At 70.7% G+C, this 55811-nt stretch carries 55 protein-coding genes and 1 tRNA gene (1 of these 56 running past the window's edge); 35 read left to right on the top strand and 21 right to left on the bottom strand.

Features of this window, described 5'->3' with window-relative positions:
* Both ACTHM3_RS09440 and ACTHM3_RS09435 read right to left on the bottom strand, forming a co-directional pair.
* Positions 1–2774 carry the 5' portion of an error-prone DNA polymerase gene (locus ACTHM3_RS09440; protein ID WP_440405837.1) on the bottom strand. The gene continues 661 nt to the left of window position 1, outside the view, so the window shows 2774 of its 3435 coding nt (coding positions 1–2774); the start codon lies at positions 2772–2774; the stop codon falls past the left edge of the window.
* A 14-nt stretch (positions 2775–2788) separates the two neighbouring features.
* A complete protein-coding gene (locus ACTHM3_RS09435; RefSeq protein WP_440405836.1) occupies positions 2789–4354 on the bottom strand; it encodes a DNA polymerase Y family protein in 1566 nt (521 codons plus the stop codon).
* An 83-nt stretch (positions 4355–4437) separates the two neighbouring features.
* Between ACTHM3_RS09435 and ACTHM3_RS09430 the strand changes: the two genes are divergently transcribed.
* Genes ACTHM3_RS09430 through ACTHM3_RS09415 form a run of 4 tightly spaced genes read left to right on the top strand, consistent with a single transcriptional unit; the run spans position 4438 to position 7006 of the window.
* Positions 4438–4635: a hypothetical protein gene (locus ACTHM3_RS09430; RefSeq protein WP_440405835.1), complete on the top strand. Its 198-nt coding sequence runs from the start codon at positions 4438–4440 to the stop codon at positions 4633–4635.
* Between the two features lie 60 nt (positions 4636–4695).
* Positions 4696–6135 carry a purine-cytosine permease family protein gene (locus tag ACTHM3_RS09425; RefSeq protein WP_440405834.1) on the top strand — a complete coding sequence of 480 codons (1440 nt, stop codon included), beginning with the start codon at positions 4696–4698 and terminating at the stop codon, positions 6133–6135.
* Positions 6132–6608 (top strand): nucleoside deaminase, encoded by a 477-nt coding sequence (locus tag ACTHM3_RS09420; protein ID WP_440405833.1) that lies wholly within the window; start codon positions 6132–6134, stop codon positions 6606–6608. The genes ACTHM3_RS09425 and ACTHM3_RS09420 overlap by 4 nt, the downstream gene beginning before the upstream one ends.
* Before the next feature lie 32 nt (positions 6609–6640).
* Positions 6641–7006 carry a VOC family protein gene (locus ACTHM3_RS09415; protein ID WP_440405832.1) on the top strand — a complete coding sequence of 122 codons (366 nt, stop codon included), beginning with the start codon at positions 6641–6643 and terminating at the stop codon, positions 7004–7006.
* A 48-nt stretch (positions 7007–7054) separates the two neighbouring features.
* On the opposite strand, the gene ACTHM3_RS09410 is transcribed toward ACTHM3_RS09415, so the two are convergent.
* The 3 genes from ACTHM3_RS09410 to ACTHM3_RS09400 all read right to left on the bottom strand — a co-directional run bounded on the left by ACTHM3_RS09410 (position 7055) and on the right by ACTHM3_RS09400 (position 11927).
* Positions 7055–7831 carry a hypothetical protein gene (locus tag ACTHM3_RS09410; RefSeq protein ID WP_440405831.1) on the bottom strand — a complete coding sequence of 259 codons (777 nt, stop codon included), beginning with the start codon at positions 7829–7831 and terminating at the stop codon, positions 7055–7057.
* A 69-nt stretch (positions 7832–7900) separates the two neighbouring features.
* Positions 7901–8203, bottom strand: coding sequence for a DUF1905 domain-containing protein (locus ACTHM3_RS09405; protein ID WP_440405830.1), 303 nt, complete (start codon positions 8201–8203; stop codon positions 7901–7903).
* Between the two features lie 16 nt (positions 8204–8219).
* On the bottom strand, positions 8220–11927 hold the full coding sequence (locus ACTHM3_RS09400; RefSeq protein WP_440405829.1) for an SCO7613 C-terminal domain-containing membrane protein: 3708 nt from the start codon (positions 11925–11927) through the stop codon (positions 8220–8222).
* Between the two features lie 119 nt (positions 11928–12046).
* On the opposite strand from ACTHM3_RS09400, the gene ACTHM3_RS09395 reads away from it, so the two are divergent.
* Positions 12047–12931 carry an LLM class F420-dependent oxidoreductase gene (locus tag ACTHM3_RS09395; protein ID WP_440405828.1) on the top strand — a complete coding sequence of 295 codons (885 nt, stop codon included), beginning with the start codon at positions 12047–12049 and terminating at the stop codon, positions 12929–12931.
* 163 nt (positions 12932–13094) lie between these two features.
* Here ACTHM3_RS09395 and ACTHM3_RS09390 read toward each other — a convergent pair.
* Positions 13095–13179: transfer RNA gene (locus ACTHM3_RS09390), tRNA-Leu, on the bottom strand.
* Positions 13180–13236: 57 nt separating this feature from the next.
* Here ACTHM3_RS09390 and ACTHM3_RS09385 point away from each other — a divergent pair.
* Genes ACTHM3_RS09385 through ACTHM3_RS09375 form a run of 3 tightly spaced genes read left to right on the top strand, consistent with a single transcriptional unit; the run spans position 13237 to position 15973 of the window.
* The gene (locus tag ACTHM3_RS09385) at positions 13237–14538 is read left to right on the top strand and encodes a M20/M25/M40 family metallo-hydrolase (RefSeq protein ID WP_440405827.1); all 1302 of its coding nucleotides are present in this window, start codon (positions 13237–13239) and stop codon (positions 14536–14538) included.
* A gap of 38 nt (positions 14539–14576) precedes the next feature.
* On the top strand, positions 14577–15413 hold the full coding sequence (locus ACTHM3_RS09380; RefSeq protein ID WP_440405826.1) for an undecaprenyl-diphosphate phosphatase: 837 nt from the start codon (positions 14577–14579) through the stop codon (positions 15411–15413).
* On the top strand, positions 15410–15973 hold the full coding sequence (locus tag ACTHM3_RS09375; RefSeq protein WP_440405825.1) for a hypothetical protein: 564 nt from the start codon (positions 15410–15412) through the stop codon (positions 15971–15973). Before ACTHM3_RS09380 ends, ACTHM3_RS09375 begins: the two co-directional genes overlap by 4 nt.
* A gap of 10 nt (positions 15974–15983) precedes the next feature.
* Here the strand turns inward: ACTHM3_RS09375 and ACTHM3_RS09370 are convergent, their stop codons facing one another.
* On the bottom strand, positions 15984–16853 hold the full coding sequence (locus ACTHM3_RS09370; protein ID WP_440405824.1) for a PAC2 family protein: 870 nt from the start codon (positions 16851–16853) through the stop codon (positions 15984–15986).
* 53 nt (positions 16854–16906) lie between these two features.
* On the opposite strand from ACTHM3_RS09370, the gene ACTHM3_RS09365 reads away from it, so the two are divergent.
* The 9 genes from ACTHM3_RS09365 (at position 16907) to lnt (ending at position 26952) form a co-directional block, all read left to right on the top strand.
* Positions 16907–17578: an HAD family hydrolase gene (locus ACTHM3_RS09365; RefSeq protein ID WP_440405823.1), complete on the top strand. Its 672-nt coding sequence runs from the start codon at positions 16907–16909 to the stop codon at positions 17576–17578.
* The gene (locus ACTHM3_RS09360; RefSeq protein ID WP_440405822.1) at positions 17575–18600 is read left to right on the top strand and encodes a tRNA (adenine-N1)-methyltransferase; all 1026 of its coding nucleotides are present in this window, start codon (positions 17575–17577) and stop codon (positions 18598–18600) included. Before ACTHM3_RS09365 ends, ACTHM3_RS09360 begins: the two co-directional genes overlap by 4 nt.
* A gap of 50 nt (positions 18601–18650) precedes the next feature.
* A complete protein-coding gene (locus tag ACTHM3_RS09355; protein WP_440405821.1) occupies positions 18651–19658 on the top strand; it encodes an FKBP-type peptidyl-prolyl cis-trans isomerase in 1008 nt (335 codons plus the stop codon).
* Positions 19659–19699: 41 nt separating this feature from the next.
* The gene (locus ACTHM3_RS09350) at positions 19700–20710 is read left to right on the top strand and encodes a helix-turn-helix transcriptional regulator (RefSeq protein ID WP_440405820.1); all 1011 of its coding nucleotides are present in this window, start codon (positions 19700–19702) and stop codon (positions 20708–20710) included.
* The gene (locus ACTHM3_RS09345; protein WP_440405819.1) at positions 20703–21692 is read left to right on the top strand and encodes a helix-turn-helix transcriptional regulator; all 990 of its coding nucleotides are present in this window, start codon (positions 20703–20705) and stop codon (positions 21690–21692) included. Before ACTHM3_RS09350 ends, ACTHM3_RS09345 begins: the two co-directional genes overlap by 8 nt.
* 79 nt (positions 21693–21771) lie before the next feature.
* Positions 21772–22026, top strand: a complete 255-nt coding sequence (tatA, locus tag ACTHM3_RS09340; protein ID WP_440405818.1) for a twin-arginine translocase TatA/TatE family subunit — start codon at positions 21772–21774, stop codon at positions 22024–22026.
* Positions 22027–22030: 4 nt separating this feature from the next.
* Entirely contained in the window at positions 22031–22819 is a 789-nt protein-coding gene (gene tatC / locus ACTHM3_RS09335; protein ID WP_440405817.1) for a twin-arginine translocase subunit TatC, read from the top strand.
* Positions 22820–22829: 10 nt separating this feature from the next.
* Positions 22830–25319 (top strand): DEAD/DEAH box helicase, encoded by a 2490-nt coding sequence (locus ACTHM3_RS09330; RefSeq protein WP_440405816.1) that lies wholly within the window; start codon positions 22830–22832, stop codon positions 25317–25319.
* 22 nt (positions 25320–25341) lie between these two features.
* Positions 25342–26952, top strand: a complete 1611-nt coding sequence (lnt, locus tag ACTHM3_RS09325) for an apolipoprotein N-acyltransferase (protein ID WP_440405815.1) — start codon at positions 25342–25344, stop codon at positions 26950–26952.
* Positions 26953–26992: 40 nt separating this feature from the next.
* Here lnt and ACTHM3_RS09320 read toward each other — a convergent pair whose 3' ends face one another.
* The 4 genes from ACTHM3_RS09320 to ACTHM3_RS09305 all read right to left on the bottom strand — a co-directional run bounded on the left by ACTHM3_RS09320 (position 26993) and on the right by ACTHM3_RS09305 (position 29731).
* A complete protein-coding gene (locus tag ACTHM3_RS09320; protein ID WP_440405814.1) occupies positions 26993–27367 on the bottom strand; it encodes an RNA polymerase-binding protein RbpA in 375 nt (124 codons plus the stop codon).
* Positions 27368–27499: 132 nt separating this feature from the next.
* Positions 27500–28285 carry a glycerophosphodiester phosphodiesterase family protein gene (locus ACTHM3_RS09315; protein ID WP_440405813.1) on the bottom strand — a complete coding sequence of 262 codons (786 nt, stop codon included), beginning with the start codon at positions 28283–28285 and terminating at the stop codon, positions 27500–27502.
* Entirely contained in the window at positions 28266–29237 is a 972-nt protein-coding gene (locus tag ACTHM3_RS09310) for an SPFH domain-containing protein (protein WP_440405812.1), read from the bottom strand. Before ACTHM3_RS09310 ends, ACTHM3_RS09315 begins: the two co-directional genes overlap by 20 nt.
* Positions 29234–29731 carry an NfeD family protein gene (locus tag ACTHM3_RS09305; RefSeq protein ID WP_440405811.1) on the bottom strand — a complete coding sequence of 166 codons (498 nt, stop codon included), beginning with the start codon at positions 29729–29731 and terminating at the stop codon, positions 29234–29236. Before ACTHM3_RS09305 ends, ACTHM3_RS09310 begins: the two co-directional genes overlap by 4 nt.
* A 57-nt stretch (positions 29732–29788) precedes the next feature.
* On the opposite strand from ACTHM3_RS09305, the gene ACTHM3_RS09300 reads away from it, so the two are divergent.
* From ACTHM3_RS09300 to ACTHM3_RS09290, 3 genes are read left to right on the top strand one after another with little or no spacing between them, the layout of a single operon-like run.
* Positions 29789–30559: an SDR family oxidoreductase gene (locus ACTHM3_RS09300; protein ID WP_440405810.1), complete on the top strand. Its 771-nt coding sequence runs from the start codon at positions 29789–29791 to the stop codon at positions 30557–30559.
* Positions 30556–31023, top strand: coding sequence for an NUDIX domain-containing protein (locus tag ACTHM3_RS09295; RefSeq protein ID WP_440405809.1), 468 nt, complete (start codon positions 30556–30558; stop codon positions 31021–31023). Before ACTHM3_RS09300 ends, ACTHM3_RS09295 begins: the two co-directional genes overlap by 4 nt.
* Positions 31020–31490 (top strand): heme-degrading domain-containing protein, encoded by a 471-nt coding sequence (locus ACTHM3_RS09290; protein ID WP_440405808.1) that lies wholly within the window; start codon positions 31020–31022, stop codon positions 31488–31490. The genes ACTHM3_RS09295 and ACTHM3_RS09290 overlap by 4 nt, the downstream gene beginning before the upstream one ends.
* Before the next feature lie 69 nt (positions 31491–31559).
* On the opposite strand, the gene ACTHM3_RS09285 is transcribed toward ACTHM3_RS09290, so the two are convergent.
* On the bottom strand, positions 31560–32984 hold the full coding sequence (locus ACTHM3_RS09285) for an adenylyl cyclase (protein WP_440405807.1): 1425 nt from the start codon (positions 32982–32984) through the stop codon (positions 31560–31562).
* A 108-nt stretch (positions 32985–33092) separates the two neighbouring features.
* A complete protein-coding gene (locus ACTHM3_RS09280; protein WP_440405806.1) occupies positions 33093–33347 on the bottom strand; it encodes a hypothetical protein in 255 nt (84 codons plus the stop codon).
* Positions 33348–33846: 499 nt separating this feature from the next.
* Between ACTHM3_RS09280 and ACTHM3_RS09275 the strand changes: the two genes are divergently transcribed.
* The 3 genes from ACTHM3_RS09275 to ACTHM3_RS09265 all read left to right on the top strand — a co-directional run bounded on the left by ACTHM3_RS09275 (position 33847) and on the right by ACTHM3_RS09265 (position 36854).
* Positions 33847–34959, top strand: coding sequence for a tyrosine-type recombinase/integrase (locus ACTHM3_RS09275; RefSeq protein WP_440405805.1), 1113 nt, complete (start codon positions 33847–33849; stop codon positions 34957–34959).
* Positions 34956–35303 (top strand): helix-turn-helix domain-containing protein, encoded by a 348-nt coding sequence (locus ACTHM3_RS09270; RefSeq protein WP_440405804.1) that lies wholly within the window; start codon positions 34956–34958, stop codon positions 35301–35303. Before ACTHM3_RS09275 ends, ACTHM3_RS09270 begins: the two co-directional genes overlap by 4 nt.
* 360 nt (positions 35304–35663) lie before the next feature.
* Entirely contained in the window at positions 35664–36854 is a 1191-nt protein-coding gene (locus ACTHM3_RS09265) for a hypothetical protein (RefSeq protein ID WP_440405803.1), read from the top strand.
* 9 nt (positions 36855–36863) lie between these two features.
* Here ACTHM3_RS09265 and ACTHM3_RS09260 read toward each other — a convergent pair whose 3' ends face one another.
* The 3 genes from ACTHM3_RS09260 to ACTHM3_RS09250 all read right to left on the bottom strand — a co-directional run bounded on the left by ACTHM3_RS09260 (position 36864) and on the right by ACTHM3_RS09250 (position 40046).
* Positions 36864–38456: an LA2681 family HEPN domain-containing protein gene (locus tag ACTHM3_RS09260; protein ID WP_440405802.1), complete on the bottom strand. Its 1593-nt coding sequence runs from the start codon at positions 38454–38456 to the stop codon at positions 36864–36866.
* Positions 38449–39015, bottom strand: coding sequence for a recombinase family protein (locus ACTHM3_RS09255; protein WP_440405801.1), 567 nt, complete (start codon positions 39013–39015; stop codon positions 38449–38451). Before ACTHM3_RS09255 ends, ACTHM3_RS09260 begins: the two co-directional genes overlap by 8 nt.
* A 554-nt stretch (positions 39016–39569) precedes the next feature.
* On the bottom strand, positions 39570–40046 hold the full coding sequence (locus tag ACTHM3_RS09250) for a DUF4304 domain-containing protein (RefSeq protein ID WP_440405800.1): 477 nt from the start codon (positions 40044–40046) through the stop codon (positions 39570–39572).
* A 311-nt stretch (positions 40047–40357) separates the two neighbouring features.
* Between ACTHM3_RS09250 and ACTHM3_RS09245 the strand changes: the two genes are divergently transcribed.
* Complete coding sequence (locus ACTHM3_RS09245; protein ID WP_440405799.1) at positions 40358–40552, top strand: hypothetical protein; 195 nt, start codon at positions 40358–40360, stop codon at positions 40550–40552.
* A gap of 388 nt (positions 40553–40940) precedes the next feature.
* Positions 40941–41849: a hypothetical protein gene (locus ACTHM3_RS09240; protein ID WP_440405798.1), complete on the top strand. Its 909-nt coding sequence runs from the start codon at positions 40941–40943 to the stop codon at positions 41847–41849.
* A gap of 177 nt (positions 41850–42026) precedes the next feature.
* Here ACTHM3_RS09240 and ACTHM3_RS09235 read toward each other — a convergent pair whose 3' ends face one another.
* A complete protein-coding gene (locus tag ACTHM3_RS09235; protein WP_440405797.1) occupies positions 42027–43076 on the bottom strand; it encodes a S66 family peptidase in 1050 nt (349 codons plus the stop codon).
* A gap of 491 nt (positions 43077–43567) precedes the next feature.
* Positions 43568–44752 carry an Ig-like domain-containing protein gene (locus ACTHM3_RS09230; protein WP_440405796.1) on the bottom strand — a complete coding sequence of 395 codons (1185 nt, stop codon included), beginning with the start codon at positions 44750–44752 and terminating at the stop codon, positions 43568–43570.
* A gap of 48 nt (positions 44753–44800) precedes the next feature.
* Between ACTHM3_RS09230 and ACTHM3_RS09225 the strand changes: the two genes are divergently transcribed.
* Complete coding sequence (locus ACTHM3_RS09225; protein ID WP_440405795.1) at positions 44801–45616, top strand: alpha/beta hydrolase; 816 nt, start codon at positions 44801–44803, stop codon at positions 45614–45616.
* On the opposite strand, the gene ACTHM3_RS09220 is transcribed toward ACTHM3_RS09225, so the two are convergent.
* Complete coding sequence (locus tag ACTHM3_RS09220) at positions 45604–45822, bottom strand: HAD-IA family hydrolase (RefSeq protein WP_440405928.1); 219 nt, start codon at positions 45820–45822, stop codon at positions 45604–45606. The genes ACTHM3_RS09225 and ACTHM3_RS09220 overlap by 13 nt on opposite strands.
* 140 nt (positions 45823–45962) lie before the next feature.
* Positions 45963–46238, bottom strand: coding sequence for a hypothetical protein (locus tag ACTHM3_RS09215; protein WP_440405932.1), 276 nt, complete (start codon positions 46236–46238; stop codon positions 45963–45965).
* 93 nt (positions 46239–46331) lie between these two features.
* On the opposite strand from ACTHM3_RS09215, the gene ACTHM3_RS09210 reads away from it, so the two are divergent.
* Genes ACTHM3_RS09210 through ACTHM3_RS09190 form a run of 5 tightly spaced genes read left to right on the top strand, consistent with a single transcriptional unit; the run spans position 46332 to position 50186 of the window.
* The gene (locus tag ACTHM3_RS09210) at positions 46332–46874 is read left to right on the top strand and encodes a DapH/DapD/GlmU-related protein (protein WP_440405794.1); all 543 of its coding nucleotides are present in this window, start codon (positions 46332–46334) and stop codon (positions 46872–46874) included.
* Positions 46871–47617 (top strand): SDR family oxidoreductase, encoded by a 747-nt coding sequence (locus tag ACTHM3_RS09205; RefSeq protein WP_440405793.1) that lies wholly within the window; start codon positions 46871–46873, stop codon positions 47615–47617. Before ACTHM3_RS09210 ends, ACTHM3_RS09205 begins: the two co-directional genes overlap by 4 nt.
* A gap of 35 nt (positions 47618–47652) precedes the next feature.
* Positions 47653–48393, top strand: a complete 741-nt coding sequence (locus ACTHM3_RS09200) for an enoyl-CoA hydratase-related protein (protein WP_440405792.1) — start codon at positions 47653–47655, stop codon at positions 48391–48393.
* 47 nt (positions 48394–48440) lie between these two features.
* Complete coding sequence (locus tag ACTHM3_RS09195) at positions 48441–48875, top strand: hypothetical protein (RefSeq protein ID WP_440405791.1); 435 nt, start codon at positions 48441–48443, stop codon at positions 48873–48875.
* Between the two features lie 42 nt (positions 48876–48917).
* Complete coding sequence (locus ACTHM3_RS09190) at positions 48918–50186, top strand: alpha-hydroxy-acid oxidizing protein (protein ID WP_440405790.1); 1269 nt, start codon at positions 48918–48920, stop codon at positions 50184–50186.
* Here the strand turns inward: ACTHM3_RS09190 and trpD are convergent.
* Entirely contained in the window at positions 50183–51238 is a 1056-nt protein-coding gene (gene trpD, locus ACTHM3_RS09185; RefSeq protein WP_440405789.1) for an anthranilate phosphoribosyltransferase, read from the bottom strand. The two genes, ACTHM3_RS09190 and trpD, sit on opposite strands and share 4 nt — an antisense overlap.
* Positions 51239–51274: 36 nt before the next feature.
* Between trpD and ctaE the strand changes: the two genes are divergently transcribed.
* The 4 genes from ctaE to qcrB are packed head-to-tail and all read left to right on the top strand — an operon-like array spanning position 51275 to position 55532.
* Complete coding sequence (gene ctaE, locus ACTHM3_RS09180) at positions 51275–51946, top strand: aa3-type cytochrome oxidase subunit III (RefSeq protein WP_440405788.1); 672 nt, start codon at positions 51275–51277, stop codon at positions 51944–51946.
* A gap of 34 nt (positions 51947–51980) precedes the next feature.
* The gene (qcrC, locus tag ACTHM3_RS09175) at positions 51981–52787 is read left to right on the top strand and encodes a cytochrome bc1 complex diheme cytochrome c subunit (RefSeq protein ID WP_440405927.1); all 807 of its coding nucleotides are present in this window, start codon (positions 51981–51983) and stop codon (positions 52785–52787) included.
* Between the two features lie 25 nt (positions 52788–52812).
* Complete coding sequence (gene qcrA / locus ACTHM3_RS09170) at positions 52813–53880, top strand: cytochrome bc1 complex Rieske iron-sulfur subunit (protein ID WP_440405787.1); 1068 nt, start codon at positions 52813–52815, stop codon at positions 53878–53880.
* Positions 53877–55532 carry a cytochrome bc1 complex cytochrome b subunit gene (gene qcrB / locus ACTHM3_RS09165; protein ID WP_440405786.1) on the top strand — a complete coding sequence of 552 codons (1656 nt, stop codon included), beginning with the start codon at positions 53877–53879 and terminating at the stop codon, positions 55530–55532. Before qcrA ends, qcrB begins: the two co-directional genes overlap by 4 nt.
* The last annotated feature ends 279 nt before the right edge of the window (positions 55533–55811 follow it).

Here is a 55811-nt window from a genome sequence, read left to right as displayed (position 1 = left end):
TCGCCGATCCGGGTGACGTCGGCGAGCCCGAGTCGCACGGCGACGTCGCCGTCGCGGCGGTGGGCGGCGTCCTCGATCGGGGCGCGGGGGTCGTACTCGGGGACCGGGGGCTGGTGGAGGGTGCGGCAGGAGTCCATTCCCGTGGGTGATCTCGAGACGCCGGCTCCGCCGGCTCCTCGACCCGCCGCCGCATCCAGCGATTCGACGCCCGCATGCACCCCCGAGCACTGGATGTCCGGGCGGCGCACCTCGACCCCGTGCCGTCGCGCGTCGGCGGTCAGGGTGGCGGGGGAGTAGAACCCCATCGGCTGCGCCCGCAGCAGCCCCGCGAGGAACACGGCCGGGTAGTGCAGCTTGATCCACGAGCTCGCGTAGACGAGGAGCCCGAAGCTCAGCGCGTGGCTCTCGGCGAAGCCGAAGTTGGCGAAGGCCTGGATCTTCTCGTAGATCGCGTCGGCCGCGTCGCCGACCAGGCCGTTCTCCGCCATGCCGGCGTAGAGCTTCTCCTTGATCCGGCCGATCTTCTCGAGCCCGCGCTTGGATCCCATGGCACGTCGCAGCACGTCGGCGTCCTCGCCCGTGCACTCGCCGACGGCCATCGCCATCTGCATGAGCTGCTCCTGGAACACCGGCACCCCGAGCGTGCGCTCGAGCACCGGGATGAGCTTCGGGTGCGCGTAGGTCACGTCCTCCTGCCCGAGCTTGCGGCGGACGAACGGGTGCACGGCGCCGCCCTGGATGGGGCCGGGGCGCACGAGTGCGATCTGCACGACGAGGTCGTAGAACCGGCGCGGCTGGAGGCGGGGGAGCAGGCCCATCTGGGCCCGCGACTCCACCTGGAAGACGCCGATGGAGTCGGCGCGGCACAGCATGTCGTAGACCGCCGCCTCCTCCTTGGGGAGGGTGGACAGCTCCCACCGCTCGCCGGTCGCCTCGCGGATGAGGTCGAAGCAGTACTGCAGCGCGGCGAGCATGCCGAGGCCGAGCAGGTCGAACTTGACGAGGCCCATGTAGGCGGCGTCGTCCTTGTCCCACTGGATGACCGTGCGGTCGTCCATGCGCGCGCGCTCGATCGGCACGACCTCGCCGACCGGGCGCTCGGTGAGCACCATTCCGCCGGAGTGGATGCCGAGGTGCCGCGGGGCGCCGAGCAGCTCGGCCGCCAGCGCGGTGACGGCCGGCGGGATGTCGTTCTCGATCGACGACAGCTCCGCGCCCCAGCGCTCCACCTGCTTCGACCAGGCGTCCTGCTGGCCGGGGCTGTGCCCGAGCGCCTTCGCCATGTCGCGCACCGCGTTCTTCGGCCGGTACTGGATGACGTTCGCCACCTGGGCGGCCCGCTCCCGCCCGTAGCGGTGGAAGGTCCACTGGATGATCTCCTCGCGCCGGTCGGAGTCGAAGTCGACGTCGATGTCGGGCTCCTCCTCGCGCATCGAGGAGATGAACCGCTCGAAGGGCAGCTGGTAGTAGATCGAGTCGACCGCGGTGATGTTCAGCAGGTAGCAGACGGCGGAGTTCGCCGCCGATCCGCGCCCCTGGCAGAGGATGCCGAGCCGCCGCGCCTCCGTCACGATGTCGTGGACGATGAGGAAGTAGCCCGCGAAGTCCTTCTGATCGATGACTGCGAGCTCGTTCTCGATCCGCGCCCGGTCCTTCTCGTCGAGATCGGGGTACTTCACGGGCACGGCCGCCCAGACGAGCTCGCGCAGGTAGGACATCGGGGTGTGTCCCTCCGGCACCTCCTGCTTCGGGAGGGCGGGCTTCGCCAGCTTGAGGGGGAAGGCGAGCTGGTCGGCGAGCTCGACCGACCGCTCCACCGCGCCGGGATAGCGGGCGAACCGCTCGCGCATCTCCCGTCCGCTGCGGAGGTGCGCGGCCCCGGCGCCCGGCAGCCAGCCGTCGAGCTCGTCGAGGCTGCGACGGGCGCGCACCGCCGCCATCGCGGTGGCGAGCCGGCGCCGGTCGGGGGATGCGTAGTGCACGTTGCCGGTCGCCACGATCGGCAGGCCGCGCTCGGCGGCGAGGGCCGCGAGCGCGTCGTTGCGGTCGGAGTCGAGCGGCTCGCCGTGGTCGAACAGCTCGACGACGACGTTGTCGCGGCCGAACAGCTCGACCAGCCGATCGAGCTCCGCGCCCGCGTCGCGACCGTCCTCCAGCGCCCGGCGGACGGCGCCCTTGCGGCACCCGGTCAGGATCAGCCAGTGTCCGCCCGCACGGTCGGCGAGCTCGGGTAGCCGGTACTCCGGGCGCCCCTTCTCGTCGCCGCTTAGCTGCGCCGCCGTGATCGCGCCCGAGAGCCGGTGGTAGCCCTCCTCCTGCCGGGCGAGCACGAGCAGATGCTCGCCCTCCGGATCCGCCTCGCCGTTCTGCGGGCGGGTCAGGCCCAGCGAGAGCTCCGCCCCGAACACGGTCTTCACCTCGGCCTGCTCGGCGGCCTCGGCGAACCGGGAGAGCCCGTAGAAGCCGTCGTGATCGGTGAGGGCGAGCGCGTGCAGCCCGAGCCGCTCCGCCTCCTCCAGCAGCTCCTCGGGCGCGGACGCACCGTCGAGGAAGCTGTAGTGCGAGTGCGCGTGCAGCTCGGCGTAGGGCAACGCCGCCGCGTCGCGCACGACGTCGTCGGGCCGCTGGTACGGACCCCGCCGCAGCGACCAGGCCGGACTGTCGCCGCCGTCGACCGCCACCGGCATCTCCCGCGGTCGACGCCGGTCGCTCAGCTTGCGTTCGAGCTCCGACCACGGGATCGGCGGATTGCCGAACCCCCGCGTGCGCTCCATCTCACGCACCCCGCTCAGTCATAGCGCCCCTCGGCCCACCAACCGCCCTCGTCGAGAACGAGCAGCCACGCGACGCCCTCGGTGTCGACGGCCTGGAACCGGTCGACCCGTCGCGCCGTCTCCAGATCCCACCAGCGCTCGTCGAGCGGCCACGGCCCGGCCCAGGCGGTGAGGTCGCGGCGCGCGCCGGTGGGCGAGACCATGACGGCGGGCGGCCCGCTGAGCCGCCCGCGCGCGTCGACGGTCACGGGAGCGCCCCGCGGATCCTCGACGACGATGCCGCGGGGGAGCTCGTACACGGTCGCCGGGGCCGGCGCCGGGAGCGCCCCGGGCCACGGCTTCGCCGGGTCGCGAGCGACCAGCGGCCGGTCGCCCCACGGCACGAGCGTCTGGCGTTCCGCCGGGCTCCGCCCGCCGGACGGCGCCGCGGTGAGCACGCCCTCGTGCCCGACCATGCCCTGCACCCGGGAGAGCGCCGAGTGCACGCCCTCGTCCGGCCCGGTGCCCCAGAGCCCGCGCTCGTGCGCCCCGGCCGGGTCGACGGCGTCGGGCGTGAGACGGACCCGGGTGACCGGCGAGCGCAGCTCGCCCTCCGTCGGCCGCGCCGAGCGCCGCGGATCGAGAGCCCCGGCGACCTGCCAGCGCACCCGATCGACGATCTCCGCCGGCGAGAACGATCGCGGATGCAGCCACACGCGCTCGCTCGCCTCGCCCCGGTCGCCCAGCACCTCGACCCGCAGCGCCGTGCACACGAGCTTCTGCGCGAGCAGCGCCGCCACGAACTCGTCGGCCGGCTGTCGTACCCCGAACGCGATCTGGTCGACCCGGTCGAGCGGGGGCTCGAAGTCGACGATCGCGTCGACGTCCTTCGGAGGGATCCGCGGCGTGGCCGGGCGCGCATCCCGCCCGCCGGCGAGCGCGTGCAGTCGCGCGCCCGCCGGACCGAAACGCGCGAGGACGTCGTCCGCGCCGAGGGCGGCGAAGGCTCCGAGGGTGCGGATGCCGAGCCGGGGCAGCAACGACACCAGCTCGGGGTCGTCGAGCAGCGTCACCGGCAGCGGCGCGAGGTACCGCGGCGACGACCCCGGCTCCACGAGCAGCACCGACAGGTTGTCGCCGTCCTTCGCGGCCCGCTCGGCGGCGAACAGCCCGTCGGCGACGCCGACCCGCGCCCCGCCCGCGCCGAGGTCGCGCGCGATGCCGAGCACGTGCATCCCGGCCGCCCGCTCTCCGCCGTAGTAGCGCGCCGGACCGCGCGCACGCACCGCGACGGTGCCGGGCCGCAGCGGATGCAGTCCGGGCAGCGACTGCTCGAGGGCCGCGAGCAGCGGCTCGAACGCACGGGCGTCGAGCGCCGCGTCGTAGCGGAGGACGTGCAGCTGCGGCGAGCGCGCCTGGGCCTCGCGCACCCGCATGCCGCGCCGCACGCCCTCCTCGCGCGCGCGGGCCGAGCAGGCGACCACCTCGTTCTTCTCGACCAGCGCGATCGCGGCGGCCGACGGGATCCGCTCCGCCCGCGCGTGCGCGAGGACCGGCCAGTCGGGGACCCAGAGCACGAGGAGCCGGGGAAGCGATCGCATGCTCCCATGTTCGAACGTATGTTCGAATGCGTCAACCCGGAGCGGCGCGTCGGGGGAGGGATCCCGAACTAGCATGGCTGGGGATGAGACGCCGCACCGCCCGTACGCTGACCCTCGTCCTCGGGATCGTCCTCGCGATCTGCGGGCTCGGCTACATCGGAGCCCAGTTCATCCAGGGTGTCGCCCCCGACGGCGTCAAGGTCGGATTCGGCGTCGTCATGACCGTCGTCGCCGCGATCGTCATCGTCGCGTCCGCGCGCGGGATCCGCCGAGCGGGCTGACACGCCGCGCCCGTCGCGCCGAAACAACGGTGAAACGTCCCGCGACGCTACGGTGACGCCATGAGCGCGCCCGCCCCCAGCCGCCCCGCCGCGGCCCGCCCCACCTCGATCGAGGCCGGCGGGATCGAATCGATCCCCGTCGACCGGCGCCACGGCTCGCCGTGGCAGCTGCTCGCCACCTGGTCCGCCCCGAACCTCGAGTTCGCGACGGTCTTCGTCGGCTTCATCGGCGTCGCCTTCTTCGGCCTCGGCTTCTGGCAGGCGATCGCGGCGATCGTCCTCGGCAACGCGCTCGGCGCGGCGACGCAGGGGATCCTCTCCACCTGGGGCCCGAGGGAGGGCCTCGCCCAGCTCGTCCTGAGCCGCACGGCCTTCGGCCTGCGCGGCAACATCCTCCCCGCGGCGATCAACACCATCATGGCGGGGCTCGGCTGGTTCGCCGTGAACTCGGTCTCCGGCGCGTTCGCCCTCGCGACGCTGACCGGCATGCCGGTCTGGATCGCGCTCGTCATCATCGTCATCCTCGAGGTGCTGCTGGCCTTCGTCGGCCACGACCTCGTGCAGGTCTTCGAGCGCTACGCGAGCATCGCCCTCGGCATCATCTTCATCATCGCCACCGTCGCGATCTTCGCGAACCCGCAGGTCGGCAGCGGCATCGGCCACGCGGCCTTCACGTTCAGCGGGTTCACGCTCACCGCCGCCGCCGCGTTCGGCTACGCCGCCGGCTGGAATCCTTACGCCTCCGACTACACGCGCTACCTCCCGAAGGACGTCAGCCGCGCGAAGACCGGGTGGGCGGCGGGCCTCGGCAACTTCGTGTCCTGCACCGTCCTCATGGCGGCCGGCGCGGCCTCGGCGCTCATCGTCGCGCCGAAGAACGCGAGCCCGACCGACGCCTTCGTGCACGGGATGCCGGGCTGGGTCTCGGCGCTGACCCTCGTGGCGATCGCCGTGGGCGCGATCGCGGCGAACGCCCTCAACATCTACTCCGGGTCGATGTCGTTCCTCGCGGCCGGGATCCGGATCCCGTTCGCGCTCCGCCGGGCGATCATCGCGATCGGCTTCGGCATCCTCGGATTCGTGATCGCGCTGATCTCGATCCTCACGAACGTGACCGAGAACTACGAGAACTTCCTCCTCGTCATCGCGTACTGGATCGCCCCGTGGCTCGGCGTCGTGCTCGTCGACCGGCTGCTGCGCCGCGGGACCGCGATCGCCGAGTTCATCCCTGACAAGGCCAAGTACCGGAACCCGGCCGGCATCCTCGCGTTCGTCATCGCGGCGGTCGTCTCCATCGTCCTGTTCTCGAACCAGACCCTGTTCACGGGCGTCATCGCGAAGGCCGCCCCGATCGGCGACCTCACGCCGCTCGTCGGCTTCGTGCTCGCCGGGCTCCTGTACCTGGTGTTCTTCCGGGTGTTCACGCCGAAGGTCGGCGGCCCCGTCGACCAGGAGCCGGACGTCGTGGTCGGCGTCGACGCGGCGGACGACGTCGCGTGAGCGAGCTGCCGGTGATCGGCCGGGTCTACGCGACCGACGCCGAGAAGCTCGAGGTCGCGCGCCACGAGGCGATGGCGGGGCTCGAGGAGGGCGGCATCCCGATCGGCGCCGCGCTCTTCGACCACGAGGACCGGCTGCTCGGATCGGGTCGCAATCAGCGCGTGCAGGGCGGCAACCCCGCGCTGCACGGCGAGACCTCGGCCTTCCTCAACGCCGGACGCCAGCGCTCGTACCGCCGCACCACGATGGTCACGACCCTGTCGCCGTGCTGGTATTGCTCAGGCCTCGTGCGCCAGTTCAACATCGGTCGGGTCGTCATCGGCGAGAACACGACGTTCTTCGGCGGGGAGGACTGGCTGCGCGAGAACGGCGTCGCGGTGGACGTCGTCCAGGATCCCGAGCTCATCCGGATCATGACCGACTTCATCGAGAACAACCCCGAGCTCTGGAACGAGGACATCGGGGAGGAGTGACGCTCGTCGGCGGTCGCCTCTAGCGTGACGGCATGCTGAAGATCGCGTCCGTGGTGTGGGGCGTCACCGACGTGGAGCGCGCCCGCGCGTTCTGGGAGCCCGCGCTCGGATACCGCCCGCGCGACGAGGACCACGACGAGACCTGGGTCGTGCTCGAGCCGGAGTCGGGCGAGGGTCCGCAGTTCGCGCTCGACCTCGTCGCCTCCGACCGACCGCGCCGGCACCACGTCGACCTGTACGCCGACGACGTGCGGAGCGAGGTCGACCGGCTGGTGGCCCTGGGCGCGACCCGCGACGAGCACTGGCGCTATCCCGACGACCCCGACTACGTCGTGCTGCGCGATCCCGACGGCAACCCGTTCTGTGTGTGCGAGCGGCCCGCTGCCTTCGTCGGCTGAGGGCGCGCGCCTGCCCCATCTCCCGTGAACGCGCGAGACGCCCGGCGGTCAGCCGACGGCGCGGAGGGTGCGGTCGGCGGCGCCCTCGGGGCGCGCCTCGACGGGCTCGATGCCGGTGCCGCCCGGGGCCGGCAGCCACAGCCGCCGCGACTTCTCCCGCCCGGACCACGCGGCTGCGGTGGATCGGACGGTCGCCTGGCGGCCGACGAGGTGTCCGAATCCGGCCCCGATGCCCGCCCACGCGGACTCCGTGACGGCGAGGCGCGCATCCGCCCGCGGCCAGTCGCCGAGGCTCACCAGCACGGCCTCCCGCTGCCGCAGCCGCGACGCGAGCTTGCCGGCCGCCGCCTCGCCGATCCGCGGGACCCCCGCGGCGGGCGCGGGCGGCCTCACGAGCACGATCGAGACGACGTCGACCAGGGCCGCCACGACGGCGAGCCACTGGTCGCCGGGGTGCGGCACCAGCACGAGCCGGTCGAGATCGACGCCGAGCCCCGCCGCCGCCTCGGTGCCGAGGTCGGGCATGCCGACGACCGCGCACCACGCACCCGCCGCACTCGGGCCCTGCAGCAGCGCGAGGGCGAGGGTGGTGGAGCCGGCGACCGCGTACGCGCTGCCCGCGCTGAGCGCGCCGCCGGGCAGCAGGTCGCCGAGCGCGGGATGCGTGGGCAGCGCCCGGGTGTCGATCCGGTTGCGCTGCATGCCCCGGATCCGCGCCTGCAGCTCACGGACGATCTCCTCCTGACTGCGGGGCCCCGGGGGGCCTCCGCCGTCGCCGCCCACCTCCGGGAGCTCGAAGGTGACGGCCGCCGCTGTCGCCGTCATCGCACCATCTTCGAACATGTGTTCGATGGTGTCAAAAGGCACCGACAGCGCCCCTCGATCCTCGGCGCGCTATCCCACGTCGAGGAGGCGCACGGAGACGCTGACCGTGTCGCCCTCGTCGACGCCCTCCTTCTCGTACACGCGCCGCTTGACCGGCATCGTGTACCGTCCGTCGCCGCCGGGGAAGATCGAGGTCTGCCAGGTGCTCGCGCCGAGCGTCACGTCGACGCGGAGCGACTCGAAGCCGCGCGGGGGAGCGGGCAGCTCGGCGATCTCCTGCGAGGCGTCCTCCGGCAGGGAGACGAACAGCCACTTCTCCCGGCGTGATGCCCAGCGGTAGAGCTCGGCCTCGAACGCGTACGACGCGGTCATGGCCTCAGCGTAGGCGTCAGCGCAGGTCGCGGAGCCGGGCCGTGACACCGCGATCGCGGCCGGTGCGCCGCTCCCAGGTGACCGCGATGACGAGCAGCACGGCGCCCGCGCTGGCGAGGGTGATCCACCACGGCGTCGCGGCGATGCCGCGGCCCAGCTGCACGGCGAAGACCAGGACGTTCTCGATCGGCAGCACCGCGATGCCGAGCACGAAGGGCGCGCCGAGCTTGAACAACGAGCCCACGAGGATCGCGATGAGCGCGAGCGCGATGACGAGGATCGCGCGCCACGTCTGCGGGTCCGTGCCGGTCGAGAGCACGGAGGGCAGCAGCACGACGACGATTCCCGGAGCGAGAAGCGCCCACGAACCGGTGAAGCCGATCGGCCACGACGTCGGACCGGGGCGGACATCCGGGCGGGCCTCCGAGCGTCCGTCCGCGGCGACCGACCGCATGGCGATGACGCCCGCGACGAGCAGGGCGACGCCGAGCGGAATCCCGTAGACCTCCACGCGCAGCTCGCGCGCGCTCCAGCCGACCACGGCCACGATCCACGCGGCGAGCCAGGCGACCCAGACCGGCGGGAGGAGGGTCGGCCCCCGGCGCGCGCGGTCCGCGATGAGCACCACCCCGGCGAGCAGCACGACGAGGAGGCCGACGAAGGTCCAGATGGGCGTCCAGGCATCCCGGATCGCCGCGTCCGGGCCGATCGCGAGGAAGGCGAGCGCGGGCACGAGCACCCAGCGCGACAGGGGAGCGCCGAGCGCGAAGCTCGCCCCACCGCTCGCGACGAGTCGCCGCCCGGCTCCGGCGGCGATCAGTGCCGCGACGAGCGCGATGCCCAGGCACGGCAGCACGAGCGCGCTCGAGACGAGGCCGAGGGGATCGGCGCCCGCCCCCCAGCGCAGCGCCTGGATCGGCCCCGCGGCGGCGGCGCCGATCGAGACCAGCAGGACCGGCCGGTGCAGCCGGGCGAGGCCGCCGACGCGATCGATGCGTCCGGCGGCCGCCCACGACAGGGCGAGCAGCACGAGCGCCCCGAGCAGGAGGCCGACGGTGCGCCACGGGATGCCCGTCGCGGGGTCGGCGACGCCGGTCCCCGTGACGGCGAGCAGCACGAGCGAGGGGAGCGCCGCGCCGACGAGTCCGGTGACCACGAGGGGGAGCCCGGCACCGCCGCGCGCCGACAGCACGACGCCGACGACGGCGATCGCGAGGGCGGGCGGCAGGACGTACGGCTCGACCACCTGCACGTCCGAGAGCCGCAACGCGCACCAGAGCGCGCCGCTCCAGCAGACGCCGGCGACCCACCACCCGGCGCGTCGCCCGGCGAACACGGCCGCCGCCGCAGCGCCCGCGCCGAGGATGAGGAGCACCACGAGCGTCGTCGGAAGCCCGGCTGCGGCGCGGACCAGCGCCAACAGCACGGCGATCGCGCCCGTGAGGAGCGCCGATCCCTCGATCGCCAGCCGCGCCGCGGTGGCCTCGCGGTCGGGGAGCCCCCGCCGGACGAGTCCCGTGCCGATGGCACCGCCGGCGCTCAGCGCTCCCGCCACGATCACCGCGATGATCGGCAGCGTGACGGGCGCGCCGCTCGTGACGAGCAGCTGCGCGCCGAGGCAGACGACCACGACCGCGAGGGCTGGCACGAGCAGAGCCGCGGCGAGCGTGCGGACGACGAGCGTGAGCCCGGCGCGTCGGGTGACGAGCAGCGTCAGAGCGAGCAGGAGGATCAGGCCCGTCGAGAGCGCGGTCCAACCGCTGCGCTCGACGAGCACCGATGCGACCCCGATCAGGAACGGCAGGGCGGTGACGGCGAGCGCGGCGTACCAGAGGGGAGCCCGCAGCCGGGTGACGAGGGTCGCCGCGATGCCGCCCAGCGCCGCGGCGGAGGCGGTGAGGGCGATCACCGGGATCGGCTCCACACCGGCCCGGGCGAGCCCCGTCGCCAGCACGATGAGCGCGTAGCCGTAGCCCGCCCCGAGCGAGAACGGCCGGACGGCCGCGGGCACGACGAGCGACAGCGGGACGAGCGCCGCCACCGCCGCGGCACCGACCGGCACGGTGAACGGATCGCGCTGCCACGACACGGCGACCGCCAGCACGACGAGCAGGTGACCGCCCAGGACGAGCGGCAGCCGGATCGCGGCCGCGGCCGACCGGAGGGCGGGCAGGAGCCGCACCGCCAGTCCGAGGGCGGCGGCCACGACCACGGCGACCACCGCGACGGTCGTGCGCGACCATCCCGGCCACAGGGCCAGTCCGACGAGGGCGAGCACGGCGAGCCACAGCCCGGTCACCCGTCCCGCGCGGCGAGGCGTCGTGCCGCCGCCGCGACGGCCGGCGATCGATCCCGCCCCGGCCGCGGCGAGCGCCGCACCGACCAGTCCGCCGACGGAGGCGAGCGCCGGCACCGGCGGCAGCGCGAGACCCGTGCTCGCGAGCTGCGCGATGCCGGTCAGGACGGCCGGCATGACGAGCACACCCGCCGTCGTCAGGCCGCCGATCAGGAGCACCGGGCGGCTCACGCCGCGCGGCGTCGGCGTCGCGACGAGCAGGAGCACGACGACGGCCCCGGCGAGGGCCAGGAAGGCGATCGGCCGAACCGTCGGATCCGCACCCGCCGGGAGCGGCACGAGGGCGACCTGCGCCACGGCGAGTGCGGCCCACACCCCGGCCAGGACGCTCCACGGCGTCGCGAACCGCACCCGCGCGTGCAGGACGGCGGCGGCCGCGAGCGCCACCAGCGCGGCGCCGGTCAGCGCGAGCCGGACCAGGGTCCCGTCGGTTCGGCCGGCCAGGATGAGGAAGGCATCCGGCGCGGGGATGAGCGGGAGCGTGACCGTCGTCTCAGCGGCGGCGAGGAGCGCGAGCACGGTTGCGGTGAGGTGATCGGCCCGGAGCGGCGACGCGAACCGCGCCTCGAGGCGCCGGAGCAGGAGGTGCGCGCCCCAGGCCGCGACGACCACGCCGACGTGCCCGGCATGAAACGCCCACGGCGTGACGGGCGCGACCGCGTAGCCGAACATCGCGGGCACGACCACCGCGCCCGCCAGTCCGCTCCAGAGCCAGACCCGGAGCCGGACGCGCACCGCCGCCGCGAGCATGACGGCGGAGGCGAGCAGGGTTCCCACCGCTGCCGGCACCCAGCCGCTCAGGTCGAGCGGGGTCCGCTGGACCGCGGCCCAGACGTCGAGGACGACGAGCACCATCCCGAGGGCGCCCACCGCCTCCGCCGAGAGACGCAGGCCGCGGTGCTGCAGCAGCCACGCGACTCCGAGGAACACGACGGTCAGCACGCCGATCACGACGGACCGCGCGGTCTGATCGACATCGGGATTCACGAAGGTGAAGACGATGGCCGCGATGGCGACGAGCGCGGCACCCACGACCGCGAGCACCGACGAGACGCTCACCTGCGACCGCGGACGCGCGGGCGCCGTCGCTCCGGACGCGGGCGTGGCTGCGGCGACGGGCGTGCCGCTCGGCGACGCCGCGCGCGGAACCGGCGCCCCCGTCGGCAGCAGGTCGATGAGCCGCTGCCGCTCGCGCAGCGCGGTCGCGGCGCGGATCGACGCCTCGCGCACCGCGACCGCCTCCGGCCCGTCGAGCCGTGCGCCGCACCGCGGGCAGAGCGGCCCCGGGCCGAGCGCGGTGTCGCAGCGGGGGCAGACCGTCGTACTGGCGACGAAGTCGGCGGCTCGTGAGCTCCATCCGGCGGGCATGGCCGGAGCGTATCCGTCGCGGCCGCGGAAGCTGGGAGATCCTCCCGATGTGTGAACAACGGCGAAACGGAGTGCGATGTGAACGGAGGCTGCCTCCGGAAGAGGCGTACGGTGATCCCATGCGCTTCGGATTCCACTTCATGGACTTCAACATCCCCGGCGAGCCGCAGGCGATCGCCCCCGTCCTCCGCGACACCGCCGTCGCCGCGGAGGAGGTCGGCGGCTCCTGGTTCACGGTGATGGACCACTACTTCCAGATGGAGCGGTTCCGCACCGCCCTCGACCCGATGCTCGAGGGCTACACGACCCTCGGGTTCGTCGCGGGCGTCACGAGCCGCATCAAGCTCGGCACCGTCGTCACCGGCGTCACCTACCGCCACCCCGGGCTCCTCGCCAAGATCGCCACGACGCTCGACGTGCTGAGCGAGGGGCGCGCCTTCCTCGGCATCGGCGCCGCCTGGTACGAGCGGGAGCACCTCGCGCTCGGCGTCCCGTTCCCGGAGCTCAAGGTGCGTTTCGAGATGCTCGAGGAGGCCGTCCGGATCGCCCTGCAGATGTGGAGCGACGACGACGGCCCGTACGAGGGCACCCATTACCGGCTCGCGGAGACCATCAACCGCCCGGCCCCGATCCAGACCCCGCACCCGCCGATCGTGATCGGGGGAGCCGGGGAGCGGAAGACCCTGCGGATGGTCGCCCAGTACGCGCAGGGCTGCAACCTCATCGCCGCGGTCGACGAGGTCGAGCACAAGCTGCAGGTGCTGCGCGAGCACTGCGACCGCGTCGGCACCGACTACGACGCGATCGAGAAGACGACCCAGGGCGGTGCGACCGATCCGGTGGCCGACCCCGACGCCTTCCTGCGGGATGCCGAGAGGCTCGCCGCGCTCGGGATCGAGCACGTGCACTTCCGCGCCGTCACCCCCGACCCGGCCGGTTGGGTGCGGCAGTTCGGCGACACCGTCGCGGAGCGCCTCACGGCGATCGAACCCGCGAAGCCGTAGCCCCCGCGGCTTGTCGCATCTGTGGCCGGAAAGGCGGCGTCGTCACGACCGGCGACTGCGCGTTTCCGGCCACAACCGCGAACGGGAAGGGGCGGCCGAGGCGGAGTCGCGCCGACACGACGACGGCCCCGGAGCACAGGACTCCGGGGCCGTCGATCTCGCGTGCGCGAGGGGGGACTTGAACCCCCACGCCCTATACGGGCACTAGCACCTCAAGCTAGCGCGTCTGCCATTTCCGCCACCCGCGCGAGTGGCCGCCTTGTGGACGGCCGAGTGTCGAGATTAGCAGACCGCCGGATAGCGTGATGACCATGGTCGAGGAGCTCGAGGACACCGCCCGCATCGCCCGCGACCTCATCCGCATCGACACCACCAACTGGGGCGGCGGCACGGCGCGCGGTGAGACGGAGGCCGCCGAGTACGTGGCCGCCGAGCTCCGGCGGATCGGTCTCGAGCCGACCCTGTGGGATGCCGCCGAGCGCCGCACGAACGTCGTCGCGCGGGTCCCCGGGCGCGATCCGTCGCGGCCGGCGCTCGTCGTGCACGGTCACCTCGACGTCGTGCCGGCCGACCCCGCCAACTGGAGCGTCGACCCGTTCGGCGGCGAGGTCCGCGACGGTCTGCTGTGGGGCCGCGGCGCCGTCGACATGAAGGACATGGATGCCATGATCCTGACCGCGCTCGGCGACCTCCACGCGGCGGGGGAGCAGCCGGCGCGCGACCTGATCGTCGCGTTCTTCAGCGACGAGGAGAACGGCGGCGTCTTCGGGGCGCACGAGGTCGTGCGGCAGCACCCCGAGTGGTTCGCGGGCGCGACCGAGGCGATCAGCGAGGTCGGCGGGTACTCGGTGGAGGTCGGGGGCACCCGCGCCTACCTGCTGCAGACGGGGGAGAAGGCGCTCGTCTGGGCGAAGCTGACCGCCCGCGGGACAGCGGCGCACGGGTCGCGGGTGATCCTCGACAACGCGGTCACCAAGCTCGCCCGCGCGGTGGTGGCGCTCGGCGAGGAGGAGTGGCCGCTGCACCTCACCGACACCACGACGCGGCTCGTCGCCGAGCTCCGACGTCTCCTCGACCTGCCCGAGGACGCCGACCCCGACGCGGTCGTCCGCGCGACCGGCACGGCCGCCGGATTCCTCCTCGGCACCCTGCGCGTGACCGGCAACCCGACGGTGCTGGAGGCGGGCTACAAGCACAACGTCATCCCCGACACGGCGAGCGCCCTCGTCGACCTCCGGCCGTTCGCGGGGATGGAGGACGAGGTGCTCGCCCGGGTGCGGGAGCTCGTCGGGCCGGACATCGAGGTCGAGGTGCTGCACCGCGACCCCGGGCTCGAGTTCCCGTTCGAGAGCGACCTGGTCGGGAGCATGACCCGCGCCCTGCAGCGGCACGACCCCGGTGCACCCGTGCTGCCGTACCTGATGAGCGGCGGCACCGACAACAAGTCGATGTCGGAGCTCGGGATCACCGGCTACGGCTTCGCGCCGCTGCGCCTGACGCCGGATCTCGACTTCCCGGCCATGTTCCACGGGGTCGACGAGCGCGTGCCGCTGTCGGCGCTCGCGTTCGGTCGCGCGGTGCTCGGGGACTTCCTGCGGGACTGCTAGCCCCGACCGGCGCACGCCGTCTGGCAGGATCGTCCCTCGTGGGCAGCTGGCTGGAAGCGATCGTCCTCGGCGTGGTCCAGGGGCTGACCGAGTTCCTGCCGATCTCGTCGAGCGCGCACATCCGCATCGTGTCGACCCTGTTCGGCACCGGGGAGGACCCGGGAGCGGCGTTCACCGCGATCCTGCAGCTCGGCACCGAGACCGCGGTCCTCATCTACTTCCTGCCCGACATCGCGCACATCGTGTCGTCGTGGGTGAAGGCCCTGTTCGGCCGGATCCCGCGCAACGACCCGAACGCGAAGCTCGGCTGGTTCATCATTCTGGGCTCGGTCCCGATCGTGGTGCTCGGGCTGCTCTTCAAGAACCAGATCGAGACGACCTTCCGGTCGCTCTGGATCGTCGCCGGCACGCTCATCGTGTTCGGCATCGTGCTCGGAATCGCCGACGTGCTCGGACGCCGCACCCGACGCCTCCGCGACATGACGGTGCCGCACGCCGTGTTCTTCGGCCTCGCGCAGTCGCTCGCCCTGGTCCCCGGCGTCTCGCGCTCGGGCGCGACCATCGCCCTGGGCCGCGCCATCGGCTACGAGCGGCCGGCCGCGGCGCGCTACTCGTTCCTCCTCGCGATCCCGGCCGTGTTCGGCAGCGGCGTCTACGAGCTGTACGACAGCCTGAAGCACCGCAGCCCGATGGTCTTCGACTGGGCGCAGACGGGCGTCGCGACGGTCGTCGCGGGTGTCGTCGGCTTCGGGGTGATCGCGTTCCTCATGCGCTACATCTCGAAGGGGTCGTTCATCCCGTTCGTCGTCTACCGGGTGCTGCTCGGCGTCGCGATCATCGTGCTGCTGCTCACCGGCGTGCTGAGCCCGGCATGACCTGGCGGAGTCGGCTCTCGGCGATCCGGGACCGCGTGGTCACGGCCGACGCGGTCTACGGCACGATCCTGTTCGCGGCGCTCATCGCGGTGAGTTCCGACGCCGATCACTCCGGTGACGGCATCCCCGGCGACCAGCCGGCCGTCCACGTGCAGGTCACCGTCGGCGAGCGCGTCGATCTCGTGCAGACGCTCCTCGTCTCGGTCGTCACCCTCGTGGTGTTCTGGATCGCCCACGTCTACGCCCGCACCATCGCCGGGCACGGCGTGCGCGAGGGGGAGAGCGTGCGGCTCGGGGTCGCGTTCCGGCGCGCGATCGCGCACTCCAACGGCATGCTCTGGAGCGCGATCCCGGCGACGCTCGTGCTCCTGCTCGGGATCGTCGGCGTGGTGCCGGATGCGTCCGACTGGGCGCTCGTCGTCAACATCGTGGTGCTCGGCGTGCTCGGCTACCAGGCGCTCTCGGAACGCGGGCGCGCGATCCCGATGCGGATCCTCGGCGGCGTCATCACAGCGGTGCTGGGGCTCGTGATCATCGTCATCGACATCGCGGTGCACTGACCGCGCGCCGTCAGCGGCGGCCCGGGCCCCCGGAGGTGCCGTCACCCGCACGCCCGTCGCGGCGGCGCAGGTAGCGCTCGAACTCCTCCGCGATCGCCTCGCCGCTCGCCTCCGGGGCGTCGACGGTGTCGCGGGCCTGCTCGAGCTGCGAGATGTACGCGGCCATGTCGTCGTCGTCGCTCGCGAGGGCGTTGATGCCCTCGACCCAGGCGGCGGAGTCCTCCTCGAGGGAGCCGCGCTCCACCTCGACCTCGACGAACTCCTCGAGGCGCTCGATGAGCGCGAGGGTGGCCTTGGGAGAGGGCGCGTTGTGCACGTAGTGCGGCACCGACGCCCAGATGGAGAGCGACGGGATGCCGACCCGCTCGGCCGCATCGCCGAGGACCGACAGGATCCCCACCGGCCCCTCGTAGGTCGACTTCTCGAGCTCGAAGCGGTCGCGGAGCTCCGGCGACTCGCTCGAGGCGAACACCGAAATGGGCCGGGTGTGCGGCACGTCGGCGAGCATCGCGCCGAGGAAGACGATGCCCGTGATGTCGGCCGCGACGAACGCGTCGACGAGCTCGGAGGCGAAGGTCTTCCAGCCGCGCGACGGCTCGGTGCCGAGCAGCACGTGGATGCCGGGGCCGCCGTCCGCGGGGCCGTACAGCGTGACGCCCGGCCATTCGAGAACCCGGTTGCCGTCCTCGTCGATCGAGGAGGTGGGCCGGTTGAACTGGTAGTCGAAGTAGTCCTCGGGCTCGAGGTCGGCGATCGGCACGAGCTCGAGCTGGTCGCGCAGCGCCCGGACCGCGTTGGAGGCCGCCTCGCCCGCGTCGTTCCAGCCCTCGAAGGCGACGACGAGGGTCGATCCGCTCCCGAATGCGCTTGCGTCGACCATCACTCCACTGTAGGCGCGCGAGGCGCTTCGTTCCGGGATGACAGACTCTCCGGGTGACCTCGCAGCCCCCGCTCCCGGCCGCCGTCCTGTTCGACATGGACGGCACCCTCGTCGACTCCGAGCCGTACTGGATGCGCGCCGAGACGGAGCTCGTCGAGTCGTTCGGCGGCACCTGGACCCACGACGACGCCCTCACCCTCGTCGGCAACGCGCTCGAGGTGTCGGCGCTCGTGCTGAGGTCGCGCGGCGTCGACCTCGAGGTCGCCGAGATCATCGGAGCACTGACCGACCGGGTGATGGAGCAGCTGCGCGACGCCGTGCCGTGGCGGCCGGGGGCGCAGGAGCTGCTGGCCGCCGTCCGCGGGGCCGGCATCCCCACCGCCCTGGTCACGATGTCGTGGCGACGCATGGCCCTCGCGATCGGCGAGGCCACCGGCGCCGCCTTCGACGTGGTGATCGCCGGCGACGAGGTCGAGCGGGGGAAGCCCGACCCGGAGGCGTACCTCCGCGCCGCGGCGGCGCTCGACGTCGACATCGCCGACTGCGTCGCCGTCGAGGACTCCGAGGTCGGCGTCGCCGCGGCCGCCGCGTCCGGCGCGACCACCGTCGCCGTCCCGTCGCATGTTCCCCTGCCCGCGTCGCCCGCCTACACGCTGTGGGACACGCTGGCCGGACGCTCGGTCGCCGATCTCGCCGCCCTCCACGCCGCGCGGGTCGTCGCGTGAGCCGGGGTCCGTTCGCCGCGGGGGACCGGGTCCAGCTGACCGGCCCTCGGGCGCGGCTGCACACCATCACGCTCGAGGCGGGCCGGCAGTTCCACACCCACCGCGGAGCGCTCGATCACGACGCGATCATCGGCCGTCCCGAGGGGACCGTCGTCCACGCGAGCAACGGCGACGCGTATCTCGCGCTCCGACCGCTGCTCGCCGACTTCGTCATGTCGATGCCCCGCGGCGCGGCGATCGTCTATCCGAAGGACGCAGCCCAGATCGTGGCCCAGGCCGACGTCTTCCCGGGGGCCGTCGTCGTGGAGGCGGGGGTCGGCTCCGGCGCGCTCTCGCTCTGGCTGCTCCGGGCGATCGGCCCCGAGGGGCGGCTCGTCTCGTTCGAGCGCCGCGAGGAGTTCGCCGATGTCGCCCGCGGCAACGTGGCGGCCTTCACGGGCGCGGTCCCCGAGAACTGGCGCGTCGAGCTCGGGGACCTCGCCGAGCGGCTGCCCGAGGCGGTCGAGCCCGGGTCGGTCGACCGCGTCGTCCTCGACATGCTGGCCCCGTGGGAGTGCCTCGACGTCGTGACCGACGCGCTCACGCCGGGCGGGGTGCTCATCTGCTACGTCGCGACGGTGACGCAGCTCTCCCGGGTCGCGGAGGCGATCCGGGCGACGGGCTCCTACACGGAGCCGGATCCGACGGAGACGCTGGTCCGCGGCTGGCACGTCGAGGGCCTTGCGGTCCGGCCCGACCACCGCATGGTCGGGCACACCGGCTTCCTCCTCACCGCGCGCCGGCTCGCACCCGGCGCGGTCCTCCCGCCGCCCGCCCGGCGCGCGTCGAAGAGCGAGTACGGCGAGGACGACGTCGAGGCCTGGACGCCGGGCGCGCTCGGCGAGCACGTCAAGAGCGACAAGCGGCTCCGCAAGGTCGCGCGGGAGGCGCAGCGCCTCGCCGAGCAGACCGGTGCCCTCGGCACGGAGCCGACGCCGGCGCCCGAACCGGGTGCGCAGGGAGCCCCGGACGGCGGCCGGTAGAGTAGGCCCGCTCACCTCCGAGCACCCCACCGACGCTGGAAGAAGGATCCGTGCGCCGTCGCCCCGCGCTCCTGTCCGCCCTCACCGCGGCCGCCCTCGTGGCCGTCGCGCTCGCGGGCTGCGCCCCGCAGGGCCGCGGTCCGGGCAACCAGCCCGCCGGCTGCACCCCGGAGTACGCCAGCGGGGACGCGTCGAACGCGGTCACCGCGAGCGGGTCCATCGGGGCCACGCCGAAGGTGAAGTTCCCGACGCCGGTGGTCGCGAAGTCCAGCGAGGTCACGGTCCTGAAGCCCGGCACCGGTCGGGTCGCGCAGAAGGGCTCGATCGTCGACTTCGACGTGACGGTCTACAACGGCCGCACCGGCAAATCCGTCGCGGGCACCGCGTACGACGGCGGCACGTACCTCCGCGCGGTCGCGGGCAAGGGCCTCCCGCCACAGTCCGGCGCGCTCACCCGGTCGTCGATCGCCGACGCGCTCGTCTGCGCGCAGGCCGGTTCGCGCATCGCCCTGACCTCGCCCAACTCGAAGATCAATGCGGGCCTCACCGGGCTCAGCAGCGCGGTCGCCGTGATCGACGTCAACGCCGTCTACCTCGGCAAGGCCGACGGCGTGAACCAGCTGCCGAAGGACGGGATGCCGAACGTCATCACCGCCGTCGACGGCCAGCCGGGCATCGTGATCCAGGAGCTCACCAAGCCGACGACCGTGCGGACCGAGCTCGTCAAGGCCGGCGGCGGCGCCGTCGTCACGAAGACGTCGCGCCCGGTCGTGATGATGACCGCCTGGACCTGGCCCGCGTCGAGCGCCGACAAGCCGACGGTTCTCGACCAGCAGGGTCTCGACACCTGGACGAACGGCACCGCGATCTCGCTCGACTTCGCCACCAGCCCCTATCCGAAGGCGCTGAACACCGCGCTCATCGGGCAGAAGGTCGGCTCGCAGGTGCTCGTCGTGCTCCCGCCGAAGGACGGCTTCCCGGCCAGCGGCGCTCCGCAGGGCGTGACCGCGAACGACACGCTGATCTTCGTCGTCGACATCGTCGGCATCCAGAAGTAGCGCGCGAGTCGGGCGGGCCGGCGATCCGTAGGATCGTCAGCATGGCCCCCACCGCGTCCCGCGTCCCGGTGGAGGAGCGTCTCTTCAGCCTGGTCCTGGCGCTCCTCGCGACGGAGGCCGGCCTCACCAAGAACGAGATCCTGTCCACCGTGCAGGGCTACCGGCAGCGCTACGACGCCGGCGGCGACAACGCCAACCTCGAGCGCCAGTTCGAGCGCGACAAGGACGACATCCGCGACCTCGGCGTACCGCTCGAGACGGTCGATTCGCCGGGCGACGCGGGCAACAACCAGACCCTCCGGTACCGGATCCCGCGCGGCGCCTATCAGCTGCCGAGCGACATCCGGTTCACGCCCGAGGAGATGACGCTGCTCGACCTCGCGGCGCGGGTGTGGCGGGAGGGGTCGCTCTCGGGGGAGTCGCGGCGGGCGCTCCTCAAGCTGCGCTCGCTCGGTGTCGCCGCCGACGAGCCCACCATCGGCTATGCGCCACGGGTGCGCCTGCGCGACGCGGCGTTCGAGCCGCTCGACGCGGCGCTCGAGAAGCATCTCGTCGTGCGCTTCCCGTACCTCAAGCCCGGCGAGCAGACGGCGCGGGAGCGCGAGGTCATCCCGCTCGCCCTCGTGCAGTACCAGGGCCGCTGGCACCTCTCCGCCGAGGAGTACGTCGACGGGGGACGGACGGAGGGCGCGCGCAAGATGTTCTTGCTGCGTCGGATCGTCGGCCGGGTCACGACCGGCCGGCCCGCCCCCGAGCGCCCCGGCGACCACGCGGCAGCCGCGATCGCGGGGCTCGAGGAGGTCTGGCGGCGCGGCGTCGCGGAGGTCGAGGTCGAGCGCGACACCGATGCCGCGACCCGGCTCGGCAACCGCCGCGATTCGGAACGGCTGGGGCCGACGACCGACGGCGGCGAGCGCCTGCGCCTCCACTTCGTGGACATGGCGATCCTCGCCGACGACCTGGCCGGCTTCGGACCCGAGGTGCTGGTCATCGACCCGCCGGAGCTGCGCGCCGCCGTGCTCGAGCGACTCGAGGAGGCCGCCCGTGGCTGACCGCGTCCCGTCCCTGCAGGCGCGCGACAAGCTCGCCTTCCTGCTGTCGCTCGTCCCGTGGCTCATGGATCACGACGGCGCCACCGTGACCGAGGCCGCCGAGCACTTCGGGATGACGCCGGAGCAGATCCGCGAGGCCGTCCGCCTCATCGCGGTGAGCGGCGTGCCCGGCGAGACCGACTCCTACCAGCACGAGGACCTGTTCGACATCGACTGGGACGCGTTCGAGGAGCGCGACGAGATCCAGCTCACGCACCTCGTCGCGATCGACGACGCGCCGCGCTTCTCGGCGCGCGAGGCGGCCGCGCTCATCGCCGGCCTCCAATACCTCGCCTCGCTGCCCGAGAACGCGGGGAGCGCGACGCTCGCCGGGCTCACGGGCAAGCTCAGCGCGGGTGCCTCGGCCGCCCCCGCGGCGGTCGGCGCCTCCGCCGACCCGGCCATCGCCTCCGCGCTCGCGCTCATCCGTGAGGCGGTGGAGCGCGGAGTGCAGCTCGACCTCGTGTACCTCAACGCGTCGGGGGAGAAGGAGCGGCGCAACGTCGACCCGCTCCGCGTCGAGTCCTTCGACGACGACTGGTACCTGCGCGGATGGTGCCACCTGCGCGGCGCCGTGCGCACCTTCCGTCTCGACCGGATCTCGGAGACGCGGATCACGGACCTCCCGATCGAGCACCGCGCCTCGGAGGTGCGGCTGCCGGACCGTCTGTTCGAGCCCTCGCCGCAGGATCTCGAGGTCACGATCGACATCGAGCCCTCGGCCATGCCGCTCATCGCCGACTTCATCCCGGACGGCGCGACGACCGAACAGGAGGGCGATCGGGTCCGCACGACGCTTCGCGTCTCGCATTACCACGGACTGAAACGCCTGGCCACGCGCATGTCCGGGGTCATGACGGTGGTCGGGCCCGACTCCGCCCGCGAGGCGATCGTCGCCTGGGCCCGCGCCGGCGCGGACCGCTATCGCGAGGCTTCGCGATAATTTCGTGATCTCCGCACCGGAGATCCGGGTTACGCTGGCTTACACTGACACTTCAGCGCAGAAGACAGAGAGGCTCACCATGGGCATTTTCGGCAACGCATTCGGGTGGCCGCACCTGATTCTGATCGTCGCGGTCATCCTTCTCGTGTTCGGCGCGACCCGACTCCCGGCCCTGGCCAAGAGCGTGGGCCAGTCGATGAAGATCTTCAAGAACGAGATCAAGACCGACGACAGCGGCAAGGCCGAGTCGGTCGAGGCGGGCACGGACGAGGGCGTCAAGGCCGACGCGACCGTCAAGCCCGACGCGAGCTCGCCCTCCACCGCGTCCAAGTAGCGACGTGGCCGCACGCACGCGGCAGCGGACGAAGGACCCCGAAGGCCGCATGACCCTCGGGGCCCACCTCGTCGAGCTGCGCAAGCGGCTCTCGAGGGCCGCTCTCTCGGTGATCCTCGGTGCCATCGCCGGCTGGTTCCTCTACGACCCGGTGTGGCCGCAGCTGGTCCGCCCGATCAGGGCGATCAGCAAGCAGCACGAAGCGATCATCAACTTCACGAGCATCACCGGTGCGTTCGACATCCACATGCAGATCGCGCTGACGATCGGCATCGTGATCTCGAGCCCGGTCTGGCTCTATCAGATCTTCGCGTTCCTGGTCCCCGGGCTGACCAAGCGCGAGAAGAAGTACGTCTTCGGGTTCGTCTTCAGCGCGATCCCGCTGTTCCTGCTCGGATGCGCGGCCGGCTGGTTCGTGTTCCCGCACATGGTCGAGCTCATGGCGAGCTTCGTGCCACAGGGCTCGGCGAGCTTCTACGACGCCAAGTACTACCTCGACTTCGTGCTGAAGCTGGTGCTCGTGGTGGGCGTCGCGTTCGAACTGCCCGTCTTCCTGACGCTGCTCAACTTCGTCGGCGTGCTGTCGGGCCGGGCGATCCTCAAGGGCTGGCGCTGGGCGATCCTGGCGATCACCATCTTCACCGCGATCGCCACCCCGGCCGCCGACGTCTTCTCGATGCTCATCCTGGCGGCACCGATGGTGGTGCTCTACTTCGGGTCCGTCGGCGTGACGATGCTGCACGACCGGCAGGTCGCCCGCCGCGCCGCAGCGCTGGAGACCGTCGCGGCGTGACAATGGGTCAGTGACGACCCTCTCGCCCGCTGAGCGGTACGCCGCCGCGAAGGCCCGGAGCCGGGCCCCCGAGCTGGAGGCGTTCCGGCAGCGGCAGGAGTTCGACCTCGACCCGTTCCAGGTCGAGGCCTGCCGGGCGCTCGAGGAGGGGCGCGGGGTGCTCGTCGCCGCCCCGACCGGCGCGGGCAAGACGATCGTCGCGGAGTTCGCGGTGCATCTCGCCCTCGTCGACCCGCGCGCGAAGGTCTTCTACACGACCCCGATCAAGGCGCTCAGCAACCAGAAGTACGCGGAGCTCGCCGCCGAGCACGGGGCCGCGAACGTCGGCCTCCTCACCGGCGACACCAACGTCAACAGCTCGGCCCGCGTCGTCGTCATGACGACCGAGGTGCTGCGCAACATGCTCTACGCCGACTCCGCGCTCCTCCGCGACCTCGCGTACGTGGTCATGGACGAGGTGCACTACCTCGCCGACCGCTTCCGCGGCGCGGTCTGGGAGGAGGTCATCATCCACCTCCCGCGCGAGGTGCGGCTCGTCTCGCTGAGCGCCACCGTCTCCAACGCGGAGGAGTTCGGCGATTGGCTGCAGGCCGTGCGCGGCGACACCGACGTCGTCGTCTCGGAGGATCGGCCCGTGCCGCTCGAGCAGCACGTGCTCCTGCGCACGAAGCTGCTCGACCTCTTCGACGACTCCGGCGCGATCGCGGCGAACCGGGTGAACCCGGAGCTGACCCGGCTCGCGCAGGCCGGCGGGCGTGGCGCATCGACCTACCGGGGACCGCACGCCGGACGTCACCACCGCAAGGGCGCCGGCGGCATCGGCTCCGAGGGCAGCCGCGGCGGGTGGCAGGGCGGCCTCGGGGATCGCATGGATCGCCCGGAGGTCGTCAAGCTCCTCGAGTCGCGCCACCTGCTCCCGGCGATCTTCTTCGTCTTCAGCCGGGCCGGCTGCGACGCGGCCGTGCAGCAGATCATGCGATCCGGCATCCGGCTCACCGAGAAGTGGGAGCGCGACGAGATCCGCGACCTCGTCGAGGAGCGCTGCCGCGCGATCCCGGACTCCGACCTCGGCGTCCTCGGCTACTGGGACTGGCTGGAGGGCCTGGAGCGCGGCATCGCGGCGCACCACGCCGGCCTGCTGCCCGCGTTCAAGGAGGTCATCGAGGAGCTCTTCCAGCGCAAGCTCCTGAAGGTCGTGTTCGCCACCGAGACCCTCGCCCTCGGCGTCAACATGCCGGCACGCACCGTCGTGCTCGAGAAGCTGGAGAAGTTCAACGGCGAGGCGCGCGTGCCGATCACGCCGGGGGAGTACACCCAGCTCACCGGGCGCGCGGGCCGGCGCGGGATCGACGTCGAGGGGCACGCTGTCATCCAGTGGGTCGGCGGGCTCGACCCGGCCGCCGTCGCGTCGCTCGCCAGCCGCCGCAGCTACCCGCTCGTGTCGAGCTTCCGCCCGACCTACAACATGGCGGTCAACCTCATCGAGCAGTTCGGGCGGGAGCGCACCCGCGAGATCCTGGAGAGCTCGTTCGCGCAGTTCCAGGCCGACCGCGCGGTCGTGGACCTCGCGCGCCGCCTGCGTGAGCAGGAGAAGTCGCTCGGCGCGTACGCGGAGGCCATGCAGTGCCACCTGGGCGACTTCGCCGAGTACGCGACCCTCCGGCGGGAGCTCTCGGACCTCGAGCGCAAGAACGCACGCGCCGAGGGGCGCCGCGGCGATCCCGGCAACGAGTCGCGCTCCGAGCGCGAAAGGCGGCAGCGGATGATCGGCGAGCTCCGCCGTCGGATGAAGCAGCACCCCTGCCACGCCTGCAACGACCGCGAGGCGCACGCCCGCTGGGCCGAGCGCTGGTGGCGTCTGAAGCGCGAGCACGACCAGCTCGCGGGCCAGATCCGCGGGCGCACGGGCGCCGTCGCCCAGGTCTTCGACCGGGTCACCGAGGTGCTCATGGAGCTCGGCTACCTCGAGCGGGACGAGCACGGGCGCCTCGGCGTCGCCGGTCCCGGCCGGGCGCTCCGGCGCATCTACGGCGAGCGCGACCTGCTCGTCGCGGAGTGCCTGCGTGCCGGGGTGTGGGATGGGCTCGACGCTGCGGGCCTCGCCGCGCTCGCCAGCTGCCTCGTGTTCGAGCCACGCCGCGAGCGCGAGGAGGTGGGGGAGCGCGGGCTGCCCCGCGGTCCGTTCCGGGCCGCCTACGAGGCGACCGAGGCGATCTGGGAGCGGTTGAGCGCGCTCGAGGAGGAGCACCGGCTCCCGGACAGCTCCGAGCCGTCGACGGGGATCGCCCAGGCCACCTATCGCTGGGCACAGGGCGCCCAGCTCGACACCGTGCTCCGCGAGGCCGACATGGCCGCGGGCGACTTCGTGCGCTGGATGAAGCAGGCGATCGACCTGCTCGACCAGCTCTCCATCGTGGCCGACGGACCGCTCGGCCGCACCGCGCGCGACGCGATCGACGACATCCGGCGGGGCATCGTCGCGTACAGCGCGGTCGCATAAATTGCCCGCCTATAGTGAGCCGGTGCTGCCCGGCTCCGCGAACCCGCTGCGCGCGCCGCTCCCGCTCGGCTGGGCACTCGTGGTCGCGGTGGGCGCGGCCTTGATCCTCGACGGCGCCTTCCCCGATCGCGACGTCTGGCCCGCCGCCTTCCTCGGGATCGGGCTCGCGATCCTGATCCAGCAGGGGCGCCGTCTCGGCGGTGCGTTCCTCGTCGGATTCGTGTTCGGCACGGTCTTCTTCGGCTGGCAGGTGTTCTGGGCGACCACGTTCCTCGGGCCGCTGCCGTGGGGAGCCCTGTCGGTGTTCATGGGCGCCTGGTGCGGGGCGGGCGGGATGCTCATCACGCTGGCCTACTGCTGGGTCGCCCCCGCGTTCCCGACGCTGCTGTCGCGCCTGCTGTTCGTGCCGGCCGTGGTGGCGGGGCTGTGGACGCTGCGGGAGGCGGTGGCGAGCGTGTGGCCGTGGGGCGGCTTCGCGTGGGGCCGCGTCGCGCTATCGCAGTCCGACAGCGCGATCTCGAACCTGTTCCCGTGGCTCGGGGTCTCGGGTGTCAGCTTCGCGATGGTGTTCGTCAGCGCCGTCGGACTCGCCGCGATCCAAGAGGGTCTGCGGCGGCGTCCGTGGGACGGGGCATGGCGGGAGCGGCCCTCCGTAGGGTGGGCGACGCGCGCCGCGCTCGTCACGTCGATCGCGACGCTGATGGTCGCGGTGCCCGCGTTCCCGGTCGCGATCGACGGCACCCTGCGGGTCGGCGCGGTCCAGGGCGACACGAAAGCCGGCTACTTCGACCCGCCGAAGAACTACGGCGACAACCTCCTCGGCCAGGTCGCGGCCACCGAGCCGCTCTACGATCGGCACGTCGACGTCGTCGTGTGGCCCGAGGGCGCCTCCGACGTCGATCCGCTCGAGGATCCGGGGGCCGCCGCGTACTGGGATCAGGTGGGCGCGCGCGCCGGGGCGCCGCTCGTGGGCGGCACCATCACCACGCGCAAGGTCGACGGCGTGCGCAAGTACTTCAACACCGTCCTGATGTGGGACCCGAAGAAGGGCCGCCCGACCGACTACTACGACAAGAAGCACCCGGTCCCGTTCGGCGAGTACGTACCGGAACGGCCGTTCTTCCACGCGATCGTGCCGCAGCTGATCGACCTGATCGGCCGCGAGTACACCCCGGGCACGACGGACGACGTGCTCGACATCGGCAAGACGGTCGCGTCGGTGGCGATCTGCTTCGACATCGTCGACGACCAGATCATGACCGACGGCGTGCGCGAGGGCGGGCGCATCGTCTTCGCGCCCACCAACAACGCCGACTTCGGGGAGTTCACCGACGAGAGCGTGCAGCAGCTCGCGATCGCCCGGATCCGGGCGCGCGAACTCGGTCGCACCGTCGTCAACGTCTCGACCGTCGGCACGAGCGCGATCATCCACCCGGACGGCAGCGAGCACGACCGTCTGCCGACCTACCGGCCGGGCGTGATGGTCGACGACGCGCCTCTGTCCACGACGATGACGCCCGCCGTGATCGGCGGGCGTCAGATCGAGTGGCTGGTGTGCGGGCTGGGGCTCGGCGCGCTCGTCGTGGGACTCACCCTGCGGTTCGGTCGTCGCCGCCGGCGGCGGGTCGAGTAGCGGCGAAGCCGCGTATCGAGACCCGTCCGGGACTCCCCGCTTACGCCGACTTCTTCGAGGCCTTGTCCTGCCCGCGCCGCGCGCGGAGGTACTGGAGCCGCTCCTCGAGGAGCTCCTCGAGCTCAGCGCGGGTGCGGCGCTCGAGCAGCATGTCCCAGTGGGTGCGGGCGGGCTTGACCTCCGCCTGCTCCGTCTCGACGATCTCGCCGCGGTCGTCGACGAGGCGACCCTCGTGACCGGTGCGCGGCGAGTCCCAGGTGTCGGGGACGTCGGCCTCGGCGGCGAAGACGACCTCGAACGTGGTGCCGTCCTCGGTGCGGTACGTGACCTTCTTGCGGGGGGAGAACTCGACGCCCTCTTCGCTCTGCATGCTCTGCGAGCCGAGCCTCATCCCGCGCAGGCTGCGATCTGCCATCGTGTGGCCTCCTGACGCTCTCATGCGCGCCCGGTGGGACGCGACTCAAGTACAACGAGAGGTTCGTCCCGATCCTTCCCGCGGAAAGCCGTTTTCAGAGCTTTCACAGCGGATCCTTCCGACCTCGAAGAATCACGCTCGGCGGCGCACCACGTCCATCGCGAGGTCGCAGCGATCGGTGATGATCCCGTCGACCCCGCGCTCGAGGAGGGTGCGCATCACGGCCGGGTCGTTGATCGTCCAGACGTGCATCTCGGCGCCCGCGCCGTGCACCGCAGCGATGACCCGTGAGGACGTCGTCGACATCCCGAGCACCCGCTGCGGGATCTGGATCGCATCGACGTCGCGCAGGGCGCGCCGCACCAGGGCCGCGATGCCCAGGCGGGCCGCGAGCACGGTCACGAGCACCCCGAACGACGAGACCGAGGTCGCGACGCCCGGGAGACGATCGACGGCCGCCCGTCGTCGACGTCCGCTGAACGAGCTGATCAGCACCCGCTGGGTGGCGTGCGCAGCGAGGATCGCCGCGGCGGCGGGCTCGGCGGCGGCCGGATCCTTGATGTCGATGTTGAACCGCGCGTCGGGGAAGGCGTCGAGCGCCTCCGCCAGCGTCGCGTAGATCTGGCCCTCGCCGAGATCGATGCGGGCCAGCTCGGCCGCCGTCAGCTGCCCCACCCGCACGTCGCGACCGGTCAGCCGCGACAGGTCGGCATCGTGGCTGATCACGGCCACGCCGTCGGCCGATGCGTGCACGTCGGTCTCGATGTAGTCGACCCCCGTCGCGAGCGCGCGGAGGAACGCGAGGAGCGTATTCTCGGGGGCCTCGACGGCGAGACCTCGATGGGCGATGACGCGGGGGAGAGCGGGGGCGAACCAGCCCCCGGCCGCGACCCGCCCGTTACGAGGCCGTGCCGCCATCCGGGGTCGTGTCGGTCGCGGGGGCGGCCGTTCGGGCGGGGCGCGCAGCCTGCGGGTCGCGCTGGGCGAAGAAGCCCTCGCCGATGCCCTTGAGCGCCTCGGTCAGCTCGCTCGGGATGATCCAGAGCTTGTTGGCCTGGCCCTCGGCGATCTGCGGCAGCATCTGCAGGTACTGGTACGCGAGCAGCTTGCTGTCCGGGTCGCCCTGGTGGATCGCCCCGAAGACGGTCTCGATGGCCTTCGCCTCGCCCTCGGCCCGGAGCACCTGGGCCTTCGCGTCACCCTCCGCCTGGAGGATCGCGGCCTGCCGGTGGCCCTCCGCCTCGAGGATCTGCGACTGCTTGGTGCCCTCGGCCGTCAGGATCACCGCGCGCCGGTCGCGCTCGGCACGCATCTGCTTCTCCATCGAGTCCTGGATGGAGGCCGGCGGGTCGATCGCCTTGAGCTCGACGCGGCTGACCCGGATTCCCCACTTGCCGGTCGCCTCGTCGAGCACGATGCGCAGCTGGCCGTTGATGTTGTCGCGGGAGGTCAGCGCCTCCTCGAGGTTCAGCCCACCGACGACGTTGCGGAGCGTGGTCGTCGTGAGTTGCTCGACGGCTCCCAGGTAGTTGGCGATCTCGTAGGTGGCGGCGCGCGCATCCGTCACCTGGAAGTAGACGACCGTGTCGATCGAGACGACCAGGTTGTCCTCGGTGATGACCGGCTGCGGCGGGAAGCTCACGACCTGCTCACGGAGGTCGACGAGCGGGCGGAGCCGGTCGATGAACGGCACGAGCAGGTTGAGGCCCGGCATGAGGGTCTTGTGGTATCGGCCGAGCCGCTCCACGATGCCGGCATAGGCCTGCGGGATGATGCGGATCGAGCGGAACAGGACCGTCAGAACGAAGATCGCCACGACGACGATCACGATGATGAGGACCACGTTGCCGAAGATCTGACCGTCGGTCATGAGGTGGCTCCTTCGGATTCGGTTCGGTGCCGATCGGCGGGCACGACCACGGCGGTCGCCCCGTCGATGGAGGTCACGACGACCTGTTCGCCCTCGACGAGGACATCGGTCGAGGAGGGGCTCCCGATGCGGGAGGTCCAGGTCTCGCCGTTCGCGAGCTTCACCTGGCCGCGGCCGTCCGGGAAGACGAGCACCACGGTGCCGGAGATCCCGAGCAGCGCGTCGACGTTGGTGCGGGCAGGGTCGCCGCCGCGACGCAATCGGTGCAGCAGGGGAGGGCGCAGGAAGAACAGCAGCAGCATCGCGAGGATGCCGGCCACGAGGATCCCGACCCACCACGGGGCCCCGAGCAGGCCGGCGACGAGGCCGCCGAAGCTCCCGATCGAGAGCATCAGGAAGGTGAAGTCGAGGGTGAGCACCTCGACGATCAGGAAGATGACGATGAGTGCCAGCCACACCACCCAGGCCCACGTGGAGATCACGTCGCCGGGCATGCCTCGACGGTAGCACCGGGGGAGCGCGGGCGGGCCGGTTCGGTAGGGTCGGTTCCCGTGAACTCCGAGACCGTCCTCGCCCCCGGATCCCTCGACGGCGTCCGCGCTCTCGTCACCGGATCCAGCCGGGGGATCGGCGCCGACACCGCCCGCTACCTCGCCGAGGCCGGCGCCCGGGTCGCCGTCAACTTCCGCAACAAGGAGGCCCGCGCGCTCAAGGTCGTCGCAGCCATCGAGGAGGCAGGAGGCGAGGCGATCGCCGTGGGAGCCGACCTCACCGAGCCGGACTCGGTCGCCGCGATGTTCGCGATGGTCAAGGCGGAGTGGGACGGCCTCGACCTCCTCGTCCTCAATGCCTCAGGTGGCATGGAGAGCGGCATGGCCGAGGACTACGCCCTCAAGCTCAACCGCGACGCCCAGGTCGACGTGCTCGAGAAGGCGCTCCCGCTGATGCCGAGCGGGGCACGCGTCGTCTTCGTGACGTCGCACCAGGCCCACTTCATCAACACGACCGCGACCATGGACCTGTACGAGCCCGTCGCGCGCAGCAAGCGCGCCGGCGAGGACGCGCTGCGCGCCCGCCTCGGCGAGCTGGAGGAGCGCGAGATCTCGTTCGTCGTGGTGTCCGGCGACATGATCGAGGGCACGATCACCGCCACGCTCCTCGAGCGGGCCCAGCCGGGCGCGCTGGAGTCGCGGCGCGAGGAGGCCGGCCGCCTCTACACGGTGTCGGAGTTCGCCGCCGAGGTCGCCCGCGCCGCCGTCGACCCGGTGCCGGAGGACCACACCCGCCTCGTCGGCGACGTGAGCGGGTTCGCGCAGCCGTGACGTTCCGCGCGACCTCGCGGGTGCTCCTGTTCGACCCGGACGACCGGGTCCTGCTCTTCCTGCACTACGGCAAGAGCCGCGAGGTCCCGCCGCGCTGGATCACGCCGGGCGGGGGAGTGGACCCGGGGGAGGACCACGACGCGGCCGCGATCCGCGAGCTGCGCGAGGAGACCGGGCTCGAGCTCGACGTGGTGCCGGCGCCGTTCGCGGAGTCGGACTTCGCGCCCGACCAGCGCTGGCATCCGTACGACGAGGGGCACTGGGCCTGGTACGCGATCCGCGTCCCGGCGGCGTTCGAGCCCCAGCGCGACGGCTGGACCGACGAGGAGCTGAGCGAGATCGTCGCGTGGCGGTGGATGACCGCCGCGGAGATCGACGAGGAGGTCGCGACCGCCCACGAGGCGGAGCCCGCGGATCTGGCCGACCTGGTCCGCATCCACGCACCGACGAAGGGACACCCATGACCGACCTGCCCGTCTACCGCGCCGAGGACATCGATCCGACGGGCCTCGACGTCCCGTCGTTCGAGAACGACGACGCCGTGGCGCTCGGGCTCGAGGCGATCGCCGCCATCAAGGCGGCCGGTCGGAGCCTCGCCGTTCGCATCGTGCTGCGCGGCGACGTCGTCTTCGTCGCCAAGCTCGGCTCCACGGGGCCCGGCAACGACCCGTGGCTCGCGGGCAAGTCCGCGGTGGTCGAGCGCTTCGGTGAGCCGTCGCTGCGCGTGCGCCGAACCCACGAGGAGGCGGGCACCCCGTTCGAGGAGCGCGACGACGTCGACCACGACGTCCTCAAGGCCCACGGCGGCTCGCTGCCCATCCGGGTCGACGGGCAGATGGTCGGCACGATCACGATGTCGGGGGAGCCGGACGTGATCGACCACCAGGTCGTCACCGACGCCGTCGCCCGCTACCTCGCGGTCCGCGGCTGAATCGAGCGCACGCCACGACGGCCCCCGGAGATCCTCCGGGGGCCGTCGTGCGTCATCCGATCGGTGCCGCTAGTGAGCGACCCCGTTCGAGTACGTCGTCACGGTCTGCGCCTGACCGGAGACCGTCCCGGTCGCGGCGGGACCCTGCCCATCGATCACGTGGTCGATCGTCCCCGCGTTCGTGTTGAGCGCGACGGTCGTCATGTCGTGCATCACCACACCGGGCCGGTTCGGCACCTCGAACGACTGCGTCGCGTGGAGGCTCGGGTTGACGTTCGTGTAGATGTAGCTGCCGAGCCCCCAGGCTTCGTGCGTCTGCACGGAGTCCGCGACCTTGTACGCCGCCCAGCCGTTCACCCCGTCGTGCTGCCAGGCGGCCTGGTTCGGCGCGTCGTAGGGCAGCTCGTTCTGGAAGAACACGGTCCGACCGCGCTCGCCGTTCCACACCACGTTGTACTTCTGGTAGTGCTCGACGAAGAGCCCAGTGGCGGTGACGTCGTCGCCGTTCACGACCACGCCGGTGTCGGCGGTGTTGACCGTCCACCCGACCGAGCCCTCGACACCGTGATCGGCTCGCCAGGCCCAGATGTCGTCAAGGATCGTGTCATCGGTGTTCACCTCGAGACTCGTCGTGGCCTTGCCGACGTGCGGTCCGCCGATGCGGAAGAACACGTCCTGCAGGGCGGTCGGGTCGGCGGCGCTGGCGTGGTGCGGGCCGCCCTTCTGGTGCCCGGTGCCGACGCGCAGCAGGGTGGGGGAGTTCACGGTGCCGGCGTCGAAGGTGAGACCCGCGATGTCGACGCCGCGGACGTCGGCGACGGTCATCGGCACGGAGCCGTTCTGCGCGGTCAGGGTCGCGAGACCGAGACCCAGGACCACGGTGTCGGCGCGCTTGACCGCGATGCTCTGCGCGACGTCGTAGACGCCGGGCGTGATGAGCAGGTTCTTGCCCTGCGCGAGCGCGCAGTTGATCTTCGCGATCGAGTCCGACGGGTGCGCCACGAAGAAGCTGCTGAGCGGCAGCGACCTGCCCGGCGTGTGGCCGTTCGCCCAGGTGGTGCCGACCGAGTTGGTCTGCGCGCTCGGCACGAACACCCGGTAGGCGCCGTTGGCGTCGACGTACAGGTACGGCTTCTCACGGGAGACCGGGGTCGCCGTCAGCGTCGTGTACGGAGGGTTCGGGAACGACTGCGCCGGCGCGTTGATGTCGCCGGAGAACACCTGGTTCCAGACGCCGTTCGACCAGCCGGCACCGAGGTCCGTGTTGCGCACGTAGAACTGCTGCTGCGAGCCGTTCAGCGCGCCGCCCTCGAGCTTCGAGTCGGCGACGAAGCCGCCGCTGGCGTAGTTCGGGCTCTCGCAGTACGGCATGAACGTCGTGTAGTCCTTGACGTCCACGCGCCGCATGGGCGCCGCCTGCGAGACCGCCCACATCTCGTTGCCGGTGTGGCAGGCGTCCGAGGTCGGCACGACGTGGATGGTGAGGTTCGACATCGCCCGCCAGAACGTGTCGAGCGCGCCGCTGCCGTTCTTGCCGATCGCGGTGACCCCGCCGTTGATCGTGACCCCGGACGGGTCCTGCCCGAGACCGTCGACCTCGGTTTAGTAGCCCACCCGGATGTCGAGCGGGTTCGTGGCCGACCCGTACGTTCCCGGCTTGAACAGGAGGGCGTAGCGCGCCGTTCCCATCTCGTTGTCGGCCTGCTGCGCGTAGATCGCGTCGACCTTCGCCTGGATGTCGGCCTGCGGCATGTCCGGCGAGAACACCACCACGTTCGGGCCGAGATCGGAGGACGACGGCGCGGCGGCCGCGACCTGCGTCGTGCCGAGGACGCCGAACGCGACCGCACCGACCACGGCGCCGGCGCCGATGATGCGTCGACCGACTCGGGGTCGTCCGGAAGGGGATGGAACTGAGGAATTCACCGTGACCTGCTTCCTGGCAGATACATGGCCCTCGGCGCAACCGGGAGGACATCGCTGTCCTCGGGGCGGACGTCGACGGCCGCCTGATGTGGAACTGGTGCAGCCTAGCCACGCGACGGTGATCGTGACCATTGGGGGAATCACGTAGTCCCGTCATCCGATAATCAGCATTATGTCAGTAGGTAAATACTCTTTGTGCGTCTGATGCAATTACCGCATCTTTCGCGACCGGGACGATTTGCGCGAGAACCCTCCCCTGACCTGGGGTTTACAAGGTCACGTTCATCGTTGATGACGATGCCTGGCTTGGCCAGAGCCCGTGCACGCGTGGCCCTTGAATGCGGCTTGACCGGGCATTTCTTGACTGCGCGTTGCGACAGACGCAAATAATGTGCGACAGTCGCAACGTGCCCCGGAGCGTGTTCAGCGCGTGAAAGACGAGCGCGACAACGTCGTCTTCGCTCCCTTCGGGAGCGAAGCGCCGGATCCGGATCGCTTCATCGCGGAGGTGCTCAAGGGCTGGGAGCGCCAGCAGCAAGCGAAGGACTTCTCCCCCGCCACCATCCGCGTTCGTCGCAAGCTCGTGCAGCAGCTCATCGACTTCAGCGGCCATTACCCGTGGGAATGGACACTCGGCGACGCCGACGAGTTCTTCTCGCATGCCCGCGGCGTGAAGAACCTCTCTCACTCCACGGTGCGCAGCTATCAGACCTCGATCAAGCTGTTCTGCGACTACGCGACAGACAGCCGCTACGACTGGAACGAGCAGAGCGCCCGCCTGTTCGGGAGCGTGTTCGTTCAGATCGTCACGGAGCTGAACAGAGTCACCCACTCGGTCCCGACCGAGACCCGGCCGAAGAAGCGACCGTTTACGCAGAACGAGCTGCAGCAGCTGTTCGATCTCGCGGACCTCGAGGTGGTGCGGATCCGTGAGTCCGGCCGACGAGGCGGTCTCGCTGCATGGCGCGACGCGGTCGCGTTGAAGACGACGTACGCGTGGGGTCTTCGCTCGAACGAGGTCCGACACCTGCAGCTCGTCGACTTCTCCCGCAACGGCTCCGCGCCCTACTTCGGCGATTTCGGCGTCCTGCGAGTCCGATGGGGCAAGCCGCCCCGAGGATCCGCGAAGAAGGTCCGTTCCGTGCTGACCGTCTGGCAATGGTCGGTCGACGTGGTTCGGGATTGGGTCGAGTGGGGACTGCAGGAGTTCGGAGATCCGATCACGGATCTGTTCCCCACCTCTGGCGGGAAGATCGTCGGCGAGTCGCATCTGTGGTCGAAGTTGCGCGCTCTCGTCGACGAGCTCGGGTTCCCGCCGGGGCTCGACATTCACTCCTTCCGCCGCTCGTACGCGACCCATCTGCAGTACGTCGAGAAATTCGACGCGACCTTCGTTCAACACCAGATGGGTCACGAGCACGTCTCGACAACCACGGGCTACACCCTCCCCTCCCCCGACTACCAAGTGCTCGCACTGAAGGCAGCGCACGAGCGCACCCTCGCGGCCGCACAAGCTCTCATCGATGAAAAGAGGAAGTCATGACCCGACGCGAGATCGACTACGCGTGGCACCTGCCCGAGCTCATGGCCCGGCGCCACATCCGGAAGGCCAAGGACCTCGCTCCCCTGCTGCAAGAACGTGGCATCACCCTCACCGTCAACGCGGTGTGGCGGATCGTGAATCAGGACCCCGAGCGTGTCTCGCTCAAGGTGCTCGCAGCGCTGTGTGACGTGCTCGACGTGACGCCCAACGACCTCATCACCTTCACCGCGCACGACACAACTACCGTCCGCGCGAAGAGACGGGCCGGCTCTCGCGCCGACGGCATCCCCGACATCCGCGACCACAAGCCCGTACGGGCCCGCATCATCGACGATGACCAATAGCAGCGGCCGCCCAGCGACCGGCGGGAACGGGTCGCGGCGCTCTCCCACGATCCTCGGGTTCGTCGAGCCTCAGAAGCGTGGCCGACCGCGAGCGGAAGGCAACCTGACCTGCGACCGATGCCGGCGGGCCACCCCTCGGATACGGGTTCGGTGGCCCGACGGCCAAATCTGCGGAGCATGCTTCACCCAAGCGACGCACACCTTCGGCACCTGCGCCGGATGCAGCGAACACCGGATGCTGCCTGGCCGCTCCCCCGAAGGCGACCTGTGGTGCCGAAGCTGTGCCGGTATCACGACTGCGCTCACGTGCGACCGATGCGGCCGGCCGAACGATTCCGCAAGGGTCTCTGCGCACGCTGCGTGCTCGAGGACGACCTCCGCGACATTCTTCGACCCGGCGACGATCTCCGCCTGCACCGCCTGGTCGGCGTACTCAGCTCCGCCGAACGCCCCGAAAGCGTCTACACCTGGATGCGCGGAGCCAAAGCCAGAGACCTTCTGAGCCGGGTCGGCGCCCGGAACCTCGAACTCACCCACGACGCCTTCGATCAGCTGCGCGGCTCAACTGCGGCCGATCATCTCCGTGCGATCCTCGAACACCACCGCATGCTCCCCCAGCGTGGACCACTCCCCCTTGTCCGGTTCGAGACGTGGCTCACCGAACGCGTCGCGCAGCTGCCCGACGACGGCACCCGCGCCACTATCGAACGCTTCGGCACATGGCACCACCTGCGCCGAACCCGCCGCCGGGCGGACGATCCGACTGCGCAGCTCCAGACGGTCACGCACGCGGCCAAGCAAGAGATCACCGAAGCCGGAAAGTTCCTCTTGTGGCTCCGAGACACCCACGACGTCGGACCCGCCGCCCTGCAGCAGGCGCACGTCGACGAGTACCTCAGCAGCGGCACCAGCACCCGCCGGCACATCCGGAACTTCGTGCGCTGGCTCAACCCCGAACAGCAACGCCACGGCGCGAACCGGCTCGACGCTCCCCGCCGCGCAGCACAGTCCGAACCCCAACTCACCCAGAGCCAGCGGATCCAACTCGTCGTCAACTGCCTCACGCTCGAGCAGGTCGCGCTCTCCACGCGCATCGCCGGCCTGCTCCTGCTGCTATGGGCTCACCCGCTGAACAAGATCGTCGCCCTCACCACCGCCGACGTCACTCTCGAGCCGGACGCGATGCACATCCGCCTCGGCAAGATTCCCACCCTCGTCCCCGAGCCGATCGCGCCAATGTTCTGGACCCACCTGCGCAACCGGGCGAACCAGCAAACCACGAACACCGGCACCGACTGGCTCTTCCCAGGGACGCGCGCCGGACACCACCTCCACGAGAGCACCCTCGGCGAGAGGCTTCTCGCCCTCGGCATCGACGGCCAACGCGCCCGGAATGCGACCTTGCGCGACCTCGGCCGCGAACTCGACCCGAAGAGCTTGATCAACACCCTCGGGTACGCCCCCGCCATCATTGCGGCACACGTTGCCGGAGGCTCCGGCTCGGACTACGTCACCCTCCGGCGCCGCGAGCTCGGCGACCGGGCGCGTTAGCGCGACGAATCAGGGTTGGTCGTAGATCGGCAGCTGAGGACGATGTTCGTCGTCGGGCAAAGCGTCTTGCTGATCCTGAACCAGATCGATCAGGTAGATGTACGCGGCTCGTGCCACCCGGAGCGCTTCGCGGGTTGCCTCGATGAGGCTGCGAGCATCGACGCTGCTATGCGCGAGCTCCGTCGCGCCAGTCGCCTCGCCCCACGTCAGGTTGACCAGCCGGTGTGTGCCGGCGTTGCGGAGTGTCTTGGCCGCCGGGTACATCCCCGCCGGGTCCATGTCGAAAGCGAGCTCGGCCAATGCGACGCCGGCACTCATGAGCTTGTCGGGCACCGGGAGACCATCGCGAAGCACGTCGCTCCCCGGCTCTCTCCAATACTTTGCGAAGTTCACGACGCGAGGAACGAGGCCGGTTTCGAAATGGTCGTTGGCGGCGACGGCGATCTTGTCGAGGAGGTCGAGCGTCGCTCGCTGCGCGAGTACGAGGCGAGCGGGCGTCTCGCCGTAGAGCGACATGTCCAACGTGTCGGAGTAGGTGCCGCTGTCGGAAGGATGCTGCGCGAACGGCGATTCGTTGAGAAGGACCTCACCGTCGAACGCCAGCCGTCGGGCGACGAGATATTCGGCCTTGAGGACGTTCATCGAGGTGAAGATGCGAGGCGGGTCAGGTTCTTCCATCGGGACCGTAACGCCCTGGACGAGCGCATCGTCCCAGCGCGGATTGTCCGAGCCCAGGCCTTCGACGGCGAGGGTGAGCGCGAGACGGTGCTGCTTGATCCATTGCTGGTAACCGTCGAGTGGATCGCCGTCGTGCGAGACGTGGCCCTGGCTTCCGGACGGCGGCAGCGCGTCCCAACGCTTCGCCACGTCCTCGCCTGCGAGCTCGACGGTGCGGTCTCGGTGCTTCAGAGCCTGCTCGCGGTACTTGTCGTACAACGCTGCGTAGTGGCCGGAGAGGCCCCGGCCTCGGGCGACTCGGATCCGGAGCATCTCGGCAGCGTTGCCTGCCGCGTTGCCGTTGGTCGGGTCAGCCGTCAGGGCATCGACATACGCCTGGTAGGCCTCGACCCAGCGACCCGAGTGATCGAGCTCGTTGCCGAGATTGCAGAGGGCTCTGCCTCTGGTGTCGTCGTGTGCGGCGGAGTAGCCCACGACCGAGAAACCGCGACGCAGATGCCGCAGCATTTCGCGGTCGCGAAGGGCGATCAGCCCCGGCGGCAGAGTCGGGTCCGCCGCCTTCCACTCTCGGGCGTTGAGCTTGTGGAGCGCCGATCGGCCATTGGCGATGTTGTATTGAAGCTGCTCGGCGAGCTGGGGCTCACCGTCTTGTTCGAGAGCATCCTGAGCGCATCGGATTCCGCTCTCCACGGCATCGCGATCGCGATGGTCGTCGCCGAGATTGATGAGCATCGAGGAGGAGGTGAACTTGAGCTGGGCCCACGCGGACGGGGTCAGCTTGCGCGCATCGAATGCGGCATCAAGGTCGCTGGCGAAGTTCTTGATGAGCGCGATCGTCCCCGAGTCGCCACGCTCGAATATCCCGATGAGCGAGTCGCGACGACGGATCCAGGCCCCCGGGACGCGACCCACCTCATTAGCCATTCGCTGCTCCGTCCAGCGTCCGATAGATCGTCTGCCGACTCACCCCGAAGTAGGCCGCGAGCGAGGTGACCGACTCCCCCGAGCCGTGCCGTTCGACGATGTGCGTCATCTTCTGCGGCGTCAGCTTCGGACGTCGGCCGCCGGTCCTCCCCCTTGCCTTCGCCGCGGCGAGCCCGTCTTTGGTCCGAGCCACGATAAGGTCGCGCTCGAACTGTGCGAACGCGGCCAGGATCGTGAAGAACATCCGCCCCTCGGGTGATCGGGTGTCGATCGGCTGCTCGAGCACCTGCAGCTCAATCCGGCCGGCCTCGAGCCATTGGCTGATCTCGAGAAGGTCTTTCGTCGAGCGCCCGAGGCGGTCCAGTCGGGTGACGACAAGTGTGTCGCCGGCTCGCAGTTGCTCTCGCGCGCGGTCCCACCCGGGTCGACTCGCCCGGGTCCCGCTGAAGTGCTCGACGAACACCCGATCCACGCCCGCGCGCTCAAGAGCGTCTTGCTGGCTCGACGGGTCCTGATCAAGCGTCGAGACGCGCGAGTAGCCGATGCGGTGGGTGGTCACCCGCGCAGTGTCACACAAACGGACGTCATTATCGCCGCCATTCGGACACGGCAATCGGACGTGCAGACGACCGGCTTGATGTCACTCTCGGGGCGCGTCCGGAAACGATCGTTTCCGGCACGGCCGAAAATTGCGCCCGCGCCCGGACATACTGTCGTAGTGACGCCAGAGGAGCGATTCGCAGCCCTGATGGACGACGCGTCTCGGCGCGTGACGGCAAGCACAGAGCCCGCGTTCGAAGTGTGTGCTGAGGTCATGGCGGAGTGCATGCACTTGGCATTCGAGGTTGAGCAAGCGATGGGTGGCTACATCTACTGGGGTGGAATCTCGGACCTTGAAAGCGCGCCGCTTGGGCCGGAGTCGGCGGAACTTTGCACGGCCGTCGCTGTTGAGTTCTCGCGACGGTGGCTCAAGTTGACGGATCGAACGAATCCGGAAGTACAGCTCAGATTCCTATCCGATTGGCGACCGCGGTGGGAGCAGATCGCGGAAGAAGCATTCCGAGGAGCCTGACCTCGACGGCCATCGGAGCGCCAGCGCACCGCCCAGAATCGCTATCCGCACTCGCCAATCTCAATCTCAATCTCGGGGCGGCCCGCGAGTCGTCTGTGATCGTCTCGTCTGGCTACGAGTGCGGGGACGGCATATTGAAGGAGTGCATCCTCAACTGCTGCGCTGACCAGGTCGCGGTCGAGCGCGGCAGAGTCCAGCGTCCACCACGCGTCGCCGCGCCCCATCAAGCGCCCGATGCGCTCGTGCCATTGGAACCGCCCATAGTTCACGTTGCCGGAGGGGTGGGCACGTCGCTGCCCCCAACGCTCCTGCCAGTCGGCCTTGCTCATGGCGCTGACGTTGAAGGTAAAACGAACGCTCTCCGCCGTGCTGGACGATGAGGACTGCAATCCGAGCAAGAGGAACATCGACTCGTCGGGAAGATAGAACTGTGCTCCCGACCCTTTGAACCCCGCGGAGCGGAGTGCCGGCGCGATCTGTTCCTTCATCATCGTGCGCAACTGATCCGGGGCTCTCATGGCGCTGAGCGTAACTTGGGCCCGCGCCAGACCAATCGCGACTGCGCCAAGACCGATCGTTTTGCGATGCCCGAGTTGATAAGCGAGGTCGCTCGTCCCGCGGGCAGCGTGAGAACCTGTCATTTGTGTTTCGGACGGATCTCAGGACAGCAGCCGATCCGTCGCGACCGCTAGCCCGGCGAGTGCGAGCGCTATCAACTGCGATTCAGCTATTCCAGCCGTTGGGCTACAGGGAGACTTTCGCCCGGATTCACTTGGCCACTGGCTCGCGCCGCGGCTCGTGGAGCCCAGAACAGATCGACAACGCCGTCGTGATGCTCTTGGCGGCTCATGATGATTGGACCGACTATCGCAGCGAGCGTGAACATCAAACGCATCGTGCCAAGAGCACGCCCGGGTATCGGCCGCTCGATCCGCGCCGACTCAAGGCGGAGTGGAGGGAGCGCTACTTCGCTCTCCACGGCGGCGAATGGAAGATGGATCACGACATCAGCGAATTTCGATGACAGATTCGCTCTGACGTGTCGAAGACGATCGCCTAAGGACGAGCGTCCCCATCAGGCCAATCGAGCTTGGCGATCAGATCGTGCATCTCAACCAGAGTGATTTCGCCGTTTACCTACCGGTCCTGCACCGCCTGCACGTCAGCACTGCTCTCTCCACCCGAGAGACGCGACGATGCTCGAACCTCCTGAATGATCCGTCGGCGCCGTGCCCATTCGGACGGCTCGATGAGGACAAGTCCCATAGCAATGAGCTTTCTACCAAAGCAGGAGAGGCCGGCGCGTATGCTCACGAAACGTGAGGTTCGTACAGCGCACCGTTGTGATCTTCGGCGCCGGGATCTGAGTGCCACGCATGAAGCGCCTAGCAGCGGGAGGGTTGGCCCTCCTCGTGCTGCTGTCCCTCACTGGATGCGGATTGCTCTTCGTTCGGCACGACGTCTCCGAAAAGCCGTTGCGCAAACTACTCAGCAACGTCGCGACAGTGGTCGATGTCACCTCCCAGGACGACGATACGTTCGGCAGGACGGTCTGGGTCACGGTGAACAAACTCGTCGAGAGCGACCTGCAGACCGTTGTCGCAGATGCCAACAAGTTGCTTGCGGGTCATCACGCCACGTTCAAGATCACGTTCCGCAAGGACAACCTGCTCACAATCGTGTACCCGAACCAATTCTCTGCCGACGAGCTCTCCCGCGAGGTGACCTACTGGCTTGCCATGTCGAGCGCTGAAGGCGCCCCGCTGGGCATCATTCTGCAGAAGGGGGTGGACGGCCCGTATCGAAACATCTGGAATCCCGCTGGCGACGGCGCCGCCGTGAAGTGGCAAGCCCTACGGGCAGTGCCCGACCCAGGGCCACCGGACCGAACGTGGTACTTCGATGGCTTCGTTGCAGAAAAGGCCATGCCAACCCCGGAGGTCGTGGCCTTCAAAGACAGATTGACCGCCATCCCGCTGGGACACGGCGAAAGCGTCGGAGTGGACTACTTCCTCCCTGGTTACGTCGAAGTGAGATACATATCCCCCGACGCCGGGCTCGCGGATCCGACTACGTCCGCTAGTTGGCCGCGCGTGCAAGAGATCGTGACCCAGCTCGCGGCCCTCGACCTGCCGCAGTCCAACTTCGTCTTCGTCTCGGACAAATTCAGCAAGAATCTCTCGAGCCTGCATCTCGGCGCGTGCTCCAAGGTGGAATCCGAAGGTCAGGCATGGCCGCAGCTCGCTGCCGCGCTGACCAGCTCGGGGATCAACTTCCCCCGCGGGGTCAGCAGCGGCTTCTGCGACGACGCCGACCAGTAGGGCGGTCGACGGCTCGGCCGTGTGGATGCTTACCCGCGAGCCTCAACCACCCTCGCTAACGACCACCTTCAGCGCGCCGAATAGTGGGAAAACGGATAACGGGTTTCTCCATCAAGAGTCCAGGGCGGCCGATCTCCGATGTAGGAGGAAGGAGAACGGGCTCTCCCGAGCTCTCACCTAGCTGTACTCGACGGAGATCACGCGATCGGCGCCGTCGAGACAGATCAGGCCGCCGTGAGGAACGATCCACTGGGGCCTGGTGTGCCCGAACGGCACGCCGACGCACACCACCGCCGATGGGTTGTACCGTGCCATTTGCTCAAGCACCGCCTCGCGCTGCTCGCCACGGAGCTGATCGCGCTGACGAGCACCCGGCACCTTCCCTCGCTCACTCACCGGGGGTCGAGCGACGAGCACGCCAGAGGCCGCTCCCAGAAAGCCCCTCTCCCCCAGGGAACGCATCCAGCGCCCGACCTGCACGGCAGTCGGGATCTCCTCGCTCGTCTCGATGAGGAGTACCGAGCCCTCGAGCCTCTCCACCGACGGCATCCGACCCGCCATGGCGATCTGATCGATGACCTCGAGACAGCCGCCCCACGAGCGGCCCTCGACTTTTGATGACGGGCCCGACCACGTCCACGGCTTGGTCGCCTCACGCGATCCGAACTCGTGGAGCGCACGCTCATCGGTCCACTCGACGCCGAAGTCCTCCGACTCCCCCGGGTCGTGAAGCTCGAGCCGCCCCCCGTCGAGCAGAGCGGCCCGGAGCGAGGCCGCATGCACCTCATCGACACGAGGCCCCGGCCCCAGATGCACCTGCGTCGAACCTCCGTAGAAGCTCTGCACCCCGAGCTGCCACAGGAAGTTGTGAAGGTGCGTGTTGTCGCTATAGCCGACAAACGGCTTCGGGTCAGCAGCAACGACATCGGGATCGACGTGCGGGATGACGGTCACCTGATCGTCTCCCCCGATGGTCGCGATTACAGCTCGGATCGACGGATCCGCGAATGCCGCGTTGATGTCCGCTGCCCGCGCCTCGGCCGACGCTCCGAGTTCGCGCGTCGTCGGGAACTCGACCGGCACAAGGCCGGTGACGGCGGCCAGCCGCCGGATGGCTTGCTCGTGTAGTTGCGGCGCGACGGCGGGTGCCGCGAACGAGGGTGACAGCACGGCGACTCTGTCGCCCGGCCGAGCCTTCGATGCCATGGCGAGTTCCCCCGGCTGCATTCGGCTAGTAGATCAAACCCGGCCGCCACCGAGACGCGGAATAGTGAGGAAACGAATGACGGGCTTCCCCATCAGAAAACACATCACGTGCGGCTCCCGCAACGCCGATCAGCCCGGCGAGCTCTGTGCGCGGCTGCGCGGCTGCGCGGGATGCTGACAGTCCGCATCGACATCCGTTCCGTACGCGGCTAGTCGTTGGGGCTCTCGGGACTCCCCTTCGACCGAAGCCCGTCCACGTAGCCTTGCCAGTATTCGTGGGTGCGAGTTCGAAAGAGCCTGTGTAGTCGGTTCTGATTCGCAATGCCGAGGTCGTAGAAGTATCGCCGGCGTTCGGTTCGCAAGTAGGAGTGCACTCGCAGTATCTGCTGGCCCCTGCGAAAGCCCTTTTCGTACTCGACGGCATCCATCGGAGCGACCTTTCGCGCGACGCCGGTGACGGGTCAGCTGGAACCCTAGATAGCTGGCGTTCGCTCACGTTACCACCGACGCAGTCAGACTCCGTTCTTGAGCCGCGCCCTTCGCGTCGCGACGACGGCTCCGAGGCCGAGCATCAGCGCCCCGACGGCCGGGAGCACGAGCCAGGCCGAATCCACCCCGGTGGGCGGAAGTGCCGCTGCCGCAGCGGTCGCCGCCACCACCGTGAGCGCCGCCGGATCCGCCGTCACCCCGGGACCCGTGGCGGTGATGGTGTGGGAACCCGGCGCCGTGTCCGCCGGGATCCTGACGACCTGCGAGAAGGTCCCGGTGGGCGAGACCGTGACCGTGACCAGGGTGACCGGCGTGGAGTGCAGCATCAACGCCTGCGTGGATCCCGCGGGGAAGCCGGTTCCGGAGACGGTGATGTCCGCTCCCGCCGCGATCCGGTCGGTGTCGAACGCGAGCGTGGGGCGCTCCACGTCGACGCTGACCGTCGCGTCGGTGCTCGCGCCCCCGGCGTTCGCGGCCTGGTACCGGAAGGAGTCGGATCCGGCGAAGCCGGCGGCCGGCGTGTAGGTCGCGGTCGTGCCCGCGAACGTCACCGTCCCGTGCGCCGGACCGGACGTGGCCGTCAGGGCCACCGATGAGGTCGGAGCGACCGGGAGCGGGATCGCGACGGGGGTCTCCATCGACGTTCGAGCCGAAGCGCCGGACGCGGTGGGGCGTGGGATCGCGTACGTCGTCAGCTGGACCAGGCCGTTCCGGACCCGCCACTGGTTCTGATAGATGTCGAGCCATTGGCCACCGGCATACGCCGCCGGAAAGACCGCGCAGAGACCGACGTAGGTGGGGAGCATGACGGCGTAGCGGGTGCCCTGCACGATCGGGATCGGCGAGTCCATCGGGACCGGTGCGGTGGACGGCCATGCGACGGAGCCCTGGCCCAAGACGGTCCCCGAGGGTGTGCCGTCCCCGGTCACCGATTGGATCTGGAGGCTCAGGGTCGACGGCTGATTCGGGATCAGGGACGAGGTCCAGGTCGGGAGGTCGACGGCCGCCAGGGCACCGGTGACGCCCGCGGTGAAGGTCTGCGCCGACACGCCGTCGTCGTAGACCGCGCAGGCTCCGTTCGTCCCCGTTGTCTGATCGACCTGCCACGTCGGCGGATCGGCGGGCGCTGCGCTCGCCGGCGCTGCGACGACAAGTCCGGCGATCGCGAGGACTCCCGCGGCGAAGTATCGGACGGTGCCAGCGCTCACCCCGCGACAGTAGCGGACCCCTGCCCGTTCCCCGGCTAGGGTCGCGAGGTGACCGAGCCGAACCCGGCCGCCGATCGGGCGGGCGATGTCCCGATCCGGTGGCACGCCTCGCCCGGGGACGCCGTGCCGACGCTTCTGTGGTTGCACGGAGGGGGCTTCTTCCGCGGTGCTCTCGAGCAGCCCGAGGCGCACGCCGTGGCGGTGTCGCTCGCGGGGGCGGGGGTCGCCGTCGCGACCGTCGACTACCGACTCGCACCCGTGCCGGGGATGCCCTGGCCGCGCCGACACGCAGGCCGCCGGCGCGCTCGGTTCCCCCTCCCCCTCGATGACGTGCTCATCGCCTACCGACGGATCCGCGCGCGGTCTCCCGCGGGAGTGGTGCTCGGCGGCGCGAGTGCCGGCGCCTGTCTCGCCGCCGCCGCGGTTCTCCGAGCTCGCGACGAGGGCCACGAGCCCGCGGGCGCGATGCTCGCCTACGGCTTCTTCCACGCCGCGCTTCCGCGCGTCGGTGCGGCAGGGCCCCGCTCGCGCGGCCACCGGCGCCTCACCCACATGGCCTGGGCGCTCGACCTCGCCAACCGCAGTTACGCCGGCTCGGCGGCAGCACTCACCGACCCCCACGCATTCCCGGGCGGGCACCTCCGGGATCCGTTCCCGCGAACGCTCATGATCGACGCACAGCACGATGTCATGCGTGCCTCCGGCGATCGATTCGCCGCCGAACTGCTCGGGACCGGCACCGATCTGGAACGGCACGTCCTCCCCGGCACCGACCACGCGTTCCTCAATCGGCCACGCGACCCCGCCTTCGCCGTCGCGGTCTCGCACATCGCGCGATGGGCGTGGGCGCCTCAGGGTCGCTGAGCCACCGCCGCGCGAATCATGGCGATCGTCTCCGCGTCGTCGCGGTGCCGGTGCGCTCGCAGACCCAGCTCCCGGGCCGCGTCGACGTTCGGCGCGGCGTCGTCGATGAACAGCACCTCCCCCGGCTCCGCATTCATGCGATCCAGGACGTGTGCGAATGCGCCCGGATCCGGTTTCGCGACGCCGAGCTCGTGGCTGTAGCAGATCGGATCGAAGAGCTCCGAGAACCCGAATCGGCGCTCCTCCTCCTCGCGGGCGCCATCGGCCGAGTCGACAGGATGGCGAGACCCGCAGTGCCCCGCAGCTCGCGCAGCACCTGGAGCAGGCGTTCGTTCGCGACGCCGCCTTACGCCTCCCAGAAGTCGGCGCGCGCGGCGGCGAGTGCGTCGGCCGACGCACCCACCGCCGTTCCGAGCCGGTGCCAGTAGGCCTCCGCCGCTCCGCGTGTTCGGGTGATGTCCGGCAGCGCCGGGTCCGCCAAGAGATCCGCGAACTCCGCCGGCGTGAGGCCCACGCGTGCGGCCGAACGCGCCACCCACTCCCCCGGCCAGGTCGCGTCATCGACGACCTCCAGCACGCCGCCGATGTCGAGGAGCAGCCAGCGCACGGCCTCTCCGCTCATGATCGCCCTCCGGTCGCCGTCGATGCACGAGCATCCTGTCGTATCGGTCCGATCGAGGATGCGCTCGAGTCCTCCGGCCGCCAAGGTGGAGGGATGCGACGCGAGCGGCTGGTCGAGATCCACGGGCCGGAGTTCCGGGCGATGTCGGAGCGCGTGCTCGAGGTGACCGGCCTCACATCGCGCCTCAACGCCCTGCCCTTCGAGGACCAGGTCGGCCGCGCCGACCTGGTCGCGCGGATCCTCGGCCGCCCCCTCCCGGACCGCCTGACCGTCTATCCACCGTTCTTCACCGACCACGGGTTGAGGCTCGAGCTCGGCGAACGGGTCTTCATCAATCAGAACTGCACCTTCCTGGACTTCGGCGGCATCCGGCTGGCCGACCGCGTGATGGTCGCGCCGAAGGTCACCTTCATCACGGTCAGTCACCCGGTCGATCCGGGCGCCCGACGCACGTCGATCACGACCGCACCGATCGACGTGGAGGAGAACGTCTGGATCGGGGCGGGAGCGACGATCCTGCCCGGGGTCCGGATCGGGCGCGATGCGGTCGTCGCGGCGGGCGCCGTCGTCGCCGACGACGTGCCGCCCGCGACCCTCGTCACCGGCCCCAAGGCGACGGCGAGGAGGTCGTGGTGACGCGGCGGGTCGCGCTCCTCACCGGCGTCGGCCGGGCCCGGAGCATCGCGCACGGCATCGCGACGGAACTCGCGGTCGCCGGCTGGGACCTCGCCCTGGTCGGGTCGGCGGGCTACGACCGCGACGCCGGCTACGGCGGCGGACCCGGCGACGTCGCCGCGCTGGAGGCTGCGCTCGCCGCGGCGGGCGCCCGCACGATCCGAGTCGACGCCGACCTCGCGGACCCGGAAACGCCCGATCGGCTGGTCACGGAGTCGATCGAACGGCTCGGGCGCCTCGACGCGCTCGTGCTCTCGCACTCGCAGAGCACCGACTCCTCGATCCTCGACACGACGGTCGAGAGCTGGGACCGGCACCTCGCCGTCAACGCCCGCGCCGCCTGGCTGCTCATCCGCGCCTTCGCCGAGTCCGAGCCGACCGACGGCCGCATCGTCGCCCTGACGAGCGATCACGTCGTCCACAATCTCCCCTACGGCGTCAGCAAGGGCGCTCTCGACCGGGTGATCGTCGCGGCGGCGGGCGAGCTCGGCAACCGCGGCATCACCGCGAACGCCGTCAATCCCGGCCCCGTCGACACGGGATGGATGGACGACGCGACCCGCGCCGACCTCACGGCCCGCCAGCCCGCCGGCCGCCTCGGCACACCGCGCGATGCCGCCCGCCTGGTGCGCTTCCTCCTCTCGGAGGAGGGCGGCTGGGTCACGGGCCAGGTGCTCACGAGCGACGGCGGCTTCTCGATCTGAACCGGGGCACCGGCTCCCCGTGCCACCATGCCGGGATGAGCATCGCGATCGACACGGCCGACGGGGTCACGACCCTCACCCTCGACCGTCCGGAGAAACGCAACGCGATCACGACCGCGATGTACACCGCGCTCGCCGACGCGCTGGACGCCGCCGACGCCGACGACGCCGTCCGGGTCGTCGTCATCCGCGGCGCGGGTGCGTCGTTCACGGCGGGCAACGACCTCGCCGACTTCCTGACCGACCCGCCGACCGGGATGGACTCTCCCGTCATGCGGTTCCTGACGACGCTGGCGGCGTTCCCGAAGCCGCTCGTCGCGGCCGTCCGCGGCGCCGCCGTAGGCGTCGGCACCACGATGCTCCTGCACTGCGACCTGGTCTACCTCGCCGACGACGTCCGGCTCCTGCTCCCGTTCGTCGACCTCGGCCTCGTGCCGGAGGCCGCGTCGAGTCTTCTGCTGCCCCAGCAGCTCGGCTATCACGCGGCGGCCGCGGCGCTCCTGCTCGGGGAGCCGATCTCCCCCGCCGCGGCGCTCGCCGCCGGTCTCGCCAACGGAGTCCTGCCCGCCGATCGGGTGGAGCCCGCGGCGCGGGACGCCGCGGCACGCCTCGCCGCAAAGCCGCCCGCCGCGCTCCTCGAGTCCAAGCGGCTCCTCAAGTCCGGCACCGGCGACGCGGTGCGCACCCGCATCGCCGAGGAGGCGGACGTGTTCGCACGGATGCTGCACGAGCCGGCCGCCCGCGCCGCGTTCGCGGCGTTCCTCGGGCGAGGCTGAGCACGATCGGAGAAGACGCGCCGGGGCTCCGACGCCAGGATGGAGCCATGGCAGAGAGCACGAAGTCCTCATCCGGGTTCACCGCCGAGGAGCGCGCCGCGATGCGGCAGCGCGCCAAGGAGCTGAAGGCGCAGGAGTCGGCGGCCGAGGCGCGCCAGTCGGCGCTCGACAAGATCGCCTCCCTCGACGAGCCGGACAGGTCCAACGCGGAGCGGATCCTCGCGATCGTCGACGAGGTCGCCCCCGGTCTGGCCGCGCGCACCTACTACGGCAGCCCGGCGTGGGCCGACGCCGACGGCAAGGTCGTGTTCTTCTACCAGGAGCGCGCGAAGTTCAAGGTCCGCTACGGCAACCTCGCGTTCTTCGAGCCCGCGACGCTCGACGACGGCACGATGTGGGGCACCGCGTGGGCCATCACCAAGCTGAGCAAGGCCGACGAGAAGCGCATCGCCGAGCTCGTGAAGAAGGCCGCCGGCCTCTGAACCCGGCACGGGTGCGCACGGGCGGCGTGCTTGACTGACGCCATGACCGCGGCCGGCGAGGATCGCGTGGCCGGCATCGGCCGGCGCACCCAGTCCGACGTCTTCCGCGCCGGCGTCTCGGGCGATCGTCCGCGGATCCCGGTGCGATGGCCGGACCTCGTGGAGGCCGCCCGCCGCCGACTCGGGCCCGACGCCTGGGCCTACCTCGCCGGCGCGAGCGGCACCGAGACGACCGCCGCCGCCAACGCGGCCGCGTTCGACCGGTACCGCATCGTGCCGCGGATGCTGCGCGACACGAGCGGACGCGACCTCTCGGTCGAGCTGCTCGGGCGCCGGTACCCGACCCCGCTGCTCGCCGCGCCCGTAGGCGTGCTCGAGCTCGCCCACCGGGATGCCGACCTCGCCATCGCCCGCGCCGCCGGAACCTTCGGCATCCCCACGGCGCTATCCACGCAGGCGTCGATCGCGATGGAGACGGTCGCCGCCGACCCCGGCCGGCACGACGGCCCGCTCTGGTACCAGCTCTACTGGGCGAGCGACGACGAGCTGGTCGAGAGCCTCGTGACGCGGGCTGAAGCCGCCGGGGCGGAGGTCCTCGTGGTGACGCTCGACACGGGTCAGCTCGGCTGGCGACCGCGCGACCTCGACCGGGCCTTCCTGCCGTTCATCCACGGGATGGGCATCGCGCAGTACACGAGCGACCCGGTGTTCCGCCGGCTCGCCGCCTCCCGGGCCGCCGAACGCTCGACCGCCCGCGTGACCACCGCCGCCATCCGCACCCTGCTCGATCTGCGGCGCCGCGGCGTCTCCCCCGCCGAGGTGCAGACCTTCCTCGACGTCTTCTCCCGCTCGGACCTGACCTGGTCGCACCTCAGCTGGCTGCGGGAGCGCACCCGACTGCCGATCATGCTCAAAGGGATCCAGCATCCCGACGACGCCCGCCGTGCGCTCGACGCCGGGATGGACGGGGTGTGGGTCTCCAACCACGCCGGCCGGCAGGTCGACGGCGCGGTCGGCTCGCTCGACGCGCTCCCCCGCGTCGCCGACGCCGTGGCCGGCCGGGCGCCCATCGTCTTCGACAGCGGCGTGCGCACGGGCGCCGACGTGCTCCGCGCACTCGCCCTCGGCGCCGACGCGGTCGCCGTCGCCCACCCGTGGATCTACGGCATGGCGATCGCCGGCGAGGCGGGCGCGCGGGAGGCGCTCCGCAACCTGCTCGCCGAGTTCGACCTCGCCCTGGGGCTCAGTGGGCACGCCTCCGTCGCCGGGCTCGACCGCGACGCACTGGAGCCGGCCGGCGGCACCACCTAGTCGCGGCCGGCCGCCGCCACCCAGTCGTCGAGCTTGGCGGCCGCCGCGCCCGAGTCGATCGCCTCGGCCGCGACCGCGATCTGCTCGCGGAACCGCTCGCGGATGTCGCGCTCGCCCTGCGCGGTGTCGCGCGCGAGGTGCCACGACACCAGACCGGCCGCCGCGTTCAGCAGCACGATGTCGCGCACCGGGCCCGACTCCCCCGCCAGCACCCGCCGCACGATCGCGGCGTTGTGCGCCGCATCCCCGCCCCGCAGATCCTCGAGCGACGACCGTCGCAGGCCGACGTCGGCGGGGTCGAGGTCGTGCTCCGTGACGGAACCGCGCGTGACCTCCCACAGGTGGCTGTGCCCGGTCGTCGAGAGCTCGTCGAGGCCGTCGTCGCCGCGGAACACGAGCGCCGTCGCGCCGCGGGTCTGGAAGACCCCGACCACGAGCGGCACCTTGTCGAGCGCCGCGACGCCGACGGCCGAGGCCTCCGGTCGCGCCGGGTTGCAGAGCGGGCCGAGGAAGTTGAACACCGTCGGGATGCCGAGCTCCGCCCGGGTGGCCCCCGCGTTCTGGAAGCCCGGGTGGAAGTACGACGCGAAGGCGAACGTGATGCCGACCTCGTCGAGCACGCGCGCCACCCGCTCCGGGTCGAGGTCGAGCCCGATCCCGAGCGCCGCGAGCACGTCCGAGGACCCCGACGCCGACGACGCCGCCCGGTTGCCGTGCTTCACCACGCGTGCCCCGGCCGCCGCCGCGACGATCGACGCCATCGTCGAGACGTTCACCGTGCCGAACCGGTCGCCGCCGGTGCCGACGATGTCGAGTGCCATCGGATCCACCGGCAGCGGCCGCGCGTGGGCGAGGACCGCGTCGCGGAATCCCACCACCTCGTCGACGGTCTCCCCCTTCGCACGCAGTGCGACGAGGAGCCCGGCGAGCTGCGACGGGGTCGCCCGACCGGCCATGACCTCCTCCATGGCCCAGGAGGCCTCGGCGATCGACAGGTCCGCCCCGGCGAGCAGCTGGGTGAGGATCGCGGGCCAGGCGAGTTCGGTGGGCATGACGACGATGCTATTGGCGCCCGACAGACCCGGCGAATGGACCGGGGACCTCGCGCGAGAGTCCATAATGGGAATGTGAGTTCGACCTCGTTGGCCCCCTCCACCGCACCGGTGATCAACCGGCCGAACGTCGTCCAGGTCGGCGTCATCGTCTGGCTCGGCAGCGAGGTCATGTTCTTCGCGGGCCTCTTCGCGATCTACTTCACCCTGCGCTCCACGTCGCAGGGGCTCTGGGCCGAGCAGACACAGCACCTCAACGTGCCCTACGCGCTCACGAACACGATCATCCTCGTGCTCTCGTCCTTCACCTGCCAGGCGGGCGTCTTCGCCGCCGAGCGCCTGCAGGCCCGGCGCACCGGCAAGCTCCTCCAGTTCTGGAAGTGGGGCACCGTCGAGTGGTTCTATCTCACCTTCTCGATGGGCGCGGTCTTCGTCGTCGGCCAGGTGTTCGAGTACGCGACGCTCGTCAGCGAGCACGTCGACTTCACCGGTGACTCCTACGGCTCGGCGTTCTACCTGACCACGGGCTTCCACGCGCTGCACGTCACCGGCGGACTCATCGCGTTCCTCCTGACGCTCGGCCGCATCTTCGCGGTGCGCCGCTTCACCCACAAGGAGGCCACCACCGCCATCGTCGTGTCGTACTACTGGCACTTCGTCGATGTCGTGTGGATCGGCCTGTTCCTCGTGATCTACGTCCTGAAGTAACCGCATGGCCCGCAGATCGGATTCCTCCCGCACCATGGCGAACCCCGTTCCCACCTCCTCCCGGCGGCGCAAGACCGGCCGACGGTCGCCGATGGCCTCCGTGGCCCTCCTGCTGATCGGCCTCTTTGCGACCGGCGGCGCCTACGCGGCCGCCACCACGAGCGCCACCGCCGAGACCCCCGCGTCGTCGCAGGCGCAGGTCTCGGAGGGCAAGAAGCTCTTCGAGGCGAACTGCGCGAGCTGTCACGGCATCGGCGCGGTCGGCAACACCGGAGTGGCCCCGAGCCTCGTCGGCGTCGGATCCGCGGCCGTCGACTTCCAGGTCGGCACCGGTCGCATGCCGATGGCCGCCAACGGCCCGCAGGCCGAGCAGAAGCCCGTGCAGTTCACCGACTCGCAGATCGCGGCCATGGCGGCCTACGTGGCCAGCCTCGCCCCCGGGCCCTCCATCCCGAGCGAGGCGTCGCTGAAGAGCGACAAGGTGTCCACCGGCGCCGAGCTGTTCCGTGTCAACTGCGCCATGTGCCACAACGTCGCCGGTGCCGGCGGCGCCCTCACCGAGGGCAAGTACGCCCCCTCGCTGCAGGGCGTCAGTGCCAAGCACATCTACGAGGCCATGGTGACGGGCCCGCAGAACATGCCGGTGTTCAACAACCTCAACATCACGCCGAAGGACAAGGCGGCGATCATCGCCTACCTGCAGTACCTCGACAAGAACCCCTCGCCCGGCGGTCTCGACCTCGGCAACCTGGGCCCGGTGTCCGAGGGGCTCTTCGTCTGGATCTTCGCGCTCGGCGCCGTCGTCGTGGTCACCATCTGGCTGACCGCGAAGCCGAACTAACGGCTCGGAAGGAATCGCAACAGCAATGGCAGAGCACGGGACCCCCGGAACCGCCGTCGAGCGGCACGAGGAGCCGACGGCGTCGGCAGGGACCGCCGTCGTCCTCCCCGAGTCCGAGAAGATCCAGAACCCCGGATTCCCGCCCTACCGGGCGCGGGTGAGCGACCTCGACCCGGTCAAGGCGAAGGCCAACGAGCGCCGTGTGGCGTGGCTCTTCGTCGCCTCGATGGTCGGCAGCGTCGGCGCGATCGCCGCCTACATCGTCTTCCCGATCACCCCGGGCGACCCGAACTCGGTGCGGCTCAACACGCTGTTCCTGGGTCTCGGGATCGCGCTCGCGCTCCTCGGGATCGGCGTCGGCGCCGTCCACTGGTCGAAGGCGCTCATGGAGGGCCACGACCTCTCGGAGGAGCGTCACATGACGCGCGGCTCCGACACGACGCGCGCCCGCGCGGTCGAGATCTTCCACCTCGGCAACAAGGAGTCCGGCTTCACCCGTCGGAAGATGATCCGGAACACGCTGATCGCCGCGCTGGCCCTCTGGCCGCTGCCGGGCATCATCGTCTTCCGCGACCTCGCGCCGGCCAACCAGGACGCGAACGACGTCCTCCGTCACACGATGTGGCGCAAGGGCACCCGCCTCACCAAGGACCCGAACGGCGTGCCGATCAAGGCGTCGGACGTCACGCTCGGCTCCGTGTTCCACGTCATCCCCGAGGGCCTCGAGGACCGCGAGGACGCGCTGGAGCAGAAGGCCAAGGCCGCCGTGCTCCTCATGCGTCTGAAGCCCGAGGACCTGCACGTCTCCGCCGGTCGCGAGAACTGGAACTACCAGGGCATCGTGGCCTACTCCAAGATCTGCACCCACGTCGGATGCCCCGTGGCGCTGTACGAGCAGCAGACGCATCACCTGCTCTGCCCGTGCCACCAGTCGCAGTTCGACATCACCCACGAGGCCGAGGTCATCTTCGGCCCCGCCAAGCGGCCGCTGCCGCAACTTCCCATCACGGTCGACAGCGAGGGGTACCTGGTCGCGCAGAGCGACTTCCACGAGCCCGTCGGCCCCAGCTTCTGGGAGCGTGAGCACGTATGAGCGTCGACACGACCGCGCCCGCCGCGGCACCGGCGACCGCCACCGACGGTGAGGAGCAGCTGCCCCCGGGCCGCGGGATGCGCCTGACCAACTGGGCCGCCAACTACATCGACGAGCGGACCAGCATGTCGGGGCTCGTCAAGGAGCTCGGCCGCAAGATCTTCCCCGACCACTGGTCGTACATGCTGGGTGAGGTCGCCCTCTACAGCTTCGTCGTCATCCTGCTGTCGGGCACCTTCCTGACCTTCTTCTTCCAGGCCTCGATGGCCGAGACGGTCTACCACGGCTCGTACGCGCCGCTCGAGGGCATCAAGATGTCCGCCGCGATGTCGTCGACGCTGCACATCAGCTTCGACGTGCGCGGCGGTCTGCTGCTGCGCCAGATCCACCACTGGGCGGCGCTGCTGTTCGTGGCCTCGATCGGCCTGCACATGCTGCGCATCTTCTTCACCGGTGCGTTCCGCAAGCCGCGTGAGATCAACTGGCTGGTCGGCTTCACGCTCTTCGTGCTCGCCATGGCCGAGGGCTTCACCGGCTACTCGCTCCCGGACGACCTGCTGTCCGGCAACGGGCTGCGCATCATCGCGGGCATGGTCGAGGGCATCCCCGTCGTCGGCACCTGGATCACGTTCCTGCTCTTCGGCGGGGAGTTCCCGGGCACCGCGATCGTCGGACGCCTCTACACGCTGCACATCCTGCTGCTGCCGGCCGCCGTGGTCGCGGCGATCGGCATCCACCTGGTCCTGCTGATCGTCAACAAGCACACCCAGTTCGCGGGCCCGGGCCGGACCGAGAAGAACGTGGTCGGCGTGCCGATCATGCCCGTGTTCGCGGCCAAGGCCGGCGGATTCTTCTTCATCGTCTTCGGCATCATCGCCCTCATCGCGTCGACCGTCACGATCAACCCGATCTGGAACTACGGCCCCTACGACCCGTCGCCGATCTCCGCGGGCACCCAGCCCGACTGGTACATCGGTTTCGCTGACGGGGCGCTTCGCCTCGTGCCGCCGGGCTGGGAGTTCATGCTCGGGCCCTACACGGTCTCGATGAACATCATCGTGCCGATCCTCGTGCTCGTCGTCTTCCTCCTCGTGGTCGGGCTCTACCCGTTCTTCGAGGCGTGGATCACCGGCGACAAGCGCGAGCACCACATGAGCGACCGTCCGCGCAACGTGCCCACCCGCACCGCGATCGGCGCCGCCGGCATCACGTTCTACGCGGCCCTCTGGGCGGCGGCGAGCTCCGATATCGTGGCCACCCACTTCGGCATGTCGATCGAGGCCGTGATCCACATCTGTCAGGCCGCGCTCATCATCGGGCCGTTCATCGCCTTCTTCGTCACCAAACGGGTCTGCCTCGGGCTGCAGAAGAAGGACCGGGAGATCGCGCTCCACGGGTTCGAGTCGGGCCGCATCGTCCGCCTCCCGGGCGGCGAGTACATCGAGGTCCACCGGCAGCTGTCGGACTACGACCGGTGGCGTCTGGTCAGCTACGACGACTACCAGCCGCTCATGCTGCGCCCCAACGAGCGCGGCAAGATCACCAACGCGGCGCGCATGCGTGCGAGCCTGTCGCGCTGGTTCTTCGAGGACCGCATCGCCCCCGTCACCAAGGGCGAGCTCGAGGTGGCTCAGCAGCACGGCGGTCACTGATCCGCATCTCGAACGGCCCCGAGGACTCGTTCCTCGGGGCCGTTCGCTGTGTCGGGACGGTGGGGTGGGGTGTGTGCCTCGCCGACCGCATCCCGCGAGTAGGCGCAAGCGCCGTATCGAGACCATCAGGCAGATCACGTTTCCCATGCCGCACCGCGTCGCGGTCGCGGCCGCGTCGCGTCGCGTCGGCGCCGACGAGTCACTCAGGCGGGGCGGAGGGCGCCTCTCTCGGGACGCTGGCTCGGGCCTGGCGGGTGCGCCGCGCAGCGGTGCACGAGA

Origin of the sequence: Pseudolysinimonas sp., assembly GCF_051954455.1 — a bacterium.
In the GTDB taxonomy this organism is placed as follows: Bacteria; Actinomycetota; Actinomycetes; order Actinomycetales; family Microbacteriaceae; genus Pseudolysinimonas.
The sequence above is the reverse complement of the archived record's forward strand: the minus strand, read 5'-3'. Positions and strand labels throughout refer to the sequence as shown.

What these genes read in the sequence shown, in the direction of transcription:
- ACTHM3_RS09395 (WP_440405828.1), top strand. Translation starts at nt 12,047, where the DNA reads ATGCGCTTCGGATTCCACTTCATGGACTTCAACATCCCCGGCGAGCCG.
- ACTHM3_RS09415 (WP_440405832.1), top strand. Translation starts at nt 6,641, where the DNA reads ATGCTGAAGATCGCGTCCGTGGTGTGGGGCGTCACCGACGTGGAGCGC.
- ACTHM3_RS09405 (WP_440405830.1), bottom strand. Translation starts at nt 8,203, where the DNA reads ATGACCGCGTCGTACGCGTTCGAGGCCGAGCTCTACCGCTGGGCATCA.
- ACTHM3_RS09235 (WP_440405797.1), bottom strand. Translation starts at nt 43,076, where the DNA reads ATGCAGCCGGGGGAACTCGCCATGGCATCGAAGGCTCGGCCGGGCGAC.
- ACTHM3_RS09190 (WP_440405790.1), top strand. Translation starts at nt 48,918, where the DNA reads ATGACCGCGGCCGGCGAGGATCGCGTGGCCGGCATCGGCCGGCGCACC.
- ACTHM3_RS09200 (WP_440405792.1), top strand. Translation starts at nt 47,653, where the DNA reads ATGAGCATCGCGATCGACACGGCCGACGGGGTCACGACCCTCACCCTC.
- ACTHM3_RS09370 (WP_440405824.1), bottom strand. Translation starts at nt 16,853, where the DNA reads ATGGTCGACGCAAGCGCATTCGGGAGCGGATCGACCCTCGTCGTCGCC.
- ACTHM3_RS09435 (WP_440405836.1), bottom strand. Translation starts at nt 4,354, where the DNA reads ATGCGATCGCTTCCCCGGCTCCTCGTGCTCTGGGTCCCCGACTGGCCG.
- ACTHM3_RS09270 (WP_440405804.1), top strand. Translation starts at nt 34,956, where the DNA reads ATGACCCGACGCGAGATCGACTACGCGTGGCACCTGCCCGAGCTCATG.
- ACTHM3_RS09290 (WP_440405808.1), top strand. Translation starts at nt 31,020, where the DNA reads ATGACCGACCTGCCCGTCTACCGCGCCGAGGACATCGATCCGACGGGC.
- ctaE (WP_440405788.1), top strand. Translation starts at nt 51,275, where the DNA reads ATGGACCGGGGACCTCGCGCGAGAGTCCATAATGGGAATGTGAGTTCG.
- qcrB (WP_440405786.1), top strand. Translation starts at nt 53,877, where the DNA reads ATGAGCGTCGACACGACCGCGCCCGCCGCGGCACCGGCGACCGCCACC.
- ACTHM3_RS09315 (WP_440405813.1), bottom strand. Translation starts at nt 28,285, where the DNA reads ATGGCGGCACGGCCTCGTAACGGGCGGGTCGCGGCCGGGGGCTGGTTC.
- ACTHM3_RS09375 (WP_440405825.1), top strand. Translation starts at nt 15,410, where the DNA reads ATGACCTGGCGGAGTCGGCTCTCGGCGATCCGGGACCGCGTGGTCACG.
- ACTHM3_RS09250 (WP_440405800.1), bottom strand. Translation starts at nt 40,046, where the DNA reads ATGAGAGCCCCGGATCAGTTGCGCACGATGATGAAGGAACAGATCGCG.
- ACTHM3_RS09400 (WP_440405829.1), bottom strand. Translation starts at nt 11,927, where the DNA reads ATGCCCGCCGGATGGAGCTCACGAGCCGCCGACTTCGTCGCCAGTACG.
- ACTHM3_RS09410 (WP_440405831.1), bottom strand. Translation starts at nt 7,831, where the DNA reads ATGACGGCGACAGCGGCGGCCGTCACCTTCGAGCTCCCGGAGGTGGGC.
- ACTHM3_RS09285 (WP_440405807.1), bottom strand. Translation starts at nt 32,984, where the DNA reads ATGTCGAACCTCACCATCCACGTCGTGCCGACCTCGGACGCCTGCCAC.
- ACTHM3_RS09350 (WP_440405820.1), top strand. Translation starts at nt 19,700, where the DNA reads ATGGCCCCCACCGCGTCCCGCGTCCCGGTGGAGGAGCGTCTCTTCAGC.
- ACTHM3_RS09305 (WP_440405811.1), bottom strand. Translation starts at nt 29,731, where the DNA reads ATGCCCGGCGACGTGATCTCCACGTGGGCCTGGGTGGTGTGGCTGGCA.
- tatA (WP_440405818.1), top strand. Translation starts at nt 21,772, where the DNA reads ATGGGCATTTTCGGCAACGCATTCGGGTGGCCGCACCTGATTCTGATC.
- qcrC (WP_440405927.1), top strand. Translation starts at nt 51,981, where the DNA reads ATGGCGAACCCCGTTCCCACCTCCTCCCGGCGGCGCAAGACCGGCCGA.
- ACTHM3_RS09385 (WP_440405827.1), top strand. Translation starts at nt 13,237, where the DNA reads ATGACCATGGTCGAGGAGCTCGAGGACACCGCCCGCATCGCCCGCGAC.
- qcrA (WP_440405787.1), top strand. Translation starts at nt 52,813, where the DNA reads ATGGCAGAGCACGGGACCCCCGGAACCGCCGTCGAGCGGCACGAGGAG.
- ACTHM3_RS09195 (WP_440405791.1), top strand. Translation starts at nt 48,441, where the DNA reads ATGGCAGAGAGCACGAAGTCCTCATCCGGGTTCACCGCCGAGGAGCGC.
- ACTHM3_RS09210 (WP_440405794.1), top strand. Translation starts at nt 46,332, where the DNA reads ATGCGACGCGAGCGGCTGGTCGAGATCCACGGGCCGGAGTTCCGGGCG.
- ACTHM3_RS09320 (WP_440405814.1), bottom strand. Translation starts at nt 27,367, where the DNA reads ATGGCAGATCGCAGCCTGCGCGGGATGAGGCTCGGCTCGCAGAGCATG.
- ACTHM3_RS09260 (WP_440405802.1), bottom strand. Translation starts at nt 38,456, where the DNA reads ATGGCTAATGAGGTGGGTCGCGTCCCGGGGGCCTGGATCCGTCGTCGC.
- ACTHM3_RS09310 (WP_440405812.1), bottom strand. Translation starts at nt 29,237, where the DNA reads ATGACCGACGGTCAGATCTTCGGCAACGTGGTCCTCATCATCGTGATC.
- ACTHM3_RS09430 (WP_440405835.1), top strand. Translation starts at nt 4,438, where the DNA reads ATGAGACGCCGCACCGCCCGTACGCTGACCCTCGTCCTCGGGATCGTC.
- ACTHM3_RS09425 (WP_440405834.1), top strand. Translation starts at nt 4,696, where the DNA reads ATGAGCGCGCCCGCCCCCAGCCGCCCCGCCGCGGCCCGCCCCACCTCG.
- ACTHM3_RS09215 (WP_440405932.1), bottom strand. Translation starts at nt 46,238, where the DNA reads ATGAGCGGAGAGGCCGTGCGCTGGCTGCTCCTCGACATCGGCGGCGTG.
- trpD (WP_440405789.1), bottom strand. Translation starts at nt 51,238, where the DNA reads ATGCCCACCGAACTCGCCTGGCCCGCGATCCTCACCCAGCTGCTCGCC.